Annotated in this window: 52 protein-coding genes (2 of these 52 only partly in view); 17 read left to right on the forward strand and 35 right to left on the reverse strand. The window is 72.2% G+C overall.

The features are described 5' to 3' along the window. The 9 genes from ACGGAQ_RS01515 to ACGGAQ_RS01555 form a co-directional block, all read right to left on the reverse strand. On the reverse strand, positions 1–28 hold the start of the coding sequence (locus tag ACGGAQ_RS01515) for a hypothetical protein (protein ID WP_393043593.1). It extends 1031 nt beyond the left edge of the window; 28 of the gene's 1059 nt are visible here — the first part of the coding sequence; its start codon is at positions 26–28; its stop codon lies beyond the left edge, outside the window. A gap of 206 nt (positions 29–234) precedes the next feature. Beyond that, positions 235–990, reverse strand: a complete 756-nt coding sequence (gene nfi, locus ACGGAQ_RS01520) for a deoxyribonuclease V (RefSeq protein WP_393043595.1) — start codon at positions 988–990, stop codon at positions 235–237. A gap of 212 nt (positions 991–1202) precedes the next feature. Continuing rightward, the gene (locus tag ACGGAQ_RS01525; RefSeq protein ID WP_393043597.1) at positions 1203–1439 is read right to left on the reverse strand and encodes a hypothetical protein; all 237 of its coding nucleotides are present in this window, start codon (positions 1437–1439) and stop codon (positions 1203–1205) included. 121 nt (positions 1440–1560) lie between these two features. Next, positions 1561–2217, reverse strand: a complete 657-nt coding sequence (locus ACGGAQ_RS01530; RefSeq protein WP_393043598.1) for a tetratricopeptide repeat protein — start codon at positions 2215–2217, stop codon at positions 1561–1563. Then, positions 2217–2810, reverse strand: a complete 594-nt coding sequence (locus ACGGAQ_RS01535; RefSeq protein ID WP_393043600.1) for a DinB family protein — start codon at positions 2808–2810, stop codon at positions 2217–2219. Before ACGGAQ_RS01535 ends, ACGGAQ_RS01530 begins: the two co-directional genes overlap by 1 nt. A 76-nt stretch (positions 2811–2886) precedes the next feature. Beyond that, complete coding sequence (locus ACGGAQ_RS01540; protein ID WP_393043602.1) at positions 2887–3264, reverse strand: hypothetical protein; 378 nt, start codon at positions 3262–3264, stop codon at positions 2887–2889. Between the two features lie 56 nt (positions 3265–3320). Then, positions 3321–7739, reverse strand: a complete 4419-nt coding sequence (locus ACGGAQ_RS01545; RefSeq protein WP_393043604.1) for a toxin glutamine deamidase domain-containing protein — start codon at positions 7737–7739, stop codon at positions 3321–3323. A gap of 16 nt (positions 7740–7755) precedes the next feature. Then, on the reverse strand, positions 7756–8088 hold the full coding sequence (locus ACGGAQ_RS01550) for a hypothetical protein (protein WP_354854288.1): 333 nt from the start codon (positions 8086–8088) through the stop codon (positions 7756–7758). Then, positions 8085–8507, reverse strand: coding sequence for a YbaB/EbfC family nucleoid-associated protein (locus ACGGAQ_RS01555; RefSeq protein WP_393043606.1), 423 nt, complete (start codon positions 8505–8507; stop codon positions 8085–8087). Before ACGGAQ_RS01555 ends, ACGGAQ_RS01550 begins: the two co-directional genes overlap by 4 nt. A gap of 78 nt (positions 8508–8585) precedes the next feature. On the opposite strand from ACGGAQ_RS01555, the gene ACGGAQ_RS01560 reads away from it, so the two are divergent. After that, on the forward strand, positions 8586–9821 hold the full coding sequence (locus ACGGAQ_RS01560) for an SUKH-3 domain-containing protein (RefSeq protein WP_393043608.1): 1236 nt from the start codon (positions 8586–8588) through the stop codon (positions 9819–9821). Here the strand turns inward: ACGGAQ_RS01560 and ACGGAQ_RS01565 are convergent. Continuing rightward, positions 9818–11305 (reverse strand): aldehyde dehydrogenase family protein, encoded by a 1488-nt coding sequence (locus tag ACGGAQ_RS01565; RefSeq protein ID WP_393043610.1) that lies wholly within the window; start codon positions 11303–11305, stop codon positions 9818–9820. The two genes, ACGGAQ_RS01560 and ACGGAQ_RS01565, sit on opposite strands and share 4 nt — an antisense overlap. A gap of 95 nt (positions 11306–11400) precedes the next feature. On the opposite strand from ACGGAQ_RS01565, the gene ACGGAQ_RS01570 reads away from it, so the two are divergent. Both ACGGAQ_RS01570 and gabT read left to right on the forward strand, forming a co-directional pair. After that, positions 11401–12837, forward strand: coding sequence for a gamma-aminobutyraldehyde dehydrogenase (locus ACGGAQ_RS01570; protein ID WP_393043612.1), 1437 nt, complete (start codon positions 11401–11403; stop codon positions 12835–12837). Between the two features lie 4 nt (positions 12838–12841). After that, the gene (gabT, locus tag ACGGAQ_RS01575) at positions 12842–14113 is read left to right on the forward strand and encodes a 4-aminobutyrate--2-oxoglutarate transaminase (RefSeq protein ID WP_393043614.1); all 1272 of its coding nucleotides are present in this window, start codon (positions 12842–12844) and stop codon (positions 14111–14113) included. 39 nt (positions 14114–14152) lie between these two features. On the opposite strand, the gene ACGGAQ_RS01580 is transcribed toward gabT, so the two are convergent. Then, entirely contained in the window at positions 14153–14830 is a 678-nt protein-coding gene (locus tag ACGGAQ_RS01580; RefSeq protein WP_393043616.1) for a hypothetical protein, read from the reverse strand. Between the two features lie 176 nt (positions 14831–15006). Between ACGGAQ_RS01580 and ACGGAQ_RS01585 the strand changes: the two genes are divergently transcribed. Genes ACGGAQ_RS01585 through ACGGAQ_RS01595 form a run of 3 tightly spaced genes read left to right on the forward strand, consistent with a single transcriptional unit; the run spans position 15007 to position 18179 of the window. Continuing rightward, positions 15007–16290 (forward strand): GAF domain-containing protein, encoded by a 1284-nt coding sequence (locus ACGGAQ_RS01585; protein WP_393043618.1) that lies wholly within the window; start codon positions 15007–15009, stop codon positions 16288–16290. 39 nt (positions 16291–16329) lie between these two features. Further along, positions 16330–17835 (forward strand): aldehyde dehydrogenase, encoded by a 1506-nt coding sequence (adh, locus tag ACGGAQ_RS01590; protein WP_393043620.1) that lies wholly within the window; start codon positions 16330–16332, stop codon positions 17833–17835. Next, a complete protein-coding gene (locus tag ACGGAQ_RS01595; protein ID WP_393043622.1) occupies positions 17835–18179 on the forward strand; it encodes a DUF779 domain-containing protein in 345 nt (114 codons plus the stop codon). Before adh ends, ACGGAQ_RS01595 begins: the two co-directional genes overlap by 1 nt. A gap of 180 nt (positions 18180–18359) precedes the next feature. Here the strand turns inward: ACGGAQ_RS01595 and speB are convergent, their stop codons facing one another. From speB to ACGGAQ_RS01630, 7 genes are read right to left on the reverse strand one after another with little or no spacing between them, the layout of a single operon-like run. After that, on the reverse strand, positions 18360–19373 hold the full coding sequence (gene speB, locus ACGGAQ_RS01600; RefSeq protein ID WP_393043624.1) for an agmatinase: 1014 nt from the start codon (positions 19371–19373) through the stop codon (positions 18360–18362). Continuing rightward, positions 19370–20572, reverse strand: coding sequence for a saccharopine dehydrogenase family protein (locus ACGGAQ_RS01605; RefSeq protein WP_393043626.1), 1203 nt, complete (start codon positions 20570–20572; stop codon positions 19370–19372). The genes speB and ACGGAQ_RS01605 overlap by 4 nt, the downstream gene beginning before the upstream one ends. After that, positions 20572–21993 carry an NAD(P)/FAD-dependent oxidoreductase gene (locus ACGGAQ_RS01610; protein WP_393043628.1) on the reverse strand — a complete coding sequence of 474 codons (1422 nt, stop codon included), beginning with the start codon at positions 21991–21993 and terminating at the stop codon, positions 20572–20574. Before ACGGAQ_RS01610 ends, ACGGAQ_RS01605 begins: the two co-directional genes overlap by 1 nt. Positions 21994–22030: 37 nt before the next feature. Further along, the gene (locus ACGGAQ_RS01615) at positions 22031–22867 is read right to left on the reverse strand and encodes an ABC transporter permease (RefSeq protein ID WP_355063034.1); all 837 of its coding nucleotides are present in this window, start codon (positions 22865–22867) and stop codon (positions 22031–22033) included. Then, positions 22867–23772, reverse strand: coding sequence for an ABC transporter permease (locus ACGGAQ_RS01620; RefSeq protein WP_354854261.1), 906 nt, complete (start codon positions 23770–23772; stop codon positions 22867–22869). The genes ACGGAQ_RS01615 and ACGGAQ_RS01620 overlap by 1 nt, the downstream gene beginning before the upstream one ends. Next, positions 23769–24920: an ABC transporter ATP-binding protein gene (locus tag ACGGAQ_RS01625; protein WP_393043631.1), complete on the reverse strand. Its 1152-nt coding sequence runs from the start codon at positions 24918–24920 to the stop codon at positions 23769–23771. Before ACGGAQ_RS01625 ends, ACGGAQ_RS01620 begins: the two co-directional genes overlap by 4 nt. Positions 24921–24925: 5 nt before the next feature. Beyond that, the gene (locus ACGGAQ_RS01630; RefSeq protein WP_387178578.1) at positions 24926–26110 is read right to left on the reverse strand and encodes an extracellular solute-binding protein; all 1185 of its coding nucleotides are present in this window, start codon (positions 26108–26110) and stop codon (positions 24926–24928) included. 216 nt (positions 26111–26326) lie between these two features. On the opposite strand from ACGGAQ_RS01630, the gene ACGGAQ_RS01635 reads away from it, so the two are divergent. The 3 genes from ACGGAQ_RS01635 to ACGGAQ_RS01645 all read left to right on the forward strand — a co-directional run bounded on the left by ACGGAQ_RS01635 (position 26327) and on the right by ACGGAQ_RS01645 (position 30071). Then, on the forward strand, positions 26327–26839 hold the full coding sequence (locus tag ACGGAQ_RS01635; protein ID WP_354854255.1) for an Lrp/AsnC family transcriptional regulator: 513 nt from the start codon (positions 26327–26329) through the stop codon (positions 26837–26839). A 506-nt stretch (positions 26840–27345) separates the two neighbouring features. Beyond that, a complete protein-coding gene (locus tag ACGGAQ_RS01640; RefSeq protein WP_355132891.1) occupies positions 27346–28692 on the forward strand; it encodes an aspartate aminotransferase family protein in 1347 nt (448 codons plus the stop codon). Positions 28693–28694: 2 nt separating this feature from the next. After that, complete coding sequence (locus tag ACGGAQ_RS01645; RefSeq protein WP_393045609.1) at positions 28695–30071, forward strand: NAD(P)/FAD-dependent oxidoreductase; 1377 nt, start codon at positions 28695–28697, stop codon at positions 30069–30071. A 25-nt stretch (positions 30072–30096) separates the two neighbouring features. Here ACGGAQ_RS01645 and ACGGAQ_RS01650 read toward each other — a convergent pair whose 3' ends face one another. Next, positions 30097–30465, reverse strand: coding sequence for a DUF3499 domain-containing protein (locus ACGGAQ_RS01650; protein ID WP_354854249.1), 369 nt, complete (start codon positions 30463–30465; stop codon positions 30097–30099). A 151-nt stretch (positions 30466–30616) separates the two neighbouring features. On the opposite strand from ACGGAQ_RS01650, the gene ACGGAQ_RS01655 reads away from it, so the two are divergent. Further along, on the forward strand, positions 30617–31066 hold the full coding sequence (locus ACGGAQ_RS01655) for a metallopeptidase family protein (RefSeq protein ID WP_393043634.1): 450 nt from the start codon (positions 30617–30619) through the stop codon (positions 31064–31066). A 61-nt stretch (positions 31067–31127) separates the two neighbouring features. Here the strand turns inward: ACGGAQ_RS01655 and ACGGAQ_RS01660 are convergent, their stop codons facing one another. The 6 genes from ACGGAQ_RS01660 to ACGGAQ_RS01685 form a co-directional block, all read right to left on the reverse strand. Then, positions 31128–31385, reverse strand: a complete 258-nt coding sequence (locus tag ACGGAQ_RS01660) for a WhiB family transcriptional regulator (protein WP_007455784.1) — start codon at positions 31383–31385, stop codon at positions 31128–31130. Between the two features lie 456 nt (positions 31386–31841). Continuing rightward, complete coding sequence (locus ACGGAQ_RS01665; protein ID WP_393043636.1) at positions 31842–32171, reverse strand: phospholipase; 330 nt, start codon at positions 32169–32171, stop codon at positions 31842–31844. 23 nt (positions 32172–32194) lie between these two features. Then, positions 32195–33589 carry a DUF4331 domain-containing protein gene (locus ACGGAQ_RS01670; protein ID WP_393043638.1) on the reverse strand — a complete coding sequence of 465 codons (1395 nt, stop codon included), beginning with the start codon at positions 33587–33589 and terminating at the stop codon, positions 32195–32197. A 51-nt stretch (positions 33590–33640) separates the two neighbouring features. Then, positions 33641–33919, reverse strand: coding sequence for a hypothetical protein (locus ACGGAQ_RS01675; RefSeq protein ID WP_393043640.1), 279 nt, complete (start codon positions 33917–33919; stop codon positions 33641–33643). A gap of 164 nt (positions 33920–34083) precedes the next feature. After that, positions 34084–36627 (reverse strand): bifunctional FO biosynthesis protein CofGH, encoded by a 2544-nt coding sequence (locus ACGGAQ_RS01680; protein WP_393043642.1) that lies wholly within the window; start codon positions 36625–36627, stop codon positions 34084–34086. A 234-nt stretch (positions 36628–36861) separates the two neighbouring features. Next, positions 36862–37854, reverse strand: a complete 993-nt coding sequence (locus ACGGAQ_RS01685) for a hypothetical protein (RefSeq protein WP_393043644.1) — start codon at positions 37852–37854, stop codon at positions 36862–36864. Between the two features lie 99 nt (positions 37855–37953). Between ACGGAQ_RS01685 and cofD the strand changes: the two genes are divergently transcribed. Beyond that, entirely contained in the window at positions 37954–38901 is a 948-nt protein-coding gene (gene cofD / locus ACGGAQ_RS01690; protein WP_393043646.1) for a 2-phospho-L-lactate transferase, read from the forward strand. Continuing rightward, positions 38898–39986, forward strand: a complete 1089-nt coding sequence (locus ACGGAQ_RS01695; protein ID WP_393043648.1) for a coenzyme F420-0:L-glutamate ligase — start codon at positions 38898–38900, stop codon at positions 39984–39986. Before cofD ends, ACGGAQ_RS01695 begins: the two co-directional genes overlap by 4 nt. 28 nt (positions 39987–40014) lie before the next feature. Here the strand turns inward: ACGGAQ_RS01695 and ACGGAQ_RS01700 are convergent, their stop codons facing one another. Together ACGGAQ_RS01700 and ACGGAQ_RS01705 are read right to left on the reverse strand one after the other, a co-directional pair. Beyond that, positions 40015–41316: an FAD-binding oxidoreductase gene (locus tag ACGGAQ_RS01700; RefSeq protein WP_393043650.1), complete on the reverse strand. Its 1302-nt coding sequence runs from the start codon at positions 41314–41316 to the stop codon at positions 40015–40017. 62 nt (positions 41317–41378) lie between these two features. Continuing rightward, positions 41379–42626: an MFS transporter gene (locus ACGGAQ_RS01705; RefSeq protein WP_393043652.1), complete on the reverse strand. Its 1248-nt coding sequence runs from the start codon at positions 42624–42626 to the stop codon at positions 41379–41381. Between the two features lie 73 nt (positions 42627–42699). On the opposite strand from ACGGAQ_RS01705, the gene ACGGAQ_RS01710 reads away from it, so the two are divergent. Continuing rightward, complete coding sequence (locus ACGGAQ_RS01710) at positions 42700–43599, forward strand: LysR family transcriptional regulator (protein ID WP_393043654.1); 900 nt, start codon at positions 42700–42702, stop codon at positions 43597–43599. 31 nt (positions 43600–43630) lie between these two features. Here the strand turns inward: ACGGAQ_RS01710 and ACGGAQ_RS01715 are convergent, their stop codons facing one another. Together ACGGAQ_RS01715 and ACGGAQ_RS01720 are read right to left on the reverse strand one after the other, a co-directional pair. Beyond that, positions 43631–44629, reverse strand: coding sequence for a winged helix-turn-helix domain-containing protein (locus ACGGAQ_RS01715; RefSeq protein ID WP_393043656.1), 999 nt, complete (start codon positions 44627–44629; stop codon positions 43631–43633). A gap of 290 nt (positions 44630–44919) precedes the next feature. Beyond that, entirely contained in the window at positions 44920–45966 is a 1047-nt protein-coding gene (locus tag ACGGAQ_RS01720) for a hypothetical protein (RefSeq protein ID WP_393043658.1), read from the reverse strand. A gap of 102 nt (positions 45967–46068) precedes the next feature. Here ACGGAQ_RS01720 and ACGGAQ_RS01725 point away from each other — a divergent pair, with 102 nt between their 5' ends. Beyond that, on the forward strand, positions 46069–46644 hold the full coding sequence (locus tag ACGGAQ_RS01725; protein WP_393045611.1) for an NUDIX hydrolase: 576 nt from the start codon (positions 46069–46071) through the stop codon (positions 46642–46644). On the opposite strand, the gene ACGGAQ_RS01730 is transcribed toward ACGGAQ_RS01725, so the two are convergent. Together ACGGAQ_RS01730 and ACGGAQ_RS01735 are read right to left on the reverse strand one after the other, a co-directional pair. Continuing rightward, positions 46592–47683, reverse strand: a complete 1092-nt coding sequence (locus ACGGAQ_RS01730) for a mannose-1-phosphate guanylyltransferase (protein WP_393043660.1) — start codon at positions 47681–47683, stop codon at positions 46592–46594. The two genes, ACGGAQ_RS01725 and ACGGAQ_RS01730, sit on opposite strands and share 53 nt — an antisense overlap. A gap of 63 nt (positions 47684–47746) precedes the next feature. Then, entirely contained in the window at positions 47747–48892 is a 1146-nt protein-coding gene (locus ACGGAQ_RS01735; RefSeq protein WP_354854230.1) for a glycosyltransferase family 1 protein, read from the reverse strand. Between the two features lie 152 nt (positions 48893–49044). On the opposite strand from ACGGAQ_RS01735, the gene ACGGAQ_RS01740 reads away from it, so the two are divergent. Continuing rightward, positions 49045–49734, forward strand: coding sequence for a TIGR03089 family protein (locus tag ACGGAQ_RS01740; RefSeq protein ID WP_393043662.1), 690 nt, complete (start codon positions 49045–49047; stop codon positions 49732–49734). Positions 49735–49874: 140 nt separating this feature from the next. Here the strand turns inward: ACGGAQ_RS01740 and ACGGAQ_RS01745 are convergent, their stop codons facing one another. Both ACGGAQ_RS01745 and ACGGAQ_RS01750 read right to left on the reverse strand, forming a co-directional pair. Next, the gene (locus ACGGAQ_RS01745) at positions 49875–51884 is read right to left on the reverse strand and encodes an acetoacetate--CoA ligase (protein WP_393043664.1); all 2010 of its coding nucleotides are present in this window, start codon (positions 51882–51884) and stop codon (positions 49875–49877) included. Between the two features lie 142 nt (positions 51885–52026). Beyond that, entirely contained in the window at positions 52027–52545 is a 519-nt protein-coding gene (locus ACGGAQ_RS01750; protein WP_328423667.1) for a hotdog domain-containing protein, read from the reverse strand. Between the two features lie 23 nt (positions 52546–52568). On the opposite strand from ACGGAQ_RS01750, the gene ACGGAQ_RS01755 reads away from it, so the two are divergent. Continuing rightward, positions 52569–53234, forward strand: a complete 666-nt coding sequence (locus ACGGAQ_RS01755) for a hypothetical protein (RefSeq protein ID WP_393043666.1) — start codon at positions 52569–52571, stop codon at positions 53232–53234. A gap of 65 nt (positions 53235–53299) precedes the next feature. Here ACGGAQ_RS01755 and ACGGAQ_RS01760 read toward each other — a convergent pair whose 3' ends face one another. Both ACGGAQ_RS01760 and ACGGAQ_RS01765 read right to left on the reverse strand, forming a co-directional pair. Then, positions 53300–54580, reverse strand: a complete 1281-nt coding sequence (locus ACGGAQ_RS01760) for a multidrug effflux MFS transporter (RefSeq protein WP_393043668.1) — start codon at positions 54578–54580, stop codon at positions 53300–53302. 184 nt (positions 54581–54764) lie between these two features. After that, a complete protein-coding gene (locus ACGGAQ_RS01765; RefSeq protein ID WP_393043670.1) occupies positions 54765–55934 on the reverse strand; it encodes an acyl-CoA dehydrogenase family protein in 1170 nt (389 codons plus the stop codon). 251 nt (positions 55935–56185) lie between these two features. Between ACGGAQ_RS01765 and ACGGAQ_RS01770 the strand changes: the two genes are divergently transcribed. Then, positions 56186–56383 carry the 5' end (the start) of a UDP-glucose dehydrogenase family protein gene (locus ACGGAQ_RS01770; protein ID WP_393043672.1) on the forward strand. Its footprint extends 1230 nt past the window's final position, so 198 of the gene's 1428 nt are visible here — the first part of the coding sequence; it begins with the start codon at positions 56186–56188; its stop codon lies beyond the right edge, outside the window.

The raw sequence follows: 56383 nt of genomic DNA on the forward strand, positions 1-56383 counted from the left end.
GTCGTGCCGCGCGTCGACGCACCGTCATGATCACCTCACCGTTTCTCCCCGGGTGGGGTCCGCGCCAGGCTACTACCGGCCTACCCCCGCCACCGGTCATAGAGCGGCCCGCATGTGTCCGGCGTTACGGTTTACGACCGGCCCGGCGACCACCGGGCCTTGATCCACTCGGTATCGGCGAAGTCGGGGTATCCCACGGCCTCGGACACCCCGATATCGCCGCTGTCGAGTCGATCACGCTCGGCGATCTCCGTCGATAGAGCCTCCGAGCGCTCGACCGCCCGATTCGTCCAGGTTGGAGCGTGTGACCCCGGCGAGGGCGTCGCGGCAGAGCCGGTCGGCGGTACGGGTCGTCTCGGGCAGGCGGTAGCGCGGAGTCAGCGCGAGCACCTGAGCGGTCGCGTTGTCCAGGCTCATCCGGTGCCCGACGCTCACGAAGACCGGCTTCACCCCGTCCCGGGTCCGCAGCACCCGGCCCACGACCTCACCTCCGTCGCGCAGCGCCGACCAGGCACCCCGCTCGGCGGCCGGTGGATCCCACTCGCCGACCAGCGGCGTCTTGCCCACGCCGATCGCGGGCAGACCGGTGACCACCCCGAGGTGACAGGCGAGCCCGAACCGGCGCGGATGGGCCACGCCGTGCCCGTCACAGACCAGCAGATCCGGGCTGGTCGTCAGCGTGTCCAGCGCGGCGAGCAGAGCCGGCAGCTCGCGGAAGGCGAACAGCCCCGGCACGTAACCGAACGAAGGCCGGCCCACACTGACCGCGGAATCCACCACCGCCAACGTCCGGGCGTCCAGCACGGTCACGGCCGCCGCGAGGAGGTCACCGCTCTCGGCGTACGCGACGTCCAGGCCGGCCACCGTCGCCGGCGCGGCCGGACCCGGCCCGACCAGGTCGACGAGCGGCCGCAACTCCTCCTGTACGGCCACCGCCTCCGCCTCGCTGCGCGGCACGTACCCCCGGTCGGGCGTCGATCCACCAGACATCAGCGACCACCCTTGATCCACACCGGCACCAGCGCCGGCCCCCGACCTTGATTCACTCGGTTTCGGCACCGGCGCCGGCCTTGATCCACGCGGTTTCGGCGATAGCGCGGTATCCCACGCCCTCGGACACCCCGCTATCAGCGATGTCGAGTCGATCACGCTCGGCGAAGCCCGTCGGCGAGGGGGTTGGTCACCTCGTCGGCTTACCAGTCCTACTTGGCCGGTTGGGGCGTGCTGCCATCCTCGGCAGGCTCCTCATCGGCCCTCTCGCCGTCGACGCGCCTCCGGGTGGCGCCGAGGGCCACCGCGAAGGCGACGGCCATGGCGACACCGAAGGCCACGCCGCCCTTCGAACCGAACGAGGGAATGCCGATCGCCAGGCCAAGCAGGAGGCCAACCGGCCAGGCCCAGACGCGGGATTTGCCGCTGTCGGTCGTGGAATTCGCCATGGACCGATGCTAATCGGCACCACCAACAACACGGACCGCCGTCGCGCGGTTGGCCGCACCGCCGCCGGATCTCCGGCCCGGACCGACCGTCCAGACCCCGAGCGCGCCCGCCCGACCGTGATCAGGCGAGTTTCAGCTCGTCGCGAGCCTCCTCGACCCACCGGGCAACACCGTGCGCACCGCTGCGGGCCGCGAGCTCGGCCGCCTCGTCGAGCAGGTCGCGGGCGGCATCCCGGTCACCGTCGGTCGCCGCCAGGTCCGCCAGACCGATCAGGTTCGCCGCGACTCCCGGCGTGAAGGACAGCTCCCGGCGCAGCCGGGTCGACTCCGCCAGCAACTCCCGCGCCGCGTCGACCCGCCCGGCGGCCTGCTCACCGAAGCACAGGTGCCGCAGCACGTACGACAGGGTCAGTTCGTCGCCCGCCTCGGTCGCCAGCTCGCGCGCCCGCGCGAAGGCCGGGTCGGCGGCCGCCTGGTCCTGGCGGATCACCTGGTGGACCGTGCCCACCCAGAACAGCGACTCCCCCTCGCCACGAGGGTCACCCAGCTCGCGGTAAAGCTGCGCCGCCCGCTCGAAGAGCCGCAGCTCGGCCGCGTCCTCCGTACCGGTCTTCAGGAAACGGGCATGCAGGAGCCGGCCCCGGGCCAGAGCCGTGTCCGCCTCCAACGCCACGAGATCCCGCTCCGCCTCGTCCAACGACGTGGCGTCGCCACCGAAGACCGCCTGCTCATAGCGCTTCTGCGCCCGCGTCAACCGGATGTCGAATCCTTCGGCCATCACTGACCCACCCTTCCGTCGATGCGCTCGCGCAGGAGATCGGCGTGGCCATTGTGCCGCGCATACTCCTCGATCATGTGCACCAGCAGCCTGCGCAGCACGATGACGTTGCCGTCCCGCTGCCGCCCCTGCACTCCCAGATCCGCTGCCTCGGCGACGAACCGCTCGGAGAACTCGACCTCCGTACGCCAGGCCCGGTACGCCTCGTCCACCACAACCGGATCGGCCACCGCGCCGTCGAAGTCGCCGTCGGGATCGTCGTCCGTGCAGTACAGCTTGGGCGCGACCTCACCAGCCATGGTCCTGCGGAACCAGCCACGCTCCACTTCGGCCAGGTGTCGGATCAGCCCGAGCAGCGACATCGTCGACGGCGGCACCGCCCGCCGGGCCAACTGCTCGGCGTTCAGGCCGTCACACTTGAGCTCGAACGTGAGGCGCTGGTCGCGCAGATACTCGACGAGCACCGTCCGCTCGTCGGCGAAGTTGCCATCCGAGCGCGGGTCGTCGTCCGGATGAACGAACAGGTACGACCAACCGAAGGTCCGCGTGGGTCCGCTGTCGGAGGTCGTCGCCTCGGCGCGTGAGTCAGCCATACGGCGACTCTTGTCGATAACCGTCCACCTCGGCAACCGCCGCGCGCCCGCCAGCCTGCGCCGACGGCACCATGGGTCACGTCGCCAACTCGGGGTCGGCACCCGGATCGCCGGCAGCCCGCAACTGCTCCTCAAACATCACAAAAGTTCGCTGGCGAATCCCCCGGATCAGAGCCTGCTCCTTCGAGGTCAACGGTCGCCCTTCCGCCTCCGCCACATCCCGGAGTGCCTGCACGGTCTCGTAGAGGGCGAAGATCGGGCCTTCGCCAACCAGATAGTGCGCCCGGAAACGCTCAACTTCCTGCACGAACTCTTCCGCAGTTTGGCGAAATACCTCTCCTCCGATGTCGAAGACGATCTCGCCAAAGAGGTCATTCTTTTCCTGCCAGCCCCCGGTGTCGATGGATACCCGCCATACCCTGGCACCACCGTCGGACGTCTCCACGATCTTCACTGGCGACTGGTAATAGAGGTAGTAAGCCGGGAGCACCAGACCTGGCATATGCGCCATCAAGCGTTCCCCTCGTAGGCCGACAGCAGTGCCTCCCAGAACAACTGTTGCTCGTGGCGGAGGATGCCATCTGCGATCGCGCTCTCGCGACCGTTCATGGCTCGACCCTCGGCCCGGGCCAAGGCGTCCACGTCACGGCGCACCTCATAGAGCGCATGCTCCCAGACCGCCACCGCGTCGAGCGCAGCCAGGTGCAGGCGGAACTCGGCGAGATGCCCGTTCCGGGTCCGCAGTACGAGTTGTACGTCCCGGTAGCCGCTGTCCTGAGGAGACATGAACCGGTCCCGACAACGCACGATCACGACGTCAGGATGGTCGCGTATTCGTCCGAGCGCCGCGTAGAGGTCGTCGGGCCTGCGAAATTCGACCTTGGCGGCCGCGAGATCGAACAACTTGGACGCGTCGCCGTGGTACTTGTTCACCTTGTCCTCGGCTCGGCGGCGGTCCTTGGGTTGGGAGCGCCAGCCGGGCTCACCGACACGACGGTCACCAACCTGGGCGAGCGACATCGCCAACTGATTCAGCTCCACCTGAGCGACAGCAGCCGCCAAGTAGAGGTCGTCCAGGTAGCGCTCGCGGTAGGACCGGTCGCCTCGTTGACGCCTGTCGAATCCTGGCTGAGTCGGCGGATCGCCGGGCACCTGAATACTCGCGCTGATCCGTCGCTGCTCGTCGGTCAGAGGTGTCGGCTGCGGCTGAGATGCCCCCCGGTCGGCCGCAGCCGGCCCTGCCGTCTCCTGCTGGGCGATGTCGTCGAGCACGTCGGCGAGGGCATCGATGGCCTGTTGGTGGCTCGCCAGGTGATGCAACGTCAACGGCCGCGCCGTCAGTGACGTCGCCAGTTCGGGGCTGGCCAGGATGATCCGCGCCAGGTCCGGCGCCTGCGCCAGTTGCCGGGCCAACGTCTCGGCGAGCTTCGGCTCGCTGGCGGGTGGCTCTCGCAGGGCGGTATCCAGCATGTCGCGGACCCGGGCATCACTGAGCAGCCGCGACACGTCCTGCGCAGCCGGGTCGTCGAGGCTGGGTACCAGCCGCCGGAGGGTCGGTGGATCCACCGCCCTCGCGAACTCACCCGGGCTCACCCCGGCCGAGAAAACCTCGTCCAGACTGTCGGCCAGCGCGAGCACCTCAGCCGTGTCGCGGCCCGCCGTCGGCCTGTCCGCAGCCGGACCGGGCGACCCACTCGGGACGTCGGGCACTGAGCCCGGCCCGTCCAGCAGCAGGTACATGCGGTTGATGTACGGGTCGCCGTGGCCACCGTCGTCGTACGCCGGTGGGTGGGTCGGTAGGTCGGAACGTTCACTGAACCGGCCTCGGGGCAGCCCGCCGAGCGGCATCGGACGGCCGTCCCCGCCCAGCACGAGTGCGTCGATGCCGACCACGTCGGGGTAGAGCGGCCGGTCCCGGACGAGGCCGGTCTGCGGGTCGACGTAGAGGATCGTGCCGTTCTGGTTGAGCGCCACCCAGGCGTGCGAGCCGCCGCCCGCCCACTCGGTGATCAGGAACGCGTAGCTGCCGTGGCCGCCCAGCAGCAGTTGGTCGTGCAGGTTGGCGTACCCCCGGTCGGCGGCCTGCCGCGCCTGCGCAGGGTGCGTCCGTTGGGCGGATGGCGGTGCGAGGACGCGCTGGAAACGTCCGCCGGTCACGTCCTCCACCCGTCCCGGACCACCCGCCTCACCACGGATCGGCCGTCGGGTGTCGCCGTCCAGGTAGCCGTCGAAGGTGCGCGGCGCGGACACCCGCGGCCGCCCGTGCACCCAGGTCTCGAACAGCGACAGGGTGCAGTCCAGGCAGTTGATGCCCCGGGTGGCGTCGGCTTGGGGGCCGCCGTCGTTCAGGAGGCCGAACCAGCCGCCCCGTCGGGGGTCGGCGGTACGCAGGACAGCGCCGTCGAGGTCGCGGGGCATCTGCCGTTCGACGTCGACCTGGTGCAGGGCGAGCGGCGGCCGGAGCCCGCCCGGCTGCCCGTACGGCCGGGAGTCGTCGACCGGCGGGGGCACGTCGTCGCCGGTGAGCCGGGACGGGCCGGCGGTCTCCACCGCGCCGAGCGCGAGCGCGCCCACGTCGCTGTTGGCGTGCGCGAAAGCGCCGTCGGCGAGGTCCACGACCGCCGGCGCCCGGACGCCCGCCAGGACGTCGTCGGCCAGGTCACGCCATTGGGCGTACGCGCGTGTCTCGTCGTTCGCCGCCCGCTGCCAGCCGTCGGCCCACTGCCGGTGCCCCGCCTGGTGCAACTGTCGGGCGTAGTTCGCATACTCAACAGCTCTGCGGTCGTGCTCCGCGGCGCGGGTCCGCAGGCGGGCGGCCTCCGCCTGCCGGCGATTGTTCTCGAACCCGGTCCGCTGCGACTCGTAGTGGTCCTGGTAGCGCCGCCGCTCGGCGGCTTCCGCCTCGGCCACCCACCGGGCGGCGTACCCGTCGCTCTCGGTCACCGACACCGACGGATCGCCGAACGCCAGCACGTCGAGGGGAACCGACGCCCGGCCGCGAGCCCGTTGACGGGGTACGCGGGCCGGCGCAGGCGCGTCCCGCGTCGAGAACCGCGTGGGTACGGCGTGCCGGCCCACCGCCGCACCGGTGACCGCGCCACCGCCCGTCTCGGTCACGACCCCACCGGGCCTGCCGGCGGCATCGGGCGTCGGGCCGGTGGACGTGAACGGAAACACCGTTCCGGGTGCGACGGTCGAGGCGGGACCGGCGGACGCGACCGGCGTCGCCAGCCCCACGGTGCTCGCCGCCGCCGACGGGTAGAGGCCCCCCGCCAACGGCCCGGTCGACAGAGGCACCGAAGCCGCCGACGGCAGGGTCGACGGGGACACGGAAGCCGACGGCCCAGTCGACAGCGGCACCGAAGCCGATGCTGGCCCGGTCGACGGGGGCACGGAAGCCGACGACGGGCCGCTCAACGGAGGCACGGCAACGCCCGTGCCGTTGGTGCCCGGGGCGACCGCACCCGAGGCGATCCCCGGCGACGCGCCGACCGCCGTCCCAGCCCCCGCCACCGGCCTACCGTTCGGGTCGACGGCGCCGGCCACGGGCGCGGTGACCGCCGAGAGCAGGGGATCGGCCGCGACAGCAGGAAGCCCCGGGGCCGCGACGGCCGAGAGCGTGGGATCCGCCGCGACAGCAGAGAGCGCCGGACTCGTGCCGTGGCCAACGCCCGACGACGTCGCGTCGGGTGCCGCCGGCACCGGCGAGCCGACGACGTCCGCCCCCGCCTGCTGGGCGACACCCGCCACCGGAGACCCCGAGGAGGACGCAGCCGCAGACAGCGGCCCCGGGGCTGAAGACGCCGGAGAGGGAGACGCCGGCGAGGGAGTCGCGGCTTCCGGGGGCGAGGCATCCACCGGAGGCGCGGTGGGGATCGGAAGGGGCGGGCCCGTGAAGGACGCTCCGGCGAGGGCGTTGGCCTGCGCGTGCAGCCGGGCCTGCAGGGCGTGGTCGGTCTGCCCGGTCGCCGATCCGGTGGCCCCGGACGCGGCGGCGCGTACCGCGTCCTCCACCGAGGTCAGGCCCTGCCCGGTGGCGATGCTGGCGGCGCTCTCGGCGAACATCTCGCCGGTCATCTCCCGACCCAGGTGCTCGCCGATGCGCGCCGCGCGGCCGGTCGCGTGGCGGCCCAGGCCGGCCAGCGGCGCGACCGCTCCCCCGGCCAGCCCGCCGACCGCCGACGCGCCCAGGTCGGTCAGGTCCACGCCGTGCGCCCGGCCGGTGGAGTTCTGGTACGCCTGGGTGGCCAGGCTGATTCCGGACTCCTCGGCCGCTTCCTCCAGCCCCTCTCGGGTGGCTCGCTTGGCGAGGCCGCGCACCCCACCCTTGGCGACCTCCTTGGCGGCGCGCTCGCCGGCCTCCTTGAGCCCGCGCCGCAGAGCCTTGCTCGCCAGTTGGCCCATCAGACGCTTGAAGATCTGCTGGATCAGCAGCCGGGTGGCGGTGATGGCCGCGCCGGCCGCCGGGGAGGCGGCACCCGCGGTGAGCACCGCCGCCACCGCCACCGAGAGCAGCTCGATGACGAGGATGCCCAGCTCGATCCAGACTTCGAGCTTGGCGCCCTCGATGTCGCAGCCGCACTCCTCTACCAGGCGGCCCAGGTCGGCGGTGACCGCGAGGAGCACCGGCAGGGGCGCGTCATCGCCCTCGGCGATCCCACGCCAGGCCGCCTCGAACGCGGCGTCGACGGCTCCGACGCCGCCGTATCCGCTGCGTACCTCGGTGGCGGCCGCTGCGGCGTCGGCGTGTGGACCGGCGAGGACGCCGGCGACCGCGTACCACCGGTCGGCGACGTCCCAGACGGCCCGTTCGTTCCCCTCGGGCCACTGCACGCCGACCGCCCAGTCGAGGGCCTCGTAGATCCAGCCGGGGACGTCCCAGGGCGCGTAGTCCAGCGGGTGCGGGATCGGGCTGGGCAGCACGCTCATCCGGATCGACCCGCCGTCAGCGCTGGTCGGCGGCCCGGTCGAGCCGGGCGGCGCTGCTCTGGTCGGTCTGCACGCTCGCGTCGACGGCGCTGACCACGTCGGCGCCCAGTTCGGTGAGCCGCTGCCCGACGCCCGCCCAGGCGCGCAGCACGGTCTGCTCGATGCCGCGGTAGCTGCGCTCGAACGCGGCGCCGATGTCGTCGCGTCCCCACGGGCGGGCGCCGCTGGCGGCCTCGATCTCGCCGCCCTCCGCTGCCCGGCTGGCCGTCACCGCCTCGCCGGACAGGGCCAGGTCGGCGCCACCGCGCCGGGCGCGGGACGCGTCGAGCCAGAGCTGGCCGTCGGTCATGCCGGCCCCTCGGCGCGGCCGAGCACGGCGTCGGCGCGGCCGAGCAACGCGCCGAAATCGCCGGTACGCAGGAACTCCGCCGAGCCGGCACCGGCCGGCATGGTCTCGGCGACCAGCTCCTGGGTGGCCTGGGTGGCGGCGGCCACGGCGGCGTGGACCGTTTCGGTGACTTTCCGGCTCAACGCCTCCGCGTCGCGGTCCCGGTAGATCGCCGGGGCCAGGACGACCTCGACCAACTGACCCTGCGCGCCGACGGTCGCCGTGACGTGGCCGTCCGGCGAGCGCCGGGTCACCCGCAGTTGGGCGAGCCGCGCCTGCAGACTGTCCAAACCGGACCTGAGCTGCTGATACTGGCCGTACACGTCATCGAATCGGGCCCGTAGCTCGCGATTGGCGTCCCGGTCCACGCGTTCGCTCACCCGCGCTCCTCCCGTCACCGTCGGTAGGGAAGACCATACCGGCCGCCATCGATTCGTGTAGTCCGGTAGTTTCGATGTGTGATCGACCGTCAGCAGGCCGAGCAGCTCGCGTCCGCGTGGGCGCGCCGGGATTCGCAGCGCCTCGGCCACGAGTGCACCCCGGTGGTCGACGAGTTCGACCTCGGCTTCGTCGTCACCTCGATCGTGTCGAGCGGGGTGCGGGCGATTCCCGGCGATCTGCCGACGACAGTCATCGACAGGCGAACCGGAAAGGTCACCACCTGGCCCCGCGTGCCCAGCGAGGTGGTGGCGGACCTGTACCGGCGCAGTCAGCCCAGCGGGCCGACGGCCCCCCGCACCGTCGACGCGTCGAGCCTGCTGATCCGGGAGATCCGTCGCGCGCCGACGCCGAACACGGTGGCACACCTGACCCTCGACGGTCGCATCTGGACGGCCCAGGGCACCAAGGGCGCGGTCGCGCTGAACCACCACCCGCTCGTCCGCGGCTACCTGGACGAGCGGCCTCCGGGCAAGCTGGTCCGCGGCGCCGAGTGTCACGCCGAGCTGATCGTGGTCTCCGACGTGCTGCACGAGTACGACCACCGCCGGGCGGCCGAGGGCATCGAGCCGATGGGGCGGGCCGAGGCGGCGGCCCTGCTGGAGGCGGCGCGCTTCGAGATCTTCCGGATCCGCGAGCCGGGTGACCCGGCCGGTGGCGCCGCGGAGCGGCCCTGCGACTCGTGCATCTCTTTCCTGGTGAGCGCCAACGTCCTGCCGGAGTCGGCGCGGGCCTACACCGAGACGTGGCTCGCACCGGCGGAGCCGGACCCGGACCCGGGCCGCTTTCCGCCCGAGGTGGCCAACGCGCTGGTGGCGGCGGGCTGGCGACCGCACATCGGTGACCAGATCATGGCCGCCGCCGGCGTGCGGGACGTCACCGCCGTTCCGGGGGCCGTCCACCGGCACGAGGTCTTTCCCGCCGCCGTGGAGGCGCTTACCGCGTTCCCCAGCCTGGTCGGCGCGCGGCGGGGCCCGGGCGCGCAGGTGTGGATCTCGCGCTTCGACATCCGCCCGCACACCATCGCGCACACCGCCGACACCCTGGCGGACTTCGGCGCGGTGCTCGGCGTGCGGCTCTTCCCGATCGGCACCGAGCAGCAGGACAGCATCCTCGCCGTCGACGAGCGCGGCCGGGTCTTCGCCCTCGACCAGGCGGGCGAATGGTTCCTCGGCGACACCATCGACGCCGCGCTCACCACGCTGCTGCTCGGCCGCGCCCCCGCCCGGGTCCGCGACGACGGCACCTGGTCCTAGAGCGTGAGCCCGGTCAGCACCATGACCCGCGCCTCGGTGTAGTCGTCCATCGCGCTGCGCAGCCCCTCCCGACCGACGCCGCTGCCCTTCACCCCGCCGTACGGCATCTGGTCGGCCCGGTACGACGGCACGTCGCCGACGATCACGCCGCCCACCTCCAGGACCCGCGCGGCGGAGAAAGCCACGTCCAAGCGCCGGGTGAACACGCCGGCCTGCAACCCGTACGCCGAATCGTTGACCGCGGCGAACGCGGCCTGGTCGTCGGCGACCGGGGTGACCACCAGCACCGGCCCGAACACCTCCTCGGCGACGACCTTGGCGTCGGCGGGCACGCCGGTGAGCACGGTCGGGGGGTACGTCGCGCCGTCCCGCACGCCGCCCACCTCCACGGTGGCGCCGGCCGCGACCGCCTCGGCCACCCACGTCTCGACCCGGCGGGCCGCCTCCTCGGACACCATCGGCCCGACGTCGGTCAGCTCCGAGGCGGGATCTCCGGTGCGCAGGGCGCGGACCGCCGCGACCAGTCGGGGCAGGAAGTCGGCGTGCAGCGCGTGGTGCACGTACACGCGTTGCACGGCGATGCACGACTGGCCGGCCTGGTAGTTGGAGAACGTGGCGATGCGCTGCGCCGCGAAGTCCAGGTCCTCGTCGGCCGTCCAGTCCGCGCAGATCACCGCTGCCGCGTTGCCGCCCAGCTCCAGCGTCACGTGCTTCTCCGGGACCTGCCGGCGGATGGCCGCGCCGACCGGCCCCGACCCGGTGAACGACACGACCGGCAGCCGGGGGTCGGCGACCAGTTCGGCGGCGCGGTCGTTGGGCAGCGGCAGCACCGAGAACATGCCGGCGGGGAGGTCGGTCTCGGCCAGCAGTTCGCCGAGCAGCAGCGCGGACAGCGGCGTGGCCGGGGCCGGCTTGACGATGATCGGCGCACCGACAGCGATGGCCGGCGCGACCTTGTGCGCGACCAGGTTGAGCGGGAAGTTGAACGGCGCGATGCCGAGCACCGGCCCTCTTGGCACCCGCCGGACCAGGGCGATCCGCCCGCTGGCGGCCGGGTCGGTGTCGAGACGTTGCAGCTCACCGGAGAAGCGCCGGGCCTCCTCGGCGGCCCACCGGAAGGTGGACACCGCCCGCCCGACCTCGGCGCGCGCCCACTTCACCGGCTTGCCGTTCTCGGCGGTGATCAGCGCTGCGACCTCGTCGGCGCGCTCCGCGAGCCGCCGCGATACGTGGTCCAGGGCCGCCGCGCGGGCGTGCGCGGGCAGGGCCGCGGCCTGCGCGGCCACACCGGCCGCCGCCGCGACGGCGGCGTCGACCTGGTCGGGGATGGCGAAGGTGGTACGCCCCACCGCGCGGCCGTCGTACGGATGGTGAACGGTCAGCTCGCCCTCGCCGGAGGCGGGACGGGAGGCGACGAAGAAGTCTGCGGGCTCCACGCCGTGCAGCGTAGACGAGACAACCGCCGACGGAAACAGTCGCCGCATCCCTTGTCTGCCGCGAATTCAGTAGCGAAGATGGCAGGAAGATTGCGATAACCTCCGCACACCGCATCCCCGGCCCCCCTCGGAGTGATCCCGTCATGAGTGACCAGCAGCAGCTGCGCAACTTCGTCAACGGCTCCTACGTCGAACCGGCCGACGGCGGGTACGCCGATCTGGTCGACCCCTGCACCGGCGAGGTGTTCGCCCAGGCGCCGGTCTCCGGGGCCGCCGACGTCGACGCGGCGATGACCGCCGCCGCCACCGCGTTCGAGAGTTGGCGGGAGGTCACCCCGGCCGAGCGGCAGAGGGCGATGCTCCGGCTCGCCGACGCCGTGGAGGCCCGCGCGGCCGAACTGGTGGACGCCGAGGTCCGCAACACCGGCAAGCCGCGCCAGCTCACCGCCGAGGAGGAGCTGCCGCCCGCGGTGGACCAGTTCCGGTTCTTCGCCGGCGCCGCCCGGCTGCTGGAGGGGCGCTCCGCCGGGGAGTACATGGCCGGGCACACCTCGTACGTGCGGCGTGAGCCGATCGGTGTCTGCGCCCAGGTCACCCCGTGGAACTACCCGCTGATGATGGCGGTGTGGAAGATCGCTCCGGCCCTCGCCGCCGGCAACACGGTGGTACTCAAGCCGTCGGACACCACGCCGGTGTCGACGCTGCTGCTCGCCGAGATCGCCGCCGAGTTCTTCCCGCCGGGGGTGTTCAACGTGGTCTGCGGTGACCGGGACACCGGTCGTACCCTCGTGTCGCACCCGACCCCCCAGCTCGTGTCGATCACCGGCTCGACCCGCGCGGGCATGGAGGTGGCCGCCGCGGCGGCCCCCGACCTGAAGCGGACCCACCTGGAGCTGGGCGGCAAGGCCCCGGTGGTGATCTTCGACGACGCGGACGTGGCGGCGGCGGCCGAGGCCATCGCGCTGGGCGGCTACTTCAACGCCGGTCAGGACTGCACGGCGGCGACCCGCGTGCTGGCCGGGCCGGGCATCCACGACGACTTCGTGGCAGCCCTGGCCGAGCAGGCCCGCGCCACCAAGACCGGCGCACCGGACGACGCGGACGTGCTCTACGGCCCGCTGAACAACGCCAACCAGCTCGCCCGGGTCAGCGGCTTCGTGGACCGGCTGCCCGACCACGCGGCGATCCAGACCGGCGGCTCTCGGCAGGGTGAGCGCGGCTACTTCTACGCGCCGACTGTGGTGTCCGGGCTGCGCCAGGCCGACGAGATCATCCAGGACGAGGTGTTCGGGCCGGTCATCACCGTGCAGCGCTTCTCCGACGAGGACGAGGCGGTGCGCTGGGCCAACGGCGTCGACTACGGCCTGTCGGCGTCGGTCTGGACGCGGGACCACGGCCGGGCGATGCGGATGACCCGGCGGCTGGACTTCGGCTGCGTCTGGGTCAACACGCACATCCCGTTCGTCTCCGAGATGCCGCACGGCGGCTTCAAGCACTCCGGGCACGGCAAGGACCTCTCGGTCTACAGCCTGGAGGACTACACCCGGATCAAGCACGTCATGCACAACATCGAGGGCTGAGCCGATGACATCCTCCGAGGAACTGCACAAGCGGCGCGGTGGTGCCGTCGCCCGGGGCGTCGGCAGCGTCATTTCGTCCTACGTGGACTCCGCGTCGGGCGGCACGCTCACCGATGTCGACGGGCGGGAGTGGATCGACTTCGCCGCCGGCATCGCCGTCACCAGCGTCGGCAACTCCGCGCCGAGGGTGGTCGAGGCGGTCCGCGCGCAGGTGGAACGGTTCACCCACACCTGCTTCATGGTCGCGCCATACGAGTCGTACGTGGCGGTGTGCGAGCAGCTCAACGCGCTGACGCCGGGCGGGTTCGAGAAGCGCTCGGCCCTGTTCAACTCCGGGGCCGAGGCGGTGGAGAACGCCGTCAAGATCGCGCGGCACGCCACCGGGCGACCCGCGGTGGTGGTGTTCGACCACGCGTACCACGGCCGGACCAACCTGACCATGGCGTTGACCGCGAAGAACATGCCGTACAAGCACCGGTTCGGGCCGTTCGCCGGGGAGATCTACCGGGTGCCGATGTCGTACCCGCTGCGCGACGGCGGGCTCTCCGGCGCCGAGGCGGCCGCGCGGGCCATCGAGATGGTCGAGAAGCAGGTCGGCGCCGAGAACGTCGCCGCGCTGCTCATCGAGCCGATCCAGGGCGAGGGCGGCTTCGTGGTGCCCGCGCCCGGTTTCCTGCCGGCGCTGCGCGACTGGGCGACGGCGGCCGGGGTGGTGTTCGTCGCCGACGAGATCCAGACCGGCTTCTGCCGGACCGGCGACTGGTTCGCCTGCCAGCACGAGGGCGTCGAACCGGACCTGGTCACCCTCGCCAAGAGCATCGCGGGTGGCCTGCCCCTCGCCGCGGTGACCGGTCGGGCCGAGCTGATGGACGCGGTGCACGTCGGCGGGCTCGGCGGCACGTACGGCGGCAACCCGATCGCCTGCGCCGCCGCCCTGGCCACCATCGAGACCATGCACGAGCTGGACCTGGCGGGCGCCGCCCGTCGGATCGAGTCCGTGCTGGCCCCCCGGCTCCGCGCCATCGCCGAGCGGGACCCCCGCATCGCCGAGGTACGCGGGCGCGGCGCGATGCTCGCCGTGGAGCTGGTGCAGCCCGGCACCCTCGTCCCCGACCCGACCGCCACGGCGGCCATCTCGGCCGCGTGCCACGCCGCCGGCCTGCTCACCCTGACCTGCGGCACGTACGGCAACGTGCTGCGCTTCCTGCCCCCGCTGGTGATCTCCGACGAGCATCTCACCCGCGGCGCCGACATCCTCGACGCGGCGTTCAGGTGATGGTCTGGAGGGGCCCGCGTCGGGCCCCTCCAGACCACGTCAGCGCAGCACCTCGACGGTGTTGCGGCGGACCAGGTTCTTCCCCGGCTCCCGGATCTGGTCCATCGCGGCGGTGTTGAGCAGCACACAGCTGCCCGACGGGCCGGTCACGGTGACCGTGGTGGCCTTGTTGTTGTCCAGGTTGGTCACCCGCAGCCGGGTGCCCACCGGGAACTGCCCGCTGGTCGCCGCCGGCGCGGCATTCTCGGCGAAGAAGGTGATCGCCCCCGAGCAGGCCGAGCGGGGCGCCGGGCCGGGGGCCCCGGGCGACGCGGAACCGGGACGGACCGTACCGGGGGCGGGTGGGTTGGCGGGCTGCGCGGCGACGCCGTCCAGCCGCTCCACCACGTTGCGGCGGATCACGTTCTTGCCCGGCTCCCGCACCAGCTCCATCGCGGCGGCGTTGAGCAGCACGCAACTGCCCGACGGGCCGGTCACCGTCACCGTGGCCGCCCGGTTGTTGTCCAGGTTCGTCACCCGCAGCCGGGTGCCCACCGGGAACCGGTCACTGGTCGCCGCCGGGGCCCCGCCCTCCGCCGAGAAGGTGACCGAGCCCGAGCAGACGGACTGCTGCGCGGGTGCGGTGCCGGCGAACCCGAAGCCGGTCCCCACCGCCACGCCCGCCGCGGCGAGCACCGCCACGGTCGCCGCCAGCACGTGCTTGCGCTGCACCCTCATCGCCGTCACTCCCGTCCTCGGTGTGTTCTTCACCGCGTGGTACGGACGGAAGGGCCCTACCGTTCAGCCGACACGGGCACCGATCGCCGTGGCGGCCAGATCGACGGCTCCCGTACCGGGTGTGGTTGGCGATCGAGGGTGAGCTGCGTCACGATGGGGGCCGAGGAGGTCGCCCCATGGCTGACCCGTGGCTCGCCCTGGAATTCGGCGTCGATCCGGCCGAGCGGATCGCGCAGGTCGGCGCGGCCCACGAGGCGTTCCTCGCCGCCGGCGCCGCGCCGCACCGGGTGCGGGAGGTGGTACGCCGGTCGTGGGAACGGTCCGCCCGACTCGACCCGGAGGCCACCCCGCCGGTCGACCTGACCGACGACGCGCTGGCGAGCTACCGGGCCGCACACCCGCTGGCCCGGGTGCTGCCGCTCTTCCGGGACCTGCTCGGCGGCATCGCCCAGGACGGCGCGCATCTGATGGCGGTCTGCGACGCGTACGGGCGGCTGCTCTGGGTGGAGGGCCACCCGGGGGTGCGCCGGCACGCCGAGCGGATGAACTTCGTGCCCGGCGCCCTGTGGGACGAGAGGCACGCCGGCACCAACGCCCCCGGCACCGCGCTGGCCGTCGACCACAGCGTGCAGATCTTCGCTACCGAGCACTTCATCCGGCCGGTGCAGCGCTGGACCTGCGCGGCGGCGCCGATCCACGACCCGGCCACCGGGCGACTGCTCGGCGCGGTCGACATCACCGGCGGCGACCACCTGGCCAACCCGCACAGCCTGGCGCTGGTCCGGGCCACCGCCCGGGCCGCCGAGGCGCAGCTCGCCACCGACCAACCGACGGAGCCCGGCGTCGTCACCGTGACCGCGCTCGGCCGCGACGAGGCGGAACTGCGGGTCGACGGGCGGCGCATCCGGCTGGGCCGCCGGCACAGCGAGCTACTGGTGCTGTTGCTGCACCACCCCGAGGGGCGCACCGGCGAACAGCTCGGCCTCGACGTGTACGGAGACGACCGGCTCCAGCCGGTCACCCTGCGCGCGGAGCTGTCCCGGTTGCGCCGGGTGCTCGGCCCCGAGCTGCTCGACTCCCGCCCGTACCGGCTGCACGGCACCGTCCGCGCCGACTTCACCACGGTCGCCGACCGGTTGGACCAGGGCGATCCGGCGGGCGCGCTCGACGCGTACTCCGGGCCGTTGCTGCCCGGCTCGGACGCGCCGGGAGTCACGCGACTGCGCCGGCTCATCGACGGCCAGCTCCGCGCGGCCGTGCTGGCCACCGCGGACCCGGCGCTGCTCGCGGCGTGGACCGCGACGCCCGCCGGCGCCGACGACCTGACCGCGTGGCAGGCCCTGGCGCGGGCGTTGCCGGTGGGCGCGGCCCGCCGGCCGCTCGCGCTCGCCCGCATCCACCAGCTCGCCACGGAGTACGACCTACCACGCGCAACGTTGCTGCAACGTCCCCGAAACTAGCCTCGCCGCCGACACCGCACCACGACGGCGGAGGTAACCATGACGCGCTACGACGCGCCCACCCACTGGCAGTCCCGTTACGACCACTTCATCGGCGGCGAGTACGTCAAGCCGCACGGTGGCGGCTACTTCGAGAACCCGACCCCGGTCACCGGGCAGACCTTCACCGAGGTGGCCCGGGGCACCGCCCCGGACGTGGAGAAGGCCCTGGACGCCGCACACGGCGCCGCCGACGCCTGGGGGCGCACCTCGGTGGCCGAGCGGGCGCTGATCCTCAACAAGATCGCGGACCGGATGCAGGACAACCTGGAGTCGCTGGCCATCGCCGAGACCTGGGAGAACGGCAAGCCGATCCGCGAAACGCTGGCCGCCGACATCCCGCTCGCCATCGACCACTTCCGCTACTTCGCCGGGGCGATCCGGGCACAGGAGGGCTCGCTCGGCGAGATCGACGACGACACCGTGGCGTACCACTTCCACGAGCCGCTCGGCGTGGTCGGGCAGATCATCCCGTGGAACTTCCCGATCCTGATGGCCACCTGGAAGCTGGCGCCCGCGCTGGCCGCCGGTAACGCCGTGGTGCTCAAGCCGGCCGAGCAGACCCCGGCCTCGATCCACTACTGGCTGTCGCTGGTGGCGGACCTGCTGCCGCCGGGCGTGCTCAACATCGTCAACGGCTTCGGCGTGGAGGCCGGCAAGCCGCTGGCGTCCTCGGCACGGGTGGCCAAGGTGGCGTTCACCGGTGAGACCACCACCGGGCGGCTGATCATGCAGTACGCCAGTGAGAACATCAAGCCGGTCACCCTGGAGCTGGGCGGCAAGAGCCCGAACATCTTCTTCGACGACGTCAGCACGTCCCGTGACGACTTCTTCGACAAGGCGCTCGAGGGCTTCACCATGTTCGCCCTCAACCAGGGCGAGGTCTGCACCTGCCCGTCGCGGGCGCTGATCCAGCAGGGCCACTACAGCGACTTCCTCGCCGCGGCGGTGGAGCGGACCGGCCGGATCGTGCAGGGCCACCCCCTCGACACCGACACGATGATCGGGGCGCAGGCGTCCAACGACCAGTTGGAGAAAATCCTGTCCTACCTGGACATCGGGCGCCAGGAGGGTGCGAAGGTGCTCACCGGAGGATCCCGGGCCGACCTGGGCGGCGAGCTGTCGGGCGGGTACTACGTCGAGCCGACGATCTTCGAGGGCGACAACTCGATGCGGGTCTTTCAGGAGGAGATCTTCGGACCGGTGGTCTCGGTGACCTCCTTCGCCGACCTCGACGACGCCGTGAAGACCGCGAACGACACCCTGTACGGGTTGGGCGCGGGCGTCTGGACCCGGGACATGAACACCGCGTACCGGGCGGGGCGGGCGATCCAGGCCGGGCGGGTGTGGACCAACTGCTACCACGCGTACCCGGCGCACGCCGCGTTCGGCGGGTACAAGCAGTCCGGCATCGGCCGGGAGAACCACAAGATGATGCTGGAGCACTACCAGCAGACCAAGAACCTGCTGGTCAGCTACTCGACCCAGAAGCTCGGCTTCTTCTGATGTCCGTCGTCTCCGTGACCCCCGCGGCGGCCGATCTGATCCGGTCGCTGCGGGAGCGGCACGGGCCGCTGATGTTCCACCAGTCCGGCGGCTGCTGCGACGGCAGTGCCCCGATGTGCTACCCGGCCGGCGAGTTCCGCACCGGATCGTCGGACGTCCTGCTGGCGTCACTCGCTGTCGACGGCGTGCCCGAGTCGGTCGAGTTCTGGATGTCGTCGGCCCAGTGGGAGTTGTGGAAGCACACGAGGTTGACGGTCGACGTGGTGCCGGGGCGGGGCAGCGGCTTCTCCCTGGAGGCACCGGACGGTCTCCGCTTCCTCATCCGCTCCCGCCTCGCCGCCTAGATCACCCGCGACCGGTGCGTGTGGCAGCGGAGGCAACCCGCACTGGTGAGCGCTATACCTGTGAGTCATAAATATGACTCACAGGTATAGCGCTCACCACCAAGTCCGCCCCGTGCCTGGTGACGCGGTGTGACCGCAGGCCGCGAACGTAGGCGGCGCCGTTGCCGCTGAAGGCACTCGTCAGCGGGCATCCAGGAGGGGTTGGTGGGGGTTCCACGGTGGCCCGCCCGCGGCGTCGCGGCGGCGTCGGGCGATGGCCGACAGCGCCTCCAGGACCACGCGGTTGCCCAGGTACGCGGTGATGTCGGCGTGGTCGTACGGCGGGGCGACCTCGACCACGTCCACCCCGACCACCGGCAGCTCGTAGCAGACCCGGCGGACCGCGTCGAGCAGTTGCCGAGAGGTCAGGCCGCCCGGTTCGGGGGTGCCGGTGCCGGGGGCCATCCCGGGATCGACGACGTCCACGTCGACGGAGAGGAAGACCCCCTCGCACTCGTCGACCGCGATCGTGAACGCCTCGGTGAGGCAGGTGTCCAGCCCGCGGGCGACCAGCTCGGTCATCTCGTACGAGCGCATCCGCTGCTCCGCCATCCAGGACAGGATGTCCGGGCCGGGCCAGTAGCCGCGCAGCCCGATCTGGAGGAACCGGTCGCCGCGTACCGCGCCGGACTCGATGAGGCGACGCATCGGCTGGCCGTGCCCGTGCAGCGAGCCGAACTCGATCTCGCCGGTGTCCGCATGCGCGTCGAAGTGCACGAGCGACACCCGACCGTGCCCGTGCTGGCGGGCCACCCCGGTCGCGTCGGGCAGCGCGATGGAGTGGTCGCCGCCGAGCACGATCGGGATGGCGCCGGCGGACGACACGGCGTAGACGGCCGCCTCCAGAGCGGCCAGTGACCGTTCGATGTCGCCGGAGAACATCTCGACGTCGCCGGCGTCGTACACCCGGAGGTCGCGCAGCGCGTCGACGCGCAGCGCGAGGGACGGGCGGGAGCCGTCGTGGGCCAGGTAGCACGCCTGGCGAATCGCCGACGGCCCGAACCGGGTGCCGGGCCGGTGCGAGGTGCCGCCGTCGAAGGGTGCGCCGACGATGACGATGTCGGCGTCCGCGTACGACGACGGGTCGTCGAGAGCGCACCGGTCCACGCCGAGGAAGGTGATGTCCGGGCCGTACATGGCGCCGTAGCGGCTCATCGCTCCTCCATCCCCCAGGGCGAGCCGTAGCTGGTCAGCAGGTCGAGGAAGGGCACCGGGGGCAGGGCCTCCGGGCCGAGCACGCCGACGCCGGACCACGCGCCGGTGGCGAGCAGTTCCAGCGCGACGACCGGGTTGACCGCGGTCTGCCAGACGACCGCCTGGTGGCCGTACTCGCGCATCGACCACTCGTTGTCGACCACGTGGTACAGGTATACCTCCCGGGGCTGCCCGTCCGGGCCCAGGCCACGCACCCAGGTGCCGGCGCAGGTCTTGCCGCGCATCCGGTCGCCGAGGGTGGCCGGGTCGGGCAGGCAGGCCGCGACCACGTCCCGCGGCGACACCTGGACGCCGCGCACGCTGACCGGCGTCGTCGAGTCCAGGCCGAGCTTGTGCAGCGTCTTCAGCACCTCGATGAACTCGTCGCCGAGGCCGTACTTGAAGGTGACCCGCTTCGCCTTCACCCAGCGCGGGATGAGCAGCACCTCCTCGTGCTCCACGTTGACGCACTCGACCGGCCCGATCCCCTCCGGGAAGTCGAAGACCTCCGGCTCACTGAACGGCGCGGTCGTGTACCAGCCCCGGTCGGCCTCCCAGACCACCGGCGGGTTGAGGCACTCCTCGATCGTGGTCCAGATGGAGAACGAGGGCGCGAAGTCGTAGCCGTCGACGGTCAGGTTCGCCCCGTCCCGGACGCCGATCTCGTCGATCTCGCTGAACAGCTCGTCGGCGGCGTACCGGGCGAAGATGTCGGACAGGCCGGGCTCGATGCCGATGCCGCCGAGCGCGAGCCGGCCGGCCTCCTCCCAGGCGGGGGCCGCCGCGAACTGGTCGTCGCCGAGCTTCACCCCGGTCTCGGCGTAGGGGCGGGACGGGTGCGGGTGGGACAGCGACATGGCCATGTCGAGGTAGTCCGCGCCGGCCGCGAACGCGCCGTCGAAGATGGGCATGACGAAGCGCGGGTCGACGGCGTTGAGCACGTGGGTGATCCGGTGCTCCCGGCACAGCGCGGTGACCGCGTCGGCCGAGGAGGCGTCCACCTGGGCGGCGACGAAGCGATCGCCGTGCCCGGCCACCGCGCGGGCGGCGCGGTCCGGGTCATGGTCGGCGACCACCATCGTCTCGAAGAAGGAGCGTCGGGCGGCGATGGCTACGGCGGCGGAGCCGACGCCACCGGCGCCGACGAGCAGGACACGCATCAGGAATCAAACCCCAAACCAAGACGATCGAGAGTACGGAGCCACAGGTCGCGACGGCCCTCACGCGCATCGGCGCGGGCCATCGACCGGCGGGTGAGATTGATGCCGACCGCGCGGACGGGTTCCGGCGGGAACGGCAGGGGCTTGCGGCGGACCAGATCGAGCCGGGTCAGCGGGGTGTCCCCGCCGGCCAGCAGGTCGAGCAGCACCCGGGCCGAGAAGCGGGTGGCGCCGACGCCGAGGCCGGTGTAGCCGGCCGCGTACGCCAGTCGACCGCCGAACGCGGTCCCGTAGAACGGGCAGAAGCGGGTGCAGGTGTCGATGACGCCGCCCCAGCGGTGACTGAAGCGCACGTCGGCGAGCTGCGGGAACGTGGTGAAGAAGTGGTTGGCGAGGGCGGTGAAGGTGGCCGGGCGTTGCTCCAGCTTCGGGGCGACCCGGTTGCCGTAGTGGTAGACGGCGTCGTAGCCGCCGAAGAGGATCCGCCCGTCGCGGGTGATCCGGTAGTAGTGGAACTGGTTGCCGGTGTCGGCCAGCCCCTGGCGGTTGCGCCAGCCGATCGCGTCGCGCTGCGCCGGGCTCAGCGGCTCGGTCATCAGCACGTGGTCGTAGACGGGCACCACGTACGCGCGCAGCCGGCGCAGCAGCGGCGGAAACGCGTTGGTGGCCAGCACGACCCGGCGGGCGCGTACCGAGCCGGGCGCGTTGTCGAGCCCGCCGACGGTCGCCGCGTGCAGGGCCGGGCCGTCGGCGCGCAGCCCGGTGACCCGGGTGTGCTCGTGCACGCGTACGCCGAGGTCGAGGCAGGCGCGGCGCAGACCCCACGCCAGCTTCGCCGGGTCCACCATGGCGACCCGGTCGGCGTCGACCAGGCCACCCAGGTACGTCGGCGAGTTCACCTCGGCACGCACCTCGTCGGTGTCGAGCAGCCGCACCCGGTGGTCGTACCGGCGGGCCAGCTCGGCGGCGGCGGCCAACCCGTCGAGCTGGTACGGCTCGACGGCGACGGCCAGTTCGCCGGTGCGCTCGAAGTCGCAGTCGATGTCGAACTCCGCGACGGTGTCGGCGATCGCGTCCAGGTTGGCGCGGCCGAGGCGTTCCAGCTCGCCGATCTCACCGGGGAACCGGTCGACGCCGTTGGCCAGGCCGTGGGTGAGCGAGGCGGCACAGAACCCGCCGTTGCGCCCGGAGGCGGCCCACCCGCAGGTCCCGGCGTCGACGAGCAGCACGTCACGGTCCGGCTCGGCCCGCTTGGCCTCCAGGGCGGCCCAGAGCCCGCCGTACCCGCCGCCGATCACCAGCAGGTCGGCGGTCTGCGCGCCGGTGAGCGGCGGCAGCGGGTCGGGGCGCTCCGGGCGGTCCAGCCAGTACGGCACGGGCGCCGCGTCGGCCAGCGCCCGGCCGGTATGCGGGAGGGTCATGACGGCGGCCCGGTCGGCCGGCCCGCATCCGGGGTGGTCATGACGAGCGACGCGCCTGCGGCACCGGGCCGGCCAGCAGCGCGGCGCGGCGAGCACGCCGACCACGCAGCGAGCTGAGCCCGACCAGCAGCAGCGCGATCGCGAACATCGCGGTGCCGATGACGTTTACCTGCGGCGGGATGCCCCGCTGGGCGGCGCCCCAGACGTACATGGGGAACGTGACGGTGGTGCCGGCGTTGAAGTTCGTGATGATGAAGTCGTCGAAGCTCAACGAGAACGCCAGCAGTGCGGCGGACACGATGCCGGGCAGCACCAGCGGCAGGGTGATCCGCCGGAATGTCTGCCACTCGTTGGCGTAGAGATCCATGGCGGCCTCCTCCAGCCGCCGGTCCATTCCGGCGAGCCGCGCCTTGACCGTGACCACCACGAACGACACGCAGAACATCACGTGCGCGATGACGATGGTCCAGAAGCCCTGCGGCACCCCGGCCGAGACGAACAGGGCCAGCAGCGACGTGCCCATCACCAGCTCCGGGGTGGCCATCGGCAGGAAGATCAGCACGTTGATCCCGGACCGGCCGCGGAAGCGGTGCCGGACCAGCGCGAACGCCATCAGGGTGCCGAGCACGGTGGCGACCACCGTGGCGATGAAACCGATCTGCACACTGCGGACGACCGCGTCGCACATGTCGGAGGTGGCGCAGGGCTGCCGCCAGTTGTCCAGCGTGAACTCGTTGAAGTCGTACGACAGGCGGCTCGACGGGCGGTTGAAGGACAGCCCGGCCACCACCAGGATCGGCAGCGCCAGGTAGCCGAGCACCAGCAGCGCCACGATCATCACCCAGCGGTCGGCCAGCCAACGGGAGACCCGCATCAGAGCACCTCCTCCGTGCCGGCCCTGCGCAGGTAGCCGAAGACCACCGCGAGGATCGCCGCCATCAGCAGGAACGACAGCGCGGCGCCCTGCGGGTAGTCCAGCCGGACCAGGAACGCCGAGTCGATGACGTTGCCGATCATGTATTCGTTCGGGGTGCCGAGCAGTTCGGCGTTGATGTAGTCGCCGCTGGCCGGGATGAAGAACAGCAGCGTGCCGGCGACCAGGCCGGGCATGGACAACGGCAGGGTCACCCGGCGGAACGCCTGGACGCCGCTCGCGTACAGGTCGCTCGCCGCCTCCAACAGCCGGGGGTCCAGCCGCTCCAGGCTCGCGTACAGCGGCAGCACCAGAAACGGCAGGAAGTTGTACGTCAGACCCAGCACCACCGCGAACGGCGTGGCCAGCAGCCGGCCGTCCGGCGCGAGCAGGTGCACGTCACGCAGCAGACCGACGAGCGCGCCGTTGTCCGACAGGATCGTCTTCCAGGCCAGCGTGCGGACCAGGAAGCTGGTGAACATCGGCGCGACCACGCACACCAGCAGCAGGTTCTTCCACCGGCCGGCCTTCTGCGCGATGGCGTACGCCAACGGGTAGCCGAGCAGCAGCGCCAGCACCAGGGCCAGCCCGGCGTAGCCGAACGAGCGCAGCAGCTGCGGCCAGTACGCCTGCACGACGTCCGGATAGTTGCCGAACGCCCACGTCATCGCGTACCCGGTGGAGAGCGAGCCGCTGGGGTCGTAGAGGCTTGCCGCGGCGAGTTGCAGCAGCGGCACGCCGAAGAACACCAGCAGCCAGACCGCGCCGGGCAGCAGCAACAGGTACGGCAGGAGCCGGAACCGCCCGGACCGGGCGGCCGGTGGCGGCGGCAGCTGCCCCGGTTTGGTGGGGGCCAGGAGGGTCATGACGACGCGCCCACCGGCTCGTCGAGCACCGGAGTGGTCCGGTCGGTGTCGGCGGCGTCGCGGGCCAGCAGGAACGCGTGGCGCGGATCCCAGTACGCCACGGCCTCGCTGCCCACCGGCACCCGCGCCTGGGCGCCGTTGTTCGCCACGAAGACCGACAGCTCGGTGCCCCAACCGGTGCGCAGCAGGTACTGCGTGCTGACCCCCACGTAGGAGGCGTCGGTGACCACCCCGGTGACCAGTTGGTGTCCTTGGGGGACCTGGTCGGCGGAGCCGACCAGATGCAGCTTCTCCGGGCGTACCCCCAGGTGGACCGGACCCCGGTCGGCGCGCGACCGGCCGGCGGGCACCGAGAAGCGCGAGCCGTGCGCCGTCACCGCGACCTCGCCGCCGCTCGTGCCGGCGGCCTCGCCGGCGAGCAGGTTGGACTGGCCGAGGAAGTTCGCCACGAACGCGGTGGCCGGGAACTCGTAGAGGTCGGCCGGGGCGCCCTGCTGCTCGATCCGGCCGGCGTTCATCACCGCGACGGTGTCGGCCATGGTCATGGCCTCCTCCTGGTCGTGGGTGACGTGCACGAAGGTGATGCCGACCTCGGTCTGGATGCGCTTCAGCTCGATCTGCATCTGCCGGCGCAGCTTCAGGTCGAGCGCGCCCAGCGGCTCGTCGAGCAGCAGCACCTGCGGCTGGTTGATTAGAGCCCGGGCCAGCGCGACCCGCTGCTGCTGGCCACCGGAGAGCTGGGCCGGACGGCGCGGGCCGAAGCCGTCGAGCTGCACCAGCGACAGCATCCGCCGGACCTGGTCGTCGACCGAGCGGATGCCGCGCCGCCGCAGCCCGAAGGCCACGTTCTCGAAGATGGTGAGGTGCGGAAAGAGCGCATAGCTCTGGAAGACCGTGTTGACCGGCCGCTTGTACGGCCGCAGCCGGGCGATGTCGGTGTCGCCGAGCAGCACCTGGCCGCTGGTCGGCTCCTCCAGCCCAGCGATCATCCGCAGGGTGGTGGTCTTGCCGCAGCCGGACGCGCCGAGCAGCGCGAAGAACGAGCCCTGCGGGATCGTCAGGCTGAGGTCGTCGACGGCGGTGAAGATGCCGAACCGCTTGGTGAGGTCGGCCAGGCGCAGATCGCCGGCGGGTGTCTCGCGCGTCATCCCCGTCACGCCCCGATGACCTGCTGGAACTTGCCCTCGTACTCCTTCTCCTGCTTTTCGTCCAGGGCCATGAACACCTTGGACTTCGCCAGCAGCGTCTCGTCGGGGAAGATCAGCGGGTTGGCGGCCAGCTCCGGGTCGATCTTCTCCATCTCGGCCTGGGCGCCCTTGACCGGACAGATGTAGTTGACGTACGCGGCGAGCTTCGCCGCGGCCGCCGGCTCGTAGTAGTAGTTGATCAGCGCTTCGGCGTTGCCCTTGTGGGTGGCCTTGTTCGGGACCATCATGTTGTCGCTGAACAGCATCACGCCGGAGTCGGGCGCGACGAACTGCACCTTCTCGTTCTCACTGGAGAGCTGGATGACGTCCCCGGACCAGCCGATGCACGCGGCGATGTCGCCCTTGGCCAGGTCGGGTGCGTAGTCGTTGCCGGTGAACTTGCGGATCTGCCCGGAGTCGACGGCCTTCTTGAGCTTGTTGAGCGCGTCGTCGAACTGGGCGGCGGTGAAGTTCGACGGGTCGTGCCCGTTCGAGCCGAGCAGCAGGCCCATGGTGTCGCGCATCTCGCTGAGCGCCGTCACCTTGCCCTTGAGGTCGGGGCGGGTCAGCAGCTCGTCGACGGTCCGCAGCTCCTTGGTGACGCTGCCGTTGTACGCCAACCCGGCCAGGCCGGACTGCCACGGGATCGAGATCCGGTTCTCGGTGTCGAACGAGCGGTTGAGCAGCGACGGCAACAGGTTCGCCTGGACGTTCGGGATCTTCGCGGCGTCGAGCTTCTGGATCCAGCCGAGCCGGATCATTCGCGCGGCCATCCAGTCGGTCAGCACGATGATGTCCCGGTCGGTGCTCTGGCAGGCGGCCAGCTGGTTCTGCACCTTGCCGAAGAACTCGTTGTTGTCGTTGATGTCCTCGGTGTAGGTGACCTGGATGCCGGTCTTCGTGATGAACTCGTCCAGGCTCGGCCGCTTGGACTCGTCCTTCTCGTCGACGTCCATGTACTGCGGCCAGTTGGAGAAGGCAAGCTTCTTCTCGGTGCCGGACAGGTCTTCGCTGACGCAGCCGGCCTCGGTCTGCTGGGCGCCCTTGGTGCCGCAGCCGGCGAGGCTGCCGCCCGCTGCGAGCAGAGCGGCCGATCCGAGAGTGCCGGTGAGCAGTCCACGCCGGGAGAGGGGCCGGAGGGGAGTACGCATGACGACTCCTAGGGGTCATCGTCGGCGGGCGGGACGGGGGAGGCGCGCGCCGGCGGGAATGTCGGGAGGCTCAAGTACCAGGGACGACTGATCCTGACATGAGAGACCCTCTCTCACAAGGGATTCCGTTGCGGGGTTAGCGATGCACGACGAAATACGCCAGACTGCGCGGGGACACACGCACGACATCACGATTCGGGACATGGGGAGCGCACGATGACGAACCGGCAGCACGAGAACGGCAACGGCGGTCGACGCGTCGCTGTACGTGAAGGTGCCAGTCACGCTCTGCTGGACGACGTGGCCAAGCAGATCATCGAACAGCTCCAGGAGGACGGCCGACGACCGTACGCGACGATCGGCAAAGCGGTCGGCCTCTCCGAGGCGGCGGTCCGCCAGCGGGTCCAGCGGCTCCTCGACTCGGGCGTCATGCAGATCGTCGCGGTGACCGATCCGCTCCAGCTCGGCTTCCCCCGCCAGGCGATGATCGGGCTGCGTACCGACGGCGACCTGGAGGCGGTGGCCGACCGACTGGCCGAGCTGGACGAGGTCGACTACGTGGTCATCACCGCCGGGTCGTTCGACCTGCTCACCGAGGTGGTCTGCCGCAACGACGACCACCTGCTGGAGATCCTGCAACGACTGCGCGCGGTGCCCGGCGTGCTCGCCACCGAAGCGTTCGTGTACCTCAAACTCCGCAAGCAGACCTACACCTGGGGTACGGCCTGACGCGCTTTTGATGGCGCTTGATCGACCGGCGCTTGATCGACTCGGCTTGCTGCGGGTCGCGGTGCGCCAACGGGCGTCGGTCATGTCACGCCTGCCGCAACTGCTCGACGAAGGAACGCCAACTCGTCGGCGCGAAGGTCACCAGCGTCCCGACGCCCACCTCGCACCGGCCCTGCCGATGATCCACTCGACTTCACCGAAATCGCGGTATCAACCACACGCTGATACCGCGACATCGGCGAACTGGAGTGGATCAACCAGGGGACGCGACGAGGCCGACGCGTGCCCCACATCTGGGGCAGCTCGACAGGGCCGGCACTCCCATACCAGCAGGCCACGCAGCGTTGCGAAATCCGTTGCTGAGACCGCCACCGCTCGCTGATTCCGTCGCGGTCGGCCTATCAGGCCACTGATACCACTTGCCTAGGAGCCCGGGACTGTGCGATAACCGTTGCAGAGCGGCCGGCTTCACCCCTTTGACCGGCCCGACGACCGATGGGGCTGACATGGCCAACGCCACCGACCACCTCTGGATGCACTTCACCCGGATGGCGAGCTACTCCGCCGGCGAGGTGCCGACCATCGTGCGCGGCGAGGGCGCGTACGTGTGGGACGCGCAGGGCCGCCGCTACCTCGACGGGCTCGCCGGGCTGTTCGTCGTCAACGCCGGTCACGGCCGCACCGAGCTGGCCGAGGCCGCCGCCAAGCAGGCCGGTGAGCTGGCGTACTTCCCGCTGTGGTCGTACGCGCACCCGAAGGCCGTCGAGCTGGCCGAGAAGATCGCCTCGCTCACCCCGGGCGACCTCAACCGGGTCTTCTTCACCACCGGCGGCTCGGAGGCCGTCGAGGCGGCGTGGAAGCTGGCCCGGGCCTACTTCAAGCGCACCGGTCAGCCCAACAAGCACAAGGTGGTCAGCCGCTACATCGCCTACCACGGCACCTCGATGGGCGCACTGTCGATCACCGGCCTGCCCGGCATCAAGAGCGACTTCGAGCCGCTGGTGCCCGGTGGGATCAAGGTGCCGAACACCAACTTCTACCGGGCGCCCGAGCACGGTGACGACGCCGAGGCGTTCGGCCGCTGGGCCGCCGACGAGATCGGCCGGGCCATCGAGCGCGAGGGGCCGGACACGGTCGCCGCCGTCTTCCTGGAGCCCGTGCAGAACTCCGGCGGCTGCTTCCCACCCCCGCCCGGCTACTTCGAGCGGGTCCGGGAGATCTGCGACGCGTACGACGTGCTGCTCGTCTCCGACGAGGTGATCTGTTCCTGGGGTCGGCTCGGCGAGTACTTCGGCGCCGTGCGCTACGGCTACCAGCCGGACATCATCACCACCGCCAAGGGCATCACCTCGGGGTACGCCCCGCTCGGCGCGATGATCGCGAGCGACCGGCTGATGGAGCCGTTCCTCACCGAGACGGGCATGTTCGCCCACGGGGTGACGTTCGGCGGCCACCCCGTGTCCTGCGCGGTGGCCCTGGCCAACCTGGAGGTCTTCGCCCGCGAGGACCTCGTCGGGCACGTACGGGCCAACGAGGACGCGTTCCGCGCCACCCTGGAGAAGCTGCACGACCTGCCGATCGTCGGCGACGTGCGCGGCGACGGCTACTTCTACGGCATCGAGCTGGTCAAGGACAAGACGACCCGGGAGACGTTCGACGAGGCCGAGTCGGAGCGGCTGCTGCGCGGCTTCCTGTCGACCGCGCTGTTCCAGGCCGGTCTCTACTGCCGGGCCGACGACCGGGGCGACCCCGTCATCCAGCTCGCCCCGCCGCTGATCGCCGAGCAGCAGCACTTCGACGAGATCGAGCAGATCCTGCGCACGGTCCTCACCGAGGCGTGGTCGCGGCTCTGACCATGGGCTACGAGGATCTGTCGTACTGGCTGTCCAGCCTGGACGAACCGCTCACGCCGCGGCCCGCGCTGGCCGGCGACACGGACGCCGACGTGGTGATCGTGGGCGCCGGCTACACCGGGCTGTGGACGGCGTACCACCTGGTCCAGGCCGATCCGACGCTGCGGGTCGTCGTCCTGGAGCGGGAGATCGCGGGGTACGGGGCCTCGGGGCGCAACGGCGGCTGGTGCTCGGCGCTCTTTCCCACGTCGCTGACCGGGCTGGCCCGCCGGCACGGCCGCGACGCGGCTGTCGCCATGCAGCGGGCAATGCACGACACCGTCCGTGCGGTGGGCAGGGTGGTCGCGGCCGAGGGCATCGACTGCGACTGGGCCGACGGCGGCACCGTCACGCTCGCCCGCAGCGGCCCGCAGCTCGCCCGGGCCCGAGCCGCCGTGGACGAGGCCCGCGCGTTCGGCTTCGGCGCGGACCACCTGGCGCTCCTCGACGCCGACGAGGCCGCGGCCCGGTGCGGCGCCGAGGGGGTACGCGGTGGGACGTACACCCCGCACTGCGCGGTCGTGCACCCGGCGAAGCTGGTGCGTGGTCTGGCGCGGGCGGTGGAGCGACTCGGGGTGCGGATCCACGAGCAGACCACGGTGACCGCGATCCGTTCCGGCGCGGCGGTCACCGCGTCGGGGACCGTGCGGGCGTCGGTGGTGGTGCGGGCCACCGAGGGGTACACGCCTCTGCTGCCGGGCCTGCGACGCACGGTGGCACCGGTGTACTCACTGATGGTGGCCACCGAGCCGCTGCCGGCACAGACCTGGGAGCGGATCGGCCTGGCGGATCGGGAGACGTTCTCCGACCACCGGCACGTCATCATCTACGGCCAGCGGACGGCGGACGGTCGGCTGGCCTTCGGCGGGCGCGGTGCTCCGTACCATTTCGGGTCCCGGGTCTCTCCCGGCCAGGACCGGGAGCCACGGGTCTTCGCGGCGCTGCGGCGGACCCTGGGCGAGCTGTTCCCGGCGCTCGGGCCGGACGTGCCGGTGACCCACACCTGGGGTGGCCCGCTCGGGGTGGCCCGGGACTGGGCCGCCTCGGTCGGATTCGACCGGGCGAGCGGGCTGGCCTGGGCGGGCGGCTACGTCGGGGACGGGGTGGGTTCCAGCAACCTCGCCGGCCGCACCCTGGCCGACCTGATCCGCGGCGAGCGCAGCGAGCTGACGAGACTGCCCTGGGTCAACCACCGCTCGCCGAAGTGGGAGCCGGAACCCCTGCGCTGGCTGGCGATGAACACGGCGCTGCGCGTCATGACCAGCGCCGATGCAAAGGAGATCCGAACCAACCGCCCCTCCCGCCGCGCCAAGACCCTCTCCCGCCTCCTGGGGCAGTGACCGCGCTGGACGGGCCGGGTCGGGGTTAGTGGTTCGGGGGGATTACCCGGAGGTGGCCTCGGCGGCCCGTCTGGTGGGGGCCTTCCGGGTGGGCCTGGTCGTGCTCCGGGGGGCGGGGCGCCGGGCGGGCGGCCTCGCGAACCGCCTCGGCCAGCGCGACCAGGTCGTCAGTGGTGGGCGGGGGCGGCTCGAACTCACCCTCGTGCCGCACCACGTCCCAGCCGCGTGGAGCGGTGAGGCTGCGGGCGTGCTGCTCACACAGGTCGTACGTGTGCGGCTCGGCGAACGCCGCCAACGGGCCCACCACGGCTGTCGACTCGTTGTAGACATAGGTCAATGTGGCGACCGCTTGCCGGGGGCAGCCGTTACGGGAGCAGCGCCGTGGTGACCTCACGGCGGCAGGGTATCTCCATTACCGGGTCCGGCGCATCGCTTCGCGTTGCGACACGCCCGTCGTGGTGATCACATTCCCGGTTCGGGTCGCGCCGCGCCAGAGGAGTGCCGCTGCCGCTGGCCGGCCCGGCACGGGGACTACCCTTTGCCTCATGACGAGCCCGGAACACCGCCGCCCCGGCCCCGGCCGGCGGGCGCACCGCGACCGGCACGGGCGTGGCCTGCGCGGGCGTCTGGTGCCGGCGACCGTGCCGTTGGCGCGGACCAAGGCCGAGGTCTTCGACGACCTGGTGCTGGACACCGTCGAGACGTTGGAGCGGCGGTTCGCCAAGGAGCTGGCCGGTGTCGAGTTCGCCGTCGAGGACGTCCCACCGGACCTGAACGTCTACGACTCCGACGTGCTGGAGGACGGCGAGGTGCCGCTGGCCCGGCTGCTGCCGGGCCGCCCCGGCCGCCAGGAGGTGCCGCCGCGCATCGTGTTGTACCGGCGACCACTGGAGTTCCGCGCCATGGACCGCGAGGATCTCGCTGACCTCGTCCACGACGTGATCATCGAACAGGTGGCGAACCTGCTCGGGGTCGACCCGGACGAGCTGACCTGAGCCGCACGCGCCCGTACGACGGCTGAGCCGGGCGGCCCCCACCGCCCCGACCCTGCACCGCTCAGGCGGCCCGCCGCTTCAACTTGCGCCGCTCCCGCTCGGAGAGCCCACCCCAGATGCCGAACCGCTCGTCGTGGCCGAGAGCGTATTCGAGGCATTCGGTCTTGACCTCGCAGCGCGAGCAGATTCGCTTCGCCTCGCGGGTCGAGCCGCCCTTCTCGGGAAAGAACGCCTCGGGGTCGGTCTGCGAGCACAAGGCCCGCTCCTGCCACTCCGGCGCGTTTCCGAGCAGGTCGGCCACCTCAAGCTGGCCGTCCATCAAATGCCTCCTTGTCGCGCACCGGCGTCATCGCCGCTGCAACCCCCCACGCGAAAGGCGTGTTTGTTCGTCCGGTCCCTTTTGTTGCGTTCCGTGCGAACAACCCCATTCAAATTACACGCGTGTAATGCGTGCGCCGTCAAGCCAAACTTGATAATGGAGTCGCCCTCCCGACACCCCTGGTCGGCCACCAGGACCGTCCCAGCCTCGCAACCTGCCCTATCGATTCAGACCCCGGCCGAGTAACGCCCTCTCCGGCGAGTTGCCCGACTTTTCTGCCGTGGCGCTCCCCCCGACGGGTCACCGCCCGGAGCGCGCCAGCCCCCTCTCGCAAAGCTGATCTTGGTGGGGGACAGGTTAACGCGGCGCGGCGCAGACCGCCCGTCGAGCCGTGGACAGCACTCGCACCCCGCCCACGATGTGGACGGGGTGCGAGTGAAAAATGGAGCTTCGAGGTCAGCCGGTGGCCCCAAAACCGCTGCTCGGCCACACGAACTCGGCTATCCCTCCACCATGGACAGAAACGATGCCGGCGGACGTGTCCTCGTCCCACCAGACGGTATACAGACCGGCGGGCAGATCGGGATAGACCGCACTGTGGAACGACCCGTCCCGCACCCGGCGCTCCCGTACCGCCGAGTGGACCCGCCGATCATCGCCGCGGCTGATCTCGATCTCCCGGCCGTGCAGATCCCGACCGGTGTAGACGATCAGGGCACCGGTGTCACCACCCAGTTCGAGGACGACACTCCCCGTCTCCGACGGCCCGTACGTGTGCTCGTGCATCCGCTGCTCCCCCCCGCCGAAGATCAGGACGACGCCGGCGGGTTGTTGAACCCGTCGTACGGCGTACCGAGGTAGGGGAAGTTCGCGAGGAACGGGGCCGTCACGTCGGCGGCGCTCAACCCGGGGGTGACCGCGGCGGCCGCCGCATCCGGGCGGAACGTCTTGTCGACAAGCGGGACGGTCACCCCGGCGATCGCCCGCAGCGCGATGCTGACCACGTCGTCGCCGACCCGCCGCCCGTTCGGGAAGCCGGCCAGGTCGCCGCCGAGCACCCCGAACCGGTCCGGCTGTTTGGTGGGCGCGATCGCCGTGTTCAGCCGCAGCATGTCGGCCTGCACGTCGCCGGTGGCGTTGGTGAAGCCGTCGATCAGCCCGGCCGGTACGCCGGTGAGCAGGATCGCCACCAGGTCGGCCCGGGCCTTCTTCGACTTGTTGAGCTTGTCCAGGTTGGGAAAGACGTCCGGATAGAGGGCCGGCAGCAGCGCCGCCAACTCGGGCCGCTCGACGAACTGCGCGAACCGCTTGTCCTCCGACGGTGGCAGCGAGTTCCACAGATCCTTCTTGGACATCGGCACGATGACCTCGTTGAACAGCGGATTGCCCAGCCGGGAGACCTGGGTGAACGGGCCGGTGGAGGTGTCCTGCGCGACCCGGTCGCCGAGCACCCGGACCTGCCGGCGCGACGCCGAGGTCCACACACCGAGCACCGACGCCGGGTCGGCTGCGCCGTACCGGCTGGCGCGACGGCGTACCTGCTTCAGCGGCACCTGCACGGCGAGGCTGTGCACGTTCATCCGGTCGGTGGCGTTGACCGGCTCCCCCTCGGCCTTGAAGATCTTCTTCCCGGCGACGTGCAGCTGCTGGAACGGCCGCAGCGTGCCGAGGTCGAAGATCGCCCCCAGGTCGACGAAGAAGCCGTCGGCGCGCTGCCCGGCGAAGACCCGCTCCCCCGTCGACAGGGTGTAGGTGGCCTGCCGGACGAGGTCGGCGTACTTCGGGGTGGACAGCGGGCCGACGTTGCACGGCGGGCAGGGCAGCTTGTGCGCGAGCCGGTGCTCCCGGCCGTCGGTCACCCGGGTAAGGCTGTAGAACTGCCGGCGGTTCCAGTTCTTGCTGTCCAGGGAGTCGATCGGCCCGGTGTTGTAGAGGAAGCTGTTCGGGTTGGTGATCTCGGTGGTGAACTCGAACCGGTAGGTGACGTCGGGCTGGCCGTCACCGTCGTTGTCGATGTGGATCTCGTAGCGCACGTCGTCGCCGAACTCGAAGAAGTTCGGCCCCCCGGACGGGAGCTGCAAGGGCACGTAGTTGGCGATCAACGTGACCGTGTCGGGCTTGTCGGGGCTGACGAACGCGTAAAGGTCGGAGCTGTCGGCGACCGGATCCTTGGCAATCTCCGGAGCCTCGCGGTGGGAAGACATGGCGGACCAACCTCACTGGGCGGGGACTGATGGCGGGGCGGAGCGTGCGGGTCAGCGCCGGGCTGCGCGCCGCAGTCGGTCCGCCAGGCCGCGGTCGCGTACCTCGATCCGGGATTCACCGACGAAGACGTCCATCGTTCCGGACGCGGCGTCGCGCAGGTGCACGACGATCGGTTCGTCGTCCCGACCTGCCGCGCCCGGCGCGTTCTGCGCGGCCGACAGACCCGGCACGGTGAGTGCGGCGGCGCCGAGGGTGGCGCTGGCCGCGGCGGTCAACGTCTGCCGGCGGGTCAGTCGCGGCCAGGGCCGCTTCCGCTGATCAGTGGTCATGGGCAACCTTTCCGGCGGCGGCGCGTGACGCGCCCGCGGTGACGGACGGGTCCGGTGCCGTCGAGGTGACGCCGCCGGGCCCCTGAGGGAACACCGGCGGCGGTCCTCGCCGCGACCGCCGCCGGCACCGCTTGGTACGGCCGACGGCGGGAAAAGGTTCGACTTCAGCGCGGAGCGTGACCGTACGCAGTCGAACGCTTGCGCGCCGGACGACCGGCGGCCTTCGCGATGGCCCGCAACTGCTCCTCGGTACGCGCCGACCCGTTGCCGGAGCCGGCCATCCGGGAGATGGTCTCCTCCATCAGCGTGCCGCCCAGGTCGTTGCAGCCACCCTGGAGCATCGCCACGGTGCCCTCGTCGCCGAGCTTGACCCAGGAACACTGGATGTTGTCGATTCGGCCGTGCAGCAGCAGCCGGGACATGGCGTGCACCACCCGGTTCTCCCGCCAGGTCGGCCCCGGGCGGGCGATGCCGGCCAGGTAGATCGGCGCGTTGGTGTGCACGAACGGCAGCGCCACGAACTCGGTGAACCCGCCGGTGCGGTCCTGAACGCCGGCCAGCACCCTAAAGTGCGCCAGCCACTGCCCGGGGTGGTCGACGTGGCCGTACATCATGGTGGAGCTGGACCGGATGCCCAGCTCGTGGGCCGTGCTGACGACATCGACCCAGGCGGCGGCCGGCAGTTTGCCCTTGGTGAGCACCCAGCGCACGTCGTCGTCGAGGATCTCGGCGGCGGTGCCCGGGATGGTGTCCAGCCCTGCCTCGCGCAGCTGGGTGAGCCATTCGCGCACCGGCACGCCCGCCTTCGCGGCGGCGGTGACGATCTCCATGGGGGAGAACGCGTGCACGTGCATCTCCGGCACGCGGGCCTTGATCGCGCGGACGATGTCGGCGTACCCGGTGACCGGCATCTTCGGGTCGATGCCGCCCTGGAGGCACACCTCGCTGGCACCGGCCGCCCACGCCTGCTCGGCCCGGTCGGCGACCTGGTCGACGGAGAGCCGGTACGCGTCGGCGTCCCGCTCACGCTGGGCAAACGCGCAGAACCGGCAGCCCACGTAGCAGACGTTGCTGAAGTTGATGTTGCGGTTGACCACGTAGGTGACGTCGTCGCCGACCGCGTCGCGGCGTACGTCGTCGGCGAGCCGGCACAGCTCATCCAGCGCCGGCCCGTCCGCCGCGAACAGCGCCAGCGCCGCGTCGGTGTGCAGGGGATCGAGCAGGGCCGCCGGGTCGCCGGCCGCCAGCCGCAGCCCGGCCGCCAGGTCACGGTCCGCACCGCTGCCGGCCGGCGCCGGGGGTACGCCCGCTCGCCGCGCCGCCGCCTCGGGGGTGACCTTGCCGGCGACCTCGGACCAGTCGCCGTAGACGCTGTCGAAGTCGCCGCGCCGGTCGTCGGTGCGGCCGGTGGTGTCGATGGTGGCGTGCAGGTCGGTGCGCCCGCCGAACGTCTCCTCCGGCTCCTGCCAGGGGCGCCCCTGCGGAAGAGCCGACTCGACCGCCATGCCGGTCGCCGGGTCGGCGAGGGCGTTCACGTGCGGCAGCAGCCGCGGGTCGAGCCACGGGTCACCGGCGCGCACGTACTCCGGGTAGATGGTCAACCGCTCCCGCAGCGTGAACCCGGCCAACTCGGTGTGCCGGGCCAACTCCTCGATCTGCGGCCACGGGCGTTCCGGGTTGACGTGGTCCGGGGTGAGCGGGGAGACGCCGCCCCAGTCGTCGATGCCGGCGCGCAGCAGCAGGTCGTACTCGCCGGCGATGAGGTTCGGCGGGGCCTGGATGCGGGCCTTCGGGCCGAGCAGCAGTCGGGCCACCGCCACCGTGGCGGCCAGGTCGTGCAGTTCCGCGTCGGGCATGCCGCGCATCGCCGTGTCCGGCTTGGCGCGGAAGTTCTGCACGATCACCTCCTGGAGGTGGCCGTACTCCCGGTGCGCGCGGCGGATCGCGAACAGCGCGTCCACCCGCTCGGCCGGGGTCTCCCCGATGCCGATGAGGATGCCTGTGGTGAACGGCACCCCGACCCGCCCCGCGTCCTCGAGCACCCGCAGCCGGACCGCGGGCTCCTTGTCCGGCGAGCCGTAGTGCGGGCCGCCCGGCTCGGACCACAGGCGGGTCGCGGTGGTCTCCAGCATCATGCCCATGCTCGGGGCGACCGGCTTGAGCCGTTGCAGCTCCGACCAGGACAGCACGCCCGGGTTGAGGTGCGGCAGCAGACCCGTCTCCTCCAGTACGGCCACCGCGCAGGCACGCAGGTAGTCCAACGTGGAGTCGTAGCCGCGCTCGTCGAGCCAGCTCCGGGCCGCCGGCCAGCGCTCCTCTGGCCGGTCACCGAGGGTGAACAGGGCCTCCTTGCAGCCCTGCGCGGCGCCCTCCCGGGCGATGGCCAGCACCTCGTCACGGTCCAGGAACGGCGCCGGCAGCCGGTGCGGCACCGTGGCGAAGGTGCAGTAGTGGCAACGGTCCCGGCAGAGCCGGGTCAGCGGAATGAAGACCTTCTTCGAGTACGTGACCACGCCCGGCCGCCCGGCATCACGCAACCCGGCGTCGCGGATCCCACCGGCCGTGCGGAGCAGCTCGTCGAGCGCGTCGCCACGGGCGGCGAGCAGCGCGGTCGCCTCGTCGACGTCCAGCGCGCGCCCGGTCGCGGCCCGGCCCAGGGCCCGCCGCACGCTCGCCTCGCTCGGACCGGAGTGGGTGCGATCAACCATCCGCTCAGCCTATGCGCAGCGCGGGCCCGACCCACCAGACCCGGCCCGCAGCGTGGGAAACCGCACCCCATGATCACTTGATGCGTCGGTGGGCGGGCGGGCACCCCCCGCAGGTCCTTTGCTCTGCTTCAACCTACGCAACACCGCGCGTCCGATATCCGGACGCCGGGCGTTGCCTCGGTTGAAGCAGAGCAAAGGAGGACCCGAACATCACCGGCCCGGAGGACTGACGGCTCAGCGGGGCTGGTCGGGGTGCTCGCCCGGGTTGATGTGTTGGGTGCGGTCGGCGTCGGGGCCGGCCGGGCGCGGGATCGCCTGGGTGGGGTCGGCGGAGGCCGGCTCGGCGGACTGGCGCGGGATCGTCTGGGTCGGGTCGGCCGACGGCGGCTGCCCGAACGGCGGCGCGGGCGGCGCCGACTGCGGGGCGGGGTTGGCCGAGGGCGCTGACTGCGGGAACGGCGGCGCGGACTGCGGGGCGGCCTGGAACGGCGGCGCGGACTGCGGGTGCGGCGGCGCGGACTGCGGGGCCTGGAACGGCGGGGACGGCTGGCCGTACTGGCCGGGGAACTGCGCCGGCGGGTAACCGCCCGGCTGGCCGGCCTGCGGGTATCCACCCGGCTGGCCGGGAGCGGGCCATCCGCCCTGCGGCTGGCCACCGGGCTGACCCGGAGCCGGCCAACCGCCCTGCTGCTGCGGCCAACCCGGCTGCGGCTGGCCGTAGACGCCCGGCTGCGGCTTCGGCTTGGGCACGTAGTAGAACGCCCGCCAGATCGTGAAGACCACCCAGGCGGCCACCGCGAAGACCACCAGCCAGGCGAACCGGGTGAGGACGCCGAGCAACGCGTCGAGGATCTCGGCCTCGGCGAGTCGGCCCACCGTCCAGATCAGCATGGTGAGGGTGCCGAGCACCGCGCTGACCGCGTACTCGCCAAGCGCCACCTGCGTGATCAGCTTCGCCTTCGGCAGCACCGGCGCGATATGGGTGGCCAGCAGGACGGCCAGCAGCGGCAGCGCCACCGACTCCACCCCGATGAACGAGAAGAAGGAACTGCCCGCCCGGCCGGTGAAGTCGGTGTAGTCGGCGGGACTGATCAGCCGGAGCAGCCCCACGAAGAGGAACACGGCGTTGGCGCCGAGCAGGGCGAGCGCACCCAGTTCGCGCAGTGGCTTGGTCAGCTGGCGGGCCTGCGTCGCGTCGGCGGACGCGGGCTCGGCGGGGCTGGTCACGAACTCCCCCTCGGGGCATGGACTGGACAGGGCGCACGTGAGCCTAGTCTCCCCGGGCACCGGCGGACCGGAGGCGTCGCGTACGCGAGGATGGTCGACATGCACATCGTGGTTCTGGCCGGCGGCATCGGTGGCGCCCGGTTCCTGCTCGGCGTCCGGGCGTACGCCCGCGAGGTCGGCGCCGAGGTGACCGCCGTGGTCAACGTCGGCGACGACCTGTGGCTGCACGGGTTGAAGATCTGTCCCGACCTGGACAGCGTCATGTACACGCTCGGCGGCGGCGCCGACCCCGAGCGGGGCTGGGGCCGGGTCGGCGAGAGCTGGACGGTCAAGGAGGAGCTGGCCGCGTACGGGGCGGAGCCGACCTGGTTCGGCCTCGGCGACAAGGACATCGCCACCCACCTGGTGCGCAGCACCATGCTCAACGGCGGCTACCCGCTGAGCGCGGTCACCGAGGCGCTGTCGACCCGGTGGCAGCCCGGCGTACGCCTGCTGCCGGCGACCGACGACCGGCTGGAGACCCACGCGGTCGTCGACGGTGACGAGGGCCAGCGGGCGATCCACTTCCAGGAGTGGTGGGTGCGGTACCGGGCCGACATCCCCACCCACCGTTTCGTCTTCGTCGGCGCGGAGACGGCGAAGCCGGCACCCGGGGTGCGGGAGGCGATCGCCGAGGCCGACCTGGTGTTGATCGCGCCGAGCAACCCGGTGGTGAGCATCGCGCCGGTGCTGGCCGTACCGGGGATGCGCGAGGCGGTGACCGACGGTCCGGCGCCGGTGGTGGGTGTCTCGCCGATCATCGGCGGCGCCCCGGTCCGGGGAATGGCCGACCGCTGTCTCGCCGTGCTCGGGGTCGAGTGCAGCGCGGCCGGGGTGGGCCGGCTCTACGGCCCTCGAGCGGCGGGTGGGCTGCTGGACGGCTGGCTGGTGGACGAGGAGGACGCCGACACGCTGGTGCCGGAGGTGACGGTCCGCGCGATGCCGCTGCGGATGACCGACGAGGCGGCGACGGCGGCGATGGTCCGCGCCGCGGTGGAGTTGACGTGAGGCTGGAGATCCTGCCGGTGCTGGGCATCGGCCATGTGACCGAGGGTGACGACCTGGCGGCGCTGATCGCCACCGCCGCGCCGTGGCTGCGCGACGGCGACGTGCTGGTGGTGACCAGCAAGATCGTCTCCAAGGCGGAGGGGCGGCTGGTCGACGTCCCGGCGGACGGGCCGGAGCGGCTCGCCGCGCGCGAGGAGGTGCTGGCCGGCGAGACCGCCCGGGTGGTGGCCAGCCGGGGCCCGACCCGGATCGTGCAGACCCACCACGGCTTCGTGATGGCCTCCGCCGGGATCGACGCGTCGAACGTCGACAAGACCCGACTGGTGCTGTTGCCGGTGGATCCGGACGCGTCGGCCCGGGAGCTGCGCGCCGCGCTCCGGGAACGGTACGACCTGGATGTCGCCGTGATCATCAGCGACACCATGGGCCGGCCCTGGCGCAACGGGCTGACCGACGTGGCGCTCGGGGTGGCCGGGATGCCGGCCATCCGCGACCATCGGGGCGAGGTGGACCCGTACGGCAACGAGCTGCACCTGACCCAGATGGCGGTGGTGGACGAGCTGGCGGGCGCCGGCGAGTTGATCAAGGGCAAGTGTGACCAGGTCCCCGTGGCCGTGGTGCGCGGCTACCTCCCGGCCACCCGCGCGGACGACTCCGACGGCGCGCGGGCGCTCATCCGTGATGCCGCGCAGGACCTGTTCTCGCTGGGGACCGCCGAGGCTCGGGCGGCCGGGCTGGCCGAGGCCGCGACCCTCGCCGAGGCGATCGGCCCCGAGCCCGCCGACCCGGCCGCGGTGCGACGGGCACTCGACGCGGTCGCCGAGGTGGTCACCCCCGGCACGGTCTTCACCCTCGTCGACGAGGCGGAGGTACGCGCCGGCCTGGTCGCCGAGGTGCCGGGCTGGCCGGCCGACGCCAGCGCGCTGGTGCTCGGCACCGCGCCGGCGCCGGTCGACCCGATGGACCTGGTCCGCTTCGGCGCCGACCTGCACCGGCTGCGCGTCGCCCTGACCGCCGAGGGTGTCCGGTCGACGCTGCTGCCTCCGCCGGCCGGCAGCCCGGCCAGCGCCGCGCTCGCGTTGTAGGAAGGGCGCGGCAGCCGTGTCTTCCCCGTCAGGGGAGGACGGGGAAGTTGCTGCGGAAGGTGTTGTCCGGGTCGTGGCGCAGCTTGACGTGGCGGAGCCGGGCGAGGGTGGCGGGGGTGAAGACATCCCCGACCGTCTCACCGGGGTTCAGGAAGGTCAGTGGCTTGCGGCCGCTGATGGGCAGGGCATGGGCAAGGGTGCGCTGCCGGGCGGCCACCGCGTCGGCGGTTTCGGGAGTCGTCGGGATGCCGAACTGGTAGAGCGCGTACGGCTCGGTCAGCGGGCCGTGCGGGCTGTCCGAGGGGCGGGCGAACGCGCCGCCCAGATGCCGGATCTGCACACTGAGCAACGGGGCGATGGGTTCGGCGAGCAGCGTCGCGGCTGCGGCGTCGTCCAGCGCGGTCAGCAACTCGCCGCGGGACAGCCCCGGCCCCGGATCGGTGGGTTCGGCGGTGATGGTCCCGAGTTCGGAGACCGACATCATGCGCCTGCTGTCGGAGATCGGCTCGGGTAGCTCACGCAGAGGGCCGAGCAGGTCCTCGCCGTCGCCCTCGGTCCCCAGGTGGGTGACGTCGATGGCGACCATCGGTTCGGCACCGGGAAAGTGCAGCAGTTCCAGCCAGAGGGTCAGCTCGTCCGGCGCCGACGCGGTGATCAGTCGGTACGCGTCGACGACCTCGGCGGCGTGCGCCACGCTCCACAGGACCCGTCCACCGTAGAGGTGCGGCGCGGGATGCAGTGTCGTCTCCAGCGCGGTGACGATGGCGAAGTCTCCACCGCCGCCGCGCAGTGCCCAGAACAGGTCGGCGTCGTCGTCGGCCGTGACGTGTCGCCGCCGACCGTCGGTGTCGACGATGTCGAAGGCGGTGACGCTGTCGGCGACCCAGCCGTGGGCGCGGCCGAACCAGCTCAGCCCGCCGCCGAGAGCGACACCGGCCACACTGACCACTGGGGAGCTGCCGGGCAGCCCGGTGAGGCCGTACGCAGCGGCGGCGGCCTGCATCCGGCCGGACGATACGCCGGCCCCGACACGGGCCCGGCGGGCGACGGGATCGATCTCGATACCGTCCAGCCTCGCGGTGCGCAGCAGGATCGTCCCGTCGGTGCGACCGGTCGCCCCGTGTCCGTTGGGCTGGACGGTGATGCCGAGTCCGGCCGCGCGAGCCTGGTGGACGAGTCCGGCGACGTCGTCGGCGTCGGCGGCCTCGACCACGGCCGCGACCGGTTGCCGCACCGCCAGGTTCCACGGACGGCGAGCCTTGTCGAAGTCAGGTTCGCCGGGCAGCAGGACCCGGCCACGGATGGAGCGCAGATCGGGCAGAGCAGTCATCGCGTACCTCTCGGTGGTTTGGGTGTAACGGCGGTTGGCGGATGGCCCGTCGCTGCCGACGGTCATCGTCGTGCCATCCGGTCGTGGCTGTCGGTGGCGTTCGTGGCGAAGCGGTCCCGGGTGTTCCGTTCGTGGACCGGAAACAGCCAGGGACCGGCGATGAGTCCGGCGGCGATCTGGGCGACACCGGTGACGGCCAGGGTGGGACCGACGCCGACCAGGCCGATGACCGCGCCGCCGGTGAGCAGGCCGACCGAGGCGGCGCCGTCGTGGACGAGGCTCTCGGCGGCGAAGGCCGCACGCCGGTGTGCGCCCTGGGTCCGGGCGGTGATCAGGCGGTTGGTCGCGGCGATGCCGATCGGCATGGCGAAGCCGCCCAGCGCGGCCAGGGCCGCGACGAGGGCGAGCGACGACGTGGCGCTGGGCAGGGCGACGAAGGTGGCGCCGAGCAGGATCCAGCCGGTGGCGGTGGCGGCCAGCGGCGCCAGCCGGGGCGCGAGCGTCGACGCGACCACGGCGCCGGCCAGCGAGCCCGCGCCGTAGCCGGTCATGCCGGCCGAGACGAGCAAGCCGGGGCGGGCGGTCTCGGCGCCGAGGATGGCCAGCCCGAGTGTGAAGGCGAACCAGGTGAGACCGCCGACGCCGGCCATGACCACGACACGGCGTATCTCCGGGTGCCGGGCCAGCACGTGCCGTAGCGCGGGCCCAGTGGAGGCGGCCTCGCACACCGGGGTGGATGCGGTGCCGCGGACGGTCAGCAGCAGAGCCGCGCCCAGGGTGACGCTCGCCGCCTCCGCCCACAGCAGGGGGAGCGGGCCGCCGACGGCAAGTACCGCGCCAGCCAGTGGCGGCGCCAGGATCATGGTGCTTCGGTGGACGAGGTCCTGCCAGGCCAGCATCCGTGCCGCCATCTCGGGCCCCGCGTCGTCGCAGAGGTCGGCGAGCAGTGCGCGTTGTCCCGGCCCGCCCAGCGCCGTGGCGCCACCGGTGACCAGGCCGGCGGCGACGAGGTGGAGTGGGCCGATCGTGCCCAGCACCGCGGCTACCGGAACGACGAGCAGGCCGAGCACCTGGAACGCGAGCACTGCGGCGAGGGACCGCCCGTTGGTCAACCGCTGCCGCAGGCTGCGCCCCCACCAGGCCGAGGTGAGCACGGGCAGCGCGATCGCGCCGCCAGCCAGGCCGGTGGTCCAGGCCGAGCCGGTCTCGGTGAGAGCGACGAGAGGCAGCGCGACAGCCGTGGCGCGCTGCCCCATCCAGGTGACGAAGGTGGCGGCCAGCATGGCGGAGACATCTCGACGGGTGTTCACGGCTTCGATCCTGAAGCCCCACCGGATCCCCTGGTAGGTGGCGAATCGGCACTGCCGCTCATAACCTGGGCATATGAAGTCGGTGCCCTCTGTTGATGACCTACGGCTCGTGGAAGCGCTTTCGCGGCACGGGTCGATCGGGGCGGCCGGCCGAGAATTGCGGATCAGCCAGCCGGCCGCGAGCAACCGGCTCGCGGCCCTGGAGCGGCGGATCGGCGAGCGCCTCTTCGACCGGGACACCACCGGGGCGCGACCGACCCCGGCCGGGCGGGCGCTGGCCATGGAGGCGGCCCACGTCCTCGATCACCTGGAGGCGGTCTTCGACCGGACGCGCGCCGCTGCCCGAGGTGAGGTGCTGCGCGTGGGCACCTTCCCCAGCCTGGCCGCATGGCTGTTCCCCGCACTCGCCAGGTTGCTCCGGGACGTCACAGTGCACCAGGTCACCGACCACGGCGACCGCCTGGTGGAGTGGGTCGGCGAGGGCTCCCTCGACGCCGCGTTCGTCACCATCGCCGACCAGCTTCGGCTGCCCGCGACGGCGACCGCGTCCCCCGTGGCCACCGACCGGCTGGCAGTGCTCACCCCACCGGGGTTGCGGCTCGCCGCCGGCCGCCGGCCGCTGGCCGGCCTCGACGTCGTGGCGCACACCTACGACCCGTCCGCCGACGCTCTGCACCGGCGGTTGTCGGAACTGGGCGCCCGGCCCCACCCGGCGGCGACCGGCGAGACCGCGGTACGGATGGCCCGGCTGCTCGGCTGCCCGGCTGTCCTGCCGCGCGGGCTCGCGATCGCCTACGCGGCACCTGACGAACGGGTCACGGTGGCACCGGTGCCCGCGCGATTCACCCTCTTCCTGGTCACCCGCCGCCCCCAGCCACCGGTTCTGGCCACGGCGGCTGGTGGACTCGCCGGGCTGCTCGGACTGGAACCTGCCGGCGGTCCTCAGTCGGCGACGGCGACTGCGGAAGCCTGAGCGCGGAAAACCCCGGTCACGCCTCGCCGCGTCACGCGTCCAGCATGGCCCGGCCCAGCGGGGTCAGCGTGTGCAGCACCGTGTTGCGGTCGCGGTGACTGACGAGCAGGCCGGCGTTGCGCAGCACCGTGGCGTGCTGACTGGCCGCCGCCGGTGAGATGTTGAGCCGGCGGGCCACCTCGCCCGTGGTGCAGCCGTCGTGGCTGGCCTCCAGCACCGCCGCCCTGGTCCGGCCGAGCAGTGCGGCCAGCGAGTCGCGGCCGGCACTCGACACGGCCAACGCGTCGCCGTCGGTCCCGGCGAGCCCGCCCAGCCGGTCCACCGGATAGACCAGCACCGGCGGCAGCGCCGGGTCGAGCAGGGCGACCGGGGTGTCCGCGCAGAAGAACGACGGCACCAACAGCAGCCCTCGACCGTCCAGGTGCAGCTCCCGGCTGTGCGGGTAGTCGCGAACCTCGAGCACCCCGCTGTCCCAGCGCATGCGCGGGCGGAGACTGGCCAACAACCCTTCGACGCCGCCGTCGAGCAGAGCCCGCGCGCGGCGGGTGCGGTCCGCCGCCACCGCCGACTGGATCCGGCTCCAGTACGGGCCGATCGCCAGCGACCTGTACTGCTCCATGGAATCGGCGAGGTGGCGCAGTGTCGCCACGTCACCGCGGGCCAGCGCGGCGGCCGAGGTCGGCAGCTGGTTCTCGGCGGCCAGCAGGGTCATATCCCGCTGGAGCAGCGGGCTCGGTGTGCTGCGCACCGCTTCCAGCCCCGCCTCGAAACCCTCGACGCTGGCGTACGGGGTGAGGAAGTCGGGGAAGTAGCCGCGCGGCGGGTTCAGTGCGAAGAGCAGTCGGAGCTGGTCGGAAGCCACGTCCTGGCGCAGCCCACGGGTCACGGTGCGCCGCCATGTCGACGTCAACGGATCGCGGTTGCGGCCCTGCAACACGTGCAGGCTGAGGACCAGCTCCCAGACCGGGTCGGCCGCCGGCGCCACCCGGGTCCGGAGAATGTCCTCGCCGGAAAAGTGGATCTTCAGCATGGAGCGCTCCCGTGTCGCCGACAGAGGGATGCCGAGCGACCGTTCGACTCTACCCGGCCGGCAGTAATCTCCATCTTTAAGCCTGGACTGAAAAACCTCGACGTCCCCGGGGCAGGTTAGGCATGCTTCCAGTGCCCGAGCACGGCACCGACACGTCATAGACGTGAGCGGTGTCGGGGCACCGGGGACCGGGGAGGGACCGGTGATCGGGCGGCACCACGAGGGTCTGCGGCCCTTGCTCCGCAGAGGTGCCGTCCGGTCATCCCGCCGACGCAGTGCGCCTGCCCCGCTCAGCCGACCCAGAGCGCGACCCGATGGTCCTCGTCCGTGACGTAGAACGGCCGACCGTCCAGCTCGGCCAGACCCTCGACGTGATGGAACGGCGCCAGGTCGGCCATCTCCTCGCCGACGAGCCGGCACGCGTCGCCCGTCCGCCCCGCCGGGAACCGGAACCGCACGTGCCGGGACGTGGCAGCGCCCCCGCCCGGATGGTCGTCGAGCAGCACCGACCCCTTGCCCAGCGCGTCGATCGAACCGATCACGGCCGCGTATCCGCCGTCCGGCGTCGGCGCGATCGCCCGGAAGCCGGTCAGCTCGCCCTGCGGGGTCACCCCGGTCACCGCGTACGCCCCCAGCGCCCGGGGCCACACCGGCTCCGCGGCGAACATGCCCGGCACGCCGGACACCTCCACCAGGACCGGCTCCCCGGCCTCGGTGACCGGAAAACGCAACCCGAGCAGCGCCGTGCCGGACGGGGTGAAGGCCGCGGCCTCCACGTTCACCGGCAGGTCGTCCGGGGCCAGGCGACTCACCCAACTCTTCGCCCGGCTGGTCCCCCGGGCGAGGGTCTCCACGATGAAGCGGTCACGCACCCGCTTCCCCGGCGGCAGCAGGGTCAGCGGCGACGCGGCGAGGGCGTCGTTCACCGCGCGGTGCAGCCGGAACCGATTGCGCACCACGTGCACCGGCAGCGTGGCGGCCGCCGCGTCGTCCTCGCGGAACCGGGCCACGAACGCCCGACGGGGGCGCAGCGGGCCGGCCTTCGAGCCGAAGTGCGAGCCGAAGACGTACACCCAGCCGTCGTGGTGGGCGAGGGCCTCACCGTCCTCGGTCCGGCCGTTCTCGACCCCGGCGTCCGCCGTGACGTGCCGGGCCGTCCACTCACCGTCGTCCAACTCCAGCAGCAGGGCCAGGCAGCGCTCCACCGGGCCCTCGTCCAGCACGGTCCAGAAACCCCGCCGAGCACCGTACGACCGCAGCAGCGCGGACGATCGCACCGGCAGCAGATCGCTGGCCTCGTTGCCGGCCACCACGAATTCGACGAGTCGCAGGGTCACCGCGCCAGGGTACGGAGGGCGCGCTCGTACAGTGACAGGGTGCCTGACACCGCGCTCACCGGACCCGCCGTCGACCCCACCGATCCCGCGTCGTACGCGACGCTGCACGCCGACGCCGTCGCGCTGCTGGAGGGCTGGCAGCCGACCAGCCCGGCGGCGGCCGACGCGCGGGACCGGACCCTCACGCTGCTCGCCGCCGGACCGGTGGCGATGACCCGGCAGCACCGCCCCGGCCATGTCACCGCGAGCGCGCTGGTGCTGGACCCGACCGGCGCACGGGTGCTGCTGTGTCTGCACGCCAAGTTCGGCCGCTGGGTGCAGCTCGGCGGGCACTGCGAGCCGGTCGACCAGACCCTCGTCGGCGCCGCGCTGCGCGAGGCCACCGAGGAGTCGGGCATCGACGGCCTGCGCATCGACCCGGCGCCGATCGACATCGACGTGCACGAGGTGCTCTGCCAGGGCGGGTCGCGCCACTACGACGTCCGGTTCGCCGTGGTCGCCCCGCCCGGCGCCGTCGAGCAGGTCAGCGACGAGTCCGAGGAGCTGGGATGGTTCCCGCCGGACCGGCTGCCCGAGCCGTTGGCGGGCGGGACGGCGCAACTGGTCGAGCCGGCCCTCGCGGCCCTCAGACGTAGCCCTCTTCGCCCCGCTCCTTCAGCTCGTCGACGAGGAGCTTGACGTCCTGGGCCCGGTCGCGCGGGCAGACCAGCACCGCGTCCGGAGTGTCCACCACGATCAGGTCGCGCACACCGAGGACCGCCACCAACCGGCCCGATTGCGGCACCACCACCAGATTGGCGGTGTCCCGCAGGAGCACGCCCGGCTTGGCGTCGGTGCCGAGCACCACGTTGCCCGCGTCGTCGGCGGGCAGCACGTCACCCAGGGTGTGGAAGTCACCGACGTCGTTCCAGCCGAAATCGCCCGGCACGGTGGCGACCCGACCTGCGGTGGCCGCGCCCTCCATCACCGCGTAGTCGACGGAGATCTTCGGCAGCGTCGGCCAGACCGTGCCGAGCACGTCGTCCTGCTCAGGGGTGCCCCAGGCGGCGGCGATCGCGGTGACCCCCGCGTGCAGCGCCGGCTGCTGGCGGGCCAACTCGGCGAGGAACACGTCCACCCGCCAGACGAACATGCTCGCGTTCCACAGGTGCCGGCCCGAGCGGACGTACGCCTCGGCGACCTCGGCGGCCGGCTTCTCCTTGAACTCGGCCACCTGGCGCCACGGCGTGCCCTCGGTCTCGTCGCCGGTCTCCAGGTAGCCGTAGCCGGTCTCCGGCCGGGTCGGGGTGATCCCGACCGTCATCAGCATGCCCTGCTCGGCCCCCCGGACCGCCTCCTGCACCGTGCGCACCCAGCTGTCCGGGTCGCGGATCAGGTGGTCGGCCGCGAAGCTACCCATGACCGCGTCCGGGTCACGCTGCGCGATCACCGCCGCGGCCAGCGCGATCGCCGCGCAGGAGTCCCGGGGGGACGGCTCGACCAGGATGTTCTCCTCCGGCAGCCCGGTCAGCTGCCGGGCGACCGCCGCGACGTGCGCGGCACCGGTGACCACGAGGGTCCGATCCGGTGTGGTCAGCGGCGCGAGCCGCTCCACGGTCGCCTGGAGCAGCGAGGCGCTGGTACCGGTCAGCGGGTGGAGGAACTTGGGGTGGCCGGCGCGGGACAACGGCCACAACCTTGTGCCGCTGCCACCTGCCGGGATGACCGCATAAAGCATCCGCACATCATGCCCGACGCATCCGCCCGCAGTGGCACGGGTCACCACGAGAGGCCCGAAGGGTCACGACCGGGCGCGACTCCAGGCGGCGATGTGCACCTCGGCGCTGGATTCCCAGGTGAACTCCTTGGCCCGGTCGAAGCCCGCCTTCGCCAGCGACAACCGGCGCTGCTCGTCGTCGAGCAGGGCCGCCAGATCGGTGGCGATCTGGCCCGGGTCCTCCGAGGTGTACGCGACCGCGTCGCCGCCCACCTCCGGCAGCGACAGCCGGGGGGTGGTCAGCACCGGGGCGGCGCACGCCATCGCCTCCAGGATCGGAAGGCCGAAACCCTCGCCGTACGACGGGTAGGCGGCGACCAGCGCGCCACCGAGGAAGCCGGGCAGGTCGGCGTAGCGCAGGTAGCCGGGGCGCAGCAGCCGCAGGTGGGACGGGACCTCGGCCACCGCCCGGTCGATGTCGTCGTCGTGCCCCTGCCCGCCGGCGATCACCAGGGCCGGCGGGTCGACCCGGTCGGCCACCGCGCGGGCCCAGCCGCGGATCAGGTTGGGCACGTTCTTGCGCGGCTCCTTGGCGCCGAGGAAGGCCACGTACGTGCTGTTGCCCAGCCCCAACCGGGCGCGCACGCGGGCCTTCTCCTCCTCGCTGGGCGCGTGGAAGGCGTCGTGGTCGACACCGTGGTAGGCCACGTCGATGCGGGTCGGGTCGGCGTCGAGCAGCCGGATCAGCTCGTCGCGGGTGGCCTTGCTGGGCACGATCACCCGGTTGGCGCGGCGCATCGAGGTCTTGATGGCGCTGCGGAAGAACGTGCGGCGGGACTTGTCGTAGTGCTCCGGCTCGGTGAAGAACGTCGCGTCGTGCACGGTGACCGTGACGGGGCACCCGGCCCGCAGCGGGCAGGTGTAGAAGGGCGAGTGCAGCACGTGCGCGCCGACCTGCTGGGCGAGCAGCGGCAGGCCGGTCTGCTCCCAGGCGAGCCGGGCCGGGCGGTGCGCCACGGCGGCCGGAGCGGGGATGATCTCCGCGCCGGGCAGCATCCGGGTGTAACGCTCCAGGTCGGTGCGGAGGCTCACCACGGCCAACTCCACCCCCGACCCGCACACCTTGCCGAGGGCACCGAGCAGACCGTCGACGTATCGACCGACACCACCACGGTCGGCGGGGACACTCGTGGCGTCGATGAGCACGCGGGGCGGGCGACCGGCGGTCACGGGGCGACTCCTTGAGGGTGGGTCTGTGGGGAACAACACTCCGGGGGTAAAGCCTACGCCGGAGTACGGGGCCGACGCTGACTGCGACCCGACGGTACGCCGACTTGTCATCGTCATCGAGTACGGGCGGCGGAGGCGTATCGTTCGCGCCGATGGCCGACAACATTGCCCGGGTGTTCGCCGACGCGATCGCGACCGACCCGACCCGACCGCTGCTGACCTGGTACGACGACTCCACCGGCGACCGGACCGAACTTTCCGGCGTGACCCTGGCGAACTGGGTGTCGAAGACCGCCAACCTCCTCGTCGACGAGGTCGGCCTCGCGCCGGGCACACCGGCCGGCGTGCTGCTCCCCCCGCACTGGCAGACCGCCGCCGTCCTGCTGGGCTGCTGGTCGGCCAAGGTGACCGTCGTCGACACACCGGGCGCGGTGGACGTGCTCTTCGCCGCCGCCGACCGGCTCGACGAAGCACAGTCCTGGCCCGCCGACGAGCGGTACGCCCTGGGCCTCGCCCCGCTCGCCGTCCCGCTGCGGCAGGTGCCGCCCGGCTTCGCCGACTACGTGGTCGAGGTACGCGGGCACGGCGACCACTTCACCCCGCCGTCCGGTCCCGGCCCCGCCGACGCGCACCTGCTGGCCCGCGCCGAGGCCCGCGCCGACGAGCTGGGCATCGAGCCCGGCGCGCGGGTCCTCGTCGACGCCGACCGCTACCCCGACCCGGTCGACTGGCTGCTCGCGCCGCTCACCCGGGCCGCGACGATCGTCCTGTGCGCCAACCCGGACCCGGCCCGCCTGGCCACCCGGCTGACCAGCGAAAAGGTCACCCACACCCTCCCCTGACCCACCCGCCGGCACCCCGTGGCGCCCCGGCACCGCCGAGGGCCGGTGGGTACGCGCCCGTCCTTTTGCTCTGCTTCAACCGGCGCAACAGAAAGCGGCCCGGACTGTTGCGCGGGGACGAGTCGCCGCGCGGCCACCTTTCAGGCGGGCGTCCTGTTCGCAGGGCGGCGTTGGGCCAGGGCGGCGAACGCGGTAAGCGACTCCGGGTTCACCAGCGCGCCCTTGGCCGCGGCCTGGTCGACCGGGGTGCCGGTGAGGATCTTCTTGACCGGCACCTCCAGCTTCTTCGCCGAGAGGGTGCGGGGCACGGCGCGTACCTGGTGGATCTCGTCGGGCACGTGCCGGGGTGAGAGGGCGGTCCGCAGCTCGCGGCAGATCTTCTTGCGCAGCGCGTCGTCCAGCGTCAGCCCGTCGGCCAGCACCACGAAGAGCAGCAGCTCACCGGCGCCACCCTCGTCGTCCTCCAAATGCACCACGACCGAGTCGACGACCTCGTCGAGGCCCTCGACCACCGAGTAGAACTCGGCGGTGCCGAGCCGGACCCCACCACGGTTGAGGGTGGCGTCGGAGCGCCCGGTGATCACGCAGCCGCCCCGGGAGTTGATGGTGATCCAGTCACCGTGCCGCCACACGCCCGGGTAGACGGAGAAGTACGCCTCGGCGTAACGGGTGCCGTCCGGGTCGTTCCAAAAGCCCACCGGCATGCTCGGCATCGGCTCGGTGATCACCAGCTCGCCCAGCTCGCCGATCACCGGGGTGCCGTCGGCCGAGCGGGCCTCCACCTTGGCGCCCAACGCGCGGCAGGCGATCTCACCGGCGTACACCGGCAGCAGCGGCACCCCGCCGACGAAGCCCGTGCACACGTCGGTGCCGCCCGACAGCGACTGGAGCTGCACCTGGTCGCCGACGGTCTCGTACACCCAGTGAAAGCCCTCGGCGGGCAGCGGCGCGCCGGTGGAACCGACGCCGCGCAGCGCGGACAGGTCGGCGACCTCGCGGGGCACCAGGCCGGCCTTGCGGCAGGCCAGCAGGAACGGCGCCGAGGTGCCGAAGTACGTGGTGTTGGTCTCGGCCGCCAGCCGCCACAGCGCGCCGAGGTCGGGCTCGGCCGGCCGGCCGGGCTCCGCCCGGACCCCCGGGTTGCCGTCGAAGAGCACGATGGCCGCGCCCACCGCCGGCCCGGAGACCAGGAAGTTCCACATCATCCAGCCGGTGGTGGTGAACCAGAAGAAGCGGTCGGACGGGCCGAGGTCGTGGTGCAGGGCGAGCATCTTCAGGTGTTCCAGCAGGATGCCGCCGTGGCCGTGCACGATCGGCTTCGGCAGGCCGGTGGTACCCGAGGAGTAGAGCACGTACAGCGGGTGGTCGAAGGGCACCGGCGTGAACGTCGACGGCTCGTCGGTGGGCGCGGCCAACTCGGCCCAGCTCAGCGCGCCCTCGGGGGCAGGGCCCGTCGGGTCGAGGTAGCCGATGCTCACGGTGTGGCGCAGCGACGGCAGGGCCGCCCGGATCGCGGCAACCTCGGCGCGGCGGTCCACCGGCTTGTCGCCGTAGCGGTAGCCGTCCACGGCGACCAGCACGGTCGGCTCGATCTGCTGCCAGCGGTCGGTGACGCTGCGCGTGCCGAACTCGGGCGCGCAGGACGAGAAGATGGCCCCCAGGCTGGCGGTGGCCAGCAGCAGGACGTACGTCTCGGGGATGTTGGGGGCGTACGCCGCCACCCGGTCCCCGGCGGTGACGCCGAGCCGGCGCAGACCGGCCGACACCCGGCGGACCTGCTCGCGCAGCTCCCCGGCGGTGAGGGTGACCGGCCCCCGGGTCTGGCCGTGCGCGATGACCACGGGGTCGTCGTCGGCGCGGCCCGGCATCCGCAGCACGTTCTCGGCGTAGTTGAGGGTGGCGCCCGGGAACCAACGGGCCCCGGGCATCCCCCGCTCGGCCAGGGTGGCTGTCGGCGGGGTGTGCGCGATCACCTCGAAGTGGTCCCAGATCGAGCGCCAGAACGCGTCCAGGTCGGTGACCGACCACCGCCACAGCGCGTCGTAGTCGGCGAAGTCCAGCCCGCGGTGCTCGCGCAGCCAGCGCAGGTAGTCGCCGATCCGAGACCGCTCCAGCACGTCGGCCGGCGGCGTCCACAGCACGTCACCCACTGCTCCACCCTCCCCTGGCCCCGCACGACACTGTGAATGGGCCGTGGCGCCATCTTGCCCTACCTCGAAGCGCCATTCTGCGCACCGGGTACGCCGATCGACGCGTGCCCGGCCCACACCTCCGCCCACCCACCCATGTGGTTCAGCCCGCCCGGTGCGCCTGGATGGCCCGGCGGCGGGCCAGGCGGTGTGCACGCCGGATCTCGGCCTCCCGGTACCGGCGCTCGTCCTCCGGCGTCTCCGGCAGCACCGGACGGACCATGCGCGGCGCACCGCCGACGTCCACCCCGACGAAGACCAGGTACGCCGTGGCCACCCGCACCGGCGCGTCCTCGGCCGAGTCCCACCGCTCGGCGACCACCCGCACGCCCACCTCCATCGACGTCTGCCCGGTCCAGTTCACCTGGGCGTGCGCGTGCACCAGGTCACCGACCCGGACGGCCTCGGAGAAGACGATCTCGTCGATCGCCGCGGTGACCGCCGTCCCGCCGCTGTGCCGGGCGGCGGCGGCGCCCGCCACGTCGTCGACGAACTTCATCAGGACCCCGCCGTGGACGGTTCCGTAGAGGTTCACGTCCACCGCGGTCATGATCTTGCTGAGGGTGACGCGCGAGTACGACGTCGGCTTGCCGGTCGGAGCGGCGGAGAGGTGCTCGGTCATGCCGGAAACGGTACGGTGCGCGGATGCGACATCTCTGGAGCTTCCTCGCCGGGTTGGTGGTGGCACCCATCACGTGGGCGCTTGTCACGCTCGGGCAGGACGGGTCGAGCCGGACGGTCGACCGCTGGGTGGAGATCGGCACCTTCAACACCGCCAACCTGATCGAGCCGGCCGTGTACCTCGGTGTCGGCGGTGTCCTGCTCGGGCTGCTCGGCACACTGCGCTTCTCACCGGCGGGCCCGGTGGTGGCCGGGCTGCTGCTGGTCACCCCGTACGTCGGGATGTTCGTGGCGCCGTTCGAGGTGCGCGACGCGATCCCGCAGGGGTGGAAGGTGTTCGGTGACCCGCTGCCGCTGGCGCTGCCGGTGCAGAACGGCACGCTGTTCCTGATCGGCCTGCTGCTGCTCATGGCGACGTTCAGCGGTCAACGCTGGCGGCAGTGGCCGCAGGCCGCGACCGCGCCGGCCCTGACGCCGGCGCCGGCGGACGGCCCGCGCGGCGACGACTTCACCCTCACCGACTGGCCGTCGCCCGAGCCCGCGGAGCGCGACACCGCCCCGCTGACCCTGGGTTACCCGGCCGACCCGACGCCGACCGAGCCGCTGCCCCGCCGGGTGGGCGGCGAATCACCGTGGTCCGCCCCGCCGCGCGGCCAGTCCCGCCCCGAGGACACCACCGAGATCCGTTGATCGTCGGGCGGGCCGGGAGGCCCGGCCCGCCCGACCAGACCCGCTGGGCAGGGGCGCGAGCCGTCCTAGTGCAGGGAGACGGCCAGGTCCTCATCGACCGCGCCGAGGGTGGCGCGGGGCACGACCAGGACCATGACCGCCAGCGCCGCCGCCATGCCGCCCGCGATGACGACAGCCATCGGTACGCTCCCCGTGCCGAACAGGCCGGCCAGGGGCGCCGACAACGCGCCGACGCCGAACTGCACGGCCCCGAGCAGCGCCGCGGCCGTACCGGCGGCCTCGCTGTGCCGGCTCATGGCCAGCGCCGGAGCGTTTGGCAGGGCCAGGCCCGCCGCGGCCAGCACCAGCCACAGCGACGCGAGCAGGGTGCCGAGGCCACCGACGCCGGTGGCCGCGAACACGACCAGCAGCAGCCCGGCGGCCGTTCCGGCGATCAGCGCGCTGACGAGGATCTGCTGCGGGGTGTAGCGCCGCAGCAGCCGGACGTTGAACTGGGTGGCACCGATCAGGCCGACGGCACCGGCCCCGAAGGCCAGGCCGAACTGCTGCTCGTCGAGGCCGTACTCCCGCTGGAGCACGAAGGACGACCCGGACACGTACGCGAACAGCGACGCCATGGCCAGCCCGGCGACCAGCACCAGGCCGACGAAGGCCCGGTCGTTGAGCAGCCCCCGGTAGTCGCGCAGGGTCGCCGCCAACCCGCCGTGTCGGCGGCGTTCCACCGCAAGGGTCTCCGGAAGCTGCAACGCCGCGATGACGATCAGCAACGCGCCCAGCACGGCCAGCGCCGCGAAGACGCCCCGCCACTCGGTCCAGCGCAGCAGCCCGCTGCCCAGCGTCGGCGCGAGGATCGGCGCCAGCCCCATGACCAGCATCAGGCGGGAGAAGATCCGCGCGAACGAGGCGCCGCTGAACAGGTCACGGACGACGGCCGTGGCGACCACGGTGGCGGCCGCCACGCCGAGGCCCTGCAGGACGCGCAGCACACCGAGCACGGCGATGTTGGGCGCGAAGACGCACAGCACGGAGGCCACGATGTGCGCGGCGAGCCCGGCGAGCAGCGGCAGACGTCGCCCGACCACGTCGGAGAGCGGCCCGATCAGCAACTGGCCCAGCGCGAGGCCGATCAGCGTGCCGGTAAGCGTCAACTGCACGGCCGTCTCGGTGGTCTGCAGGCCCGCCGTGATGGCGGGCAGCGCCGGCAGGTACATGTCGATGGTCAGTGGGCCGATCGCGATCAACGCGCCGAGCACCAGCACGAGCCGCGCCCGCTGGCGGTTGGTCATCAGGTCGCCGGGCAGCACATCCTGCTCGGGGGCGGTCTTCTCCACCAGCTGCTTCATCATCTCGATCTCTCTGCGGAGGGTCGTGCGTCGTGGGGCGGCGGTGGGGGATCGTCTTCGGTGATTCTCACTTGGCGACAACGTCGCAGACCCCTGTGACATCGCCACTGTGTGGGGACTCACGTACACACGACGACAGCCCCACCGCCGGCGGGCGGTGGGGCTGTCGGGGTCGATCAGGCGACGGTCAGACGACGCCGGCCAGCAACTGCCGGGCCATGACGATGCGCTGCACCTGGTTGGTGCCCTCGTAGATCTGGGTGATCTTGGCGTCGCGCATCATCCGCTCGACCGGGTAGTCACGGGTGTAGCCGTAGCCGCCGAGCAGCTGCACCGCGTCGGTGGTGATCTCCATGGCGGCGTCGGAGGCGAAGCACTTGGCCGCCGCGCCGAAGTAGGTCAGGTCGGCGTCGCCCCGCTCGGACTTGCCGGCGGCGGCGTACGTGAGCTGCCGCGCCGCCTCCAGCTTCATGCCCATGTCGGCGAGCATGAACTGAATGCCCTGGAACTCGGCGACCGCCTTGCCGAACTGGCGACGCTCGGCCACGTACCCCTTGGCGTAGTCGAGCGCGCCCTGCGCGATCCCGACGGCCTGCGCGGCGATGGTGACCCGGGTGTGGTCCAGGGTCTTCATGGCGGTGGCGAAGCCGGTGCCCTCCGCGCCGATCATCCGGTCGGCGGGGATCCGCACGTTGTCCAGGTAGACCTCACGGGTCGGCGAGCCCTTGATGCCGAGCTTCTTCTCCGGAGCGCCGAAGCTCACCCCGGCGTCGGACTTCTCGACCACGAAGGCCGAGATGCCCCGGGAGCGGGCGGCGGGGTCGGTGACGGCGAAGACGGTGTAGAACTCGGAGACGCCGGCGTTGGTGATCCACCGCTTCACGCCGTTGAGCACCCAGTGATCCCCGTCACGCACCGCCCGGGTCGTCATCGACGCCGCGTCGCTGCCCGCCTCCGGCTCGGAGAGGCAGTACGAGAACATGGCGTCGCCCGCCGCGACCGGGGTCAGGTAGCGGCGCTTGAGCTCCTCGGAACCGGACAGCAGCAGCGGCATCGTGCCGAGCTTGTTCACCGCCGGGATCAGCGACGAGGACGCGCAGGCGCGCGCCACCTCCTCGATCACGATGGCGGTGGCCAGCGCGTCAGCGCCCGCGCCGCCGTACTCCTCGGGGATGTGCGGCGCGTGGAAATCGGCTGCCCGCAGCGCGTCGTAGGACGCCTTCGGGAACTCCCCGGTCTCGTCGGCCTCGGCGGCGTGCGGAGCCACCTTGGCGGCACAGACCTCACGGACCGCCTCCCGGATCGCCTCGTGCTCCTCGGGCAACCGGTAGACGTCGAACGACTCCCCTGCGGCCATGTCGGCCCCTCCCCTTCACCGCTATCATGCGCAGTCTGTGGCCTCCCCTGACCGCCGACCGCGCAGACTGAAGGATAGCGACTGCAGTTCAGGTGATGTTACCGGCGCGTAGGTATGGGCATGACGGAGCACCCGCGCCGCTGGGCGATGATGGAAGGCAGACAGTTGAGCCACCCCTCCGGTGCCCGGCCAGGCGCCGCAGCAGAATGCGACGCGACGACGCGCCGCCAGTGCGAGCGGAGAAGACAGGCGTGACGATCCCCTACCCCACCATCCAGCCGACCCCCGCCATCGCCGCGGTGACGCCGCCTTCGGGCGCGCCTCGGCCGCGGGTGACGTTCCTGGGGACCGGCTACCTCGGTGCGACGTACGCCATCTGCTACGCGGAACTCGGGTACGAGGTGCTCGGGTTCGACGTCGACGCGGACAAGATCGCGATGTTGAACGCC

Source organism: Micromonospora sp. NPDC047557 (assembly GCF_043205095.1).
GTDB lineage: Bacteria > Actinomycetota > Actinomycetes > Mycobacteriales > Micromonosporaceae > Micromonospora.

Excerpts from the sequence above, each read along its gene's own strand:
- nfi (WP_393043595.1), bottom strand. The coding sequence starts at position 990 with ATGTCTGGTGGATCGACGCCCGACCGGGGGTACGTGCCGCGCAGCGAG.
- ACGGAQ_RS01525 (WP_393043597.1), bottom strand. The coding sequence starts at position 1,439 with ATGGCGAATTCCACGACCGACAGCGGCAAATCCCGCGTCTGGGCCTGG.
- ACGGAQ_RS01530 (WP_393043598.1), bottom strand. The coding sequence starts at position 2,217 with ATGGCCGAAGGATTCGACATCCGGTTGACGCGGGCGCAGAAGCGCTAT.
- ACGGAQ_RS01535 (WP_393043600.1), bottom strand. The coding sequence starts at position 2,810 with ATGGCTGACTCACGCGCCGAGGCGACGACCTCCGACAGCGGACCCACG.
- ACGGAQ_RS01545 (WP_393043604.1), bottom strand. The coding sequence starts at position 7,739 with ATGAGCGTGCTGCCCAGCCCGATCCCGCACCCGCTGGACTACGCGCCC.
- ACGGAQ_RS01550 (WP_354854288.1), bottom strand. The coding sequence starts at position 8,088 with ATGACCGACGGCCAGCTCTGGCTCGACGCGTCCCGCGCCCGGCGCGGT.
- ACGGAQ_RS01565 (WP_393043610.1), bottom strand. The coding sequence starts at position 11,305 with ATGCGGCGACTGTTTCCGTCGGCGGTTGTCTCGTCTACGCTGCACGGC.
- ACGGAQ_RS01570 (WP_393043612.1), top strand. The coding sequence starts at position 11,401 with ATGAGTGACCAGCAGCAGCTGCGCAACTTCGTCAACGGCTCCTACGTC.
- gabT (WP_393043614.1), top strand. The coding sequence starts at position 12,842 with ATGACATCCTCCGAGGAACTGCACAAGCGGCGCGGTGGTGCCGTCGCC.
- ACGGAQ_RS01580 (WP_393043616.1), bottom strand. The coding sequence starts at position 14,830 with ATGAGGGTGCAGCGCAAGCACGTGCTGGCGGCGACCGTGGCGGTGCTC.
- ACGGAQ_RS01585 (WP_393043618.1), top strand. The coding sequence starts at position 15,007 with ATGGCTGACCCGTGGCTCGCCCTGGAATTCGGCGTCGATCCGGCCGAG.
- adh (WP_393043620.1), top strand. The coding sequence starts at position 16,330 with ATGACGCGCTACGACGCGCCCACCCACTGGCAGTCCCGTTACGACCAC.
- ACGGAQ_RS01595 (WP_393043622.1), top strand. The coding sequence starts at position 17,835 with ATGTCCGTCGTCTCCGTGACCCCCGCGGCGGCCGATCTGATCCGGTCG.
- speB (WP_393043624.1), bottom strand. The coding sequence starts at position 19,373 with ATGAGCCGCTACGGCGCCATGTACGGCCCGGACATCACCTTCCTCGGC.
- ACGGAQ_RS01605 (WP_393043626.1), bottom strand. The coding sequence starts at position 20,572 with ATGCGTGTCCTGCTCGTCGGCGCCGGTGGCGTCGGCTCCGCCGCCGTA.
- ACGGAQ_RS01610 (WP_393043628.1), bottom strand. The coding sequence starts at position 21,993 with ATGACCCTCCCGCATACCGGCCGGGCGCTGGCCGACGCGGCGCCCGTG.
- ACGGAQ_RS01615 (WP_355063034.1), bottom strand. The coding sequence starts at position 22,867 with ATGCGGGTCTCCCGTTGGCTGGCCGACCGCTGGGTGATGATCGTGGCG.
- ACGGAQ_RS01620 (WP_354854261.1), bottom strand. The coding sequence starts at position 23,772 with ATGACCCTCCTGGCCCCCACCAAACCGGGGCAGCTGCCGCCGCCACCG.
- ACGGAQ_RS01625 (WP_393043631.1), bottom strand. The coding sequence starts at position 24,920 with ATGACGCGCGAGACACCCGCCGGCGATCTGCGCCTGGCCGACCTCACC.
- ACGGAQ_RS01630 (WP_387178578.1), bottom strand. The coding sequence starts at position 26,110 with ATGCGTACTCCCCTCCGGCCCCTCTCCCGGCGTGGACTGCTCACCGGC.
- ACGGAQ_RS01635 (WP_354854255.1), top strand. The coding sequence starts at position 26,327 with ATGACGAACCGGCAGCACGAGAACGGCAACGGCGGTCGACGCGTCGCT.
- ACGGAQ_RS01640 (WP_355132891.1), top strand. The coding sequence starts at position 27,346 with ATGGCCAACGCCACCGACCACCTCTGGATGCACTTCACCCGGATGGCG.
- ACGGAQ_RS01645 (WP_393045609.1), top strand. The coding sequence starts at position 28,695 with ATGGGCTACGAGGATCTGTCGTACTGGCTGTCCAGCCTGGACGAACCG.
- ACGGAQ_RS01655 (WP_393043634.1), top strand. The coding sequence starts at position 30,617 with ATGACGAGCCCGGAACACCGCCGCCCCGGCCCCGGCCGGCGGGCGCAC.
- ACGGAQ_RS01660 (WP_007455784.1), bottom strand. The coding sequence starts at position 31,385 with ATGGACGGCCAGCTTGAGGTGGCCGACCTGCTCGGAAACGCGCCGGAG.
- ACGGAQ_RS01665 (WP_393043636.1), bottom strand. The coding sequence starts at position 32,171 with ATGCACGAGCACACGTACGGGCCGTCGGAGACGGGGAGTGTCGTCCTC.
- ACGGAQ_RS01670 (WP_393043638.1), bottom strand. The coding sequence starts at position 33,589 with ATGTCTTCCCACCGCGAGGCTCCGGAGATTGCCAAGGATCCGGTCGCC.
- ACGGAQ_RS01675 (WP_393043640.1), bottom strand. The coding sequence starts at position 33,919 with ATGACCACTGATCAGCGGAAGCGGCCCTGGCCGCGACTGACCCGCCGG.
- ACGGAQ_RS01680 (WP_393043642.1), bottom strand. The coding sequence starts at position 36,627 with ATGGTTGATCGCACCCACTCCGGTCCGAGCGAGGCGAGCGTGCGGCGG.
- cofD (WP_393043646.1), top strand. The coding sequence starts at position 37,954 with ATGCACATCGTGGTTCTGGCCGGCGGCATCGGTGGCGCCCGGTTCCTG.
- ACGGAQ_RS01700 (WP_393043650.1), bottom strand. The coding sequence starts at position 41,316 with ATGACTGCTCTGCCCGATCTGCGCTCCATCCGTGGCCGGGTCCTGCTG.
- ACGGAQ_RS01710 (WP_393043654.1), top strand. The coding sequence starts at position 42,700 with ATGAAGTCGGTGCCCTCTGTTGATGACCTACGGCTCGTGGAAGCGCTT.
- ACGGAQ_RS01715 (WP_393043656.1), bottom strand. The coding sequence starts at position 44,629 with ATGCTGAAGATCCACTTTTCCGGCGAGGACATTCTCCGGACCCGGGTG.
- ACGGAQ_RS01730 (WP_393043660.1), bottom strand. The coding sequence starts at position 47,683 with ATGCTTTATGCGGTCATCCCGGCAGGTGGCAGCGGCACAAGGTTGTGG.
- ACGGAQ_RS01740 (WP_393043662.1), top strand. The coding sequence starts at position 49,045 with ATGGCCGACAACATTGCCCGGGTGTTCGCCGACGCGATCGCGACCGAC.
- ACGGAQ_RS01750 (WP_328423667.1), bottom strand. The coding sequence starts at position 52,545 with ATGACCGAGCACCTCTCCGCCGCTCCGACCGGCAAGCCGACGTCGTAC.
- ACGGAQ_RS01755 (WP_393043666.1), top strand. The coding sequence starts at position 52,569 with ATGCGACATCTCTGGAGCTTCCTCGCCGGGTTGGTGGTGGCACCCATC.
- ACGGAQ_RS01760 (WP_393043668.1), bottom strand. The coding sequence starts at position 54,580 with ATGATGAAGCAGCTGGTGGAGAAGACCGCCCCCGAGCAGGATGTGCTG.
- ACGGAQ_RS01765 (WP_393043670.1), bottom strand. The coding sequence starts at position 55,934 with ATGGCCGCAGGGGAGTCGTTCGACGTCTACCGGTTGCCCGAGGAGCAC.